This window comes from Coraliomargarita sinensis (assembly GCF_003185655.1).
GTDB lineage: Bacteria > Verrucomicrobiota > Verrucomicrobiia > Opitutales > Coraliomargaritaceae > Coraliomargarita_B > Coraliomargarita_B sinensis.
The window spans coordinates 114,363-162,500 of record NZ_QHJQ01000007.1 but is presented as its reverse complement, the minus strand read 5'-3'; the positions used below and the strand labels follow the sequence as shown (position 1 = coordinate 162,500).

Annotated in this window: 39 protein-coding genes and 1 tRNA gene (2 of these 40 running past the window's edge); 12 read left to right on the top strand and 28 right to left on the bottom strand. The window is 54.1% G+C overall.

What is annotated here, in order from left to right; translation table 11 throughout:
• Together DDZ13_RS10810 and glnD are read right to left on the bottom strand one after the other, a co-directional pair.
• Positions 1-1,462 carry the 5' portion of a GAF domain-containing protein gene (locus tag DDZ13_RS10810; RefSeq protein WP_110131471.1) on the bottom strand. 233 nt of this gene lie to the left of the window's left edge, so only the first 1,462 of its 1,695 coding nucleotides appear in the window; its start codon is at positions 1,460-1,462; its stop codon lies beyond the left edge, outside the window.
• A 55-nt stretch (positions 1,463-1,517) separates the two neighbouring features.
• Positions 1,518-4,310, bottom strand: coding sequence for a [protein-PII] uridylyltransferase (gene glnD / locus DDZ13_RS10805; protein ID WP_110131470.1), 2,793 nt, complete (start codon positions 4,308-4,310; stop codon positions 1,518-1,520).
• Positions 4,311-4,475: 165 nt separating this feature from the next.
• On the opposite strand from glnD, the gene DDZ13_RS10800 reads away from it, so the two are divergent.
• On the top strand, positions 4,476-5,003 hold the full coding sequence (locus DDZ13_RS10800) for an FKBP-type peptidyl-prolyl cis-trans isomerase (protein ID WP_110131469.1): 528 nt from the start codon (positions 4,476-4,478) through the stop codon (positions 5,001-5,003).
• A gap of 150 nt (positions 5,004-5,153) precedes the next feature.
• On the top strand, positions 5,154-7,709 hold the full coding sequence (locus DDZ13_RS10795; RefSeq protein WP_110131468.1) for a DNA translocase FtsK: 2,556 nt from the start codon (positions 5,154-5,156) through the stop codon (positions 7,707-7,709).
• 654 nt (positions 7,710-8,363) lie between these two features.
• Here the strand turns inward: DDZ13_RS10795 and DDZ13_RS15635 are convergent.
• The 6 genes from DDZ13_RS15635 to DDZ13_RS10765 all read right to left on the bottom strand — a co-directional run bounded on the left by DDZ13_RS15635 (position 8,364) and on the right by DDZ13_RS10765 (position 14,558).
• On the bottom strand, positions 8,364-8,843 hold the full coding sequence (locus DDZ13_RS15635; protein WP_199221104.1) for a CBM20 domain-containing protein: 480 nt from the start codon (positions 8,841-8,843) through the stop codon (positions 8,364-8,366).
• A 201-nt stretch (positions 8,844-9,044) separates the two neighbouring features.
• Positions 9,045-9,683, bottom strand: coding sequence for a phosphate signaling complex protein PhoU (phoU, locus tag DDZ13_RS10785; RefSeq protein ID WP_110131467.1), 639 nt, complete (start codon positions 9,681-9,683; stop codon positions 9,045-9,047).
• Positions 9,684-9,719: 36 nt separating this feature from the next.
• Positions 9,720-10,514: a phosphate ABC transporter ATP-binding protein PstB gene (gene pstB / locus DDZ13_RS10780; RefSeq protein ID WP_110131466.1), complete on the bottom strand. Its 795-nt coding sequence runs from the start codon at positions 10,512-10,514 to the stop codon at positions 9,720-9,722.
• A 38-nt stretch (positions 10,515-10,552) separates the two neighbouring features.
• A complete protein-coding gene (pstA, locus tag DDZ13_RS10775) occupies positions 10,553-11,758 on the bottom strand; it encodes a phosphate ABC transporter permease PstA (protein WP_110131465.1) in 1,206 nt (401 codons plus the stop codon).
• A 4-nt stretch (positions 11,759-11,762) separates the two neighbouring features.
• Positions 11,763-13,571: a phosphate ABC transporter permease subunit PstC gene (gene pstC, locus DDZ13_RS10770; RefSeq protein WP_110131464.1), complete on the bottom strand. Its 1,809-nt coding sequence runs from the start codon at positions 13,569-13,571 to the stop codon at positions 11,763-11,765.
• 162 nt (positions 13,572-13,733) lie between these two features.
• Positions 13,734-14,558: a phosphate ABC transporter substrate-binding protein gene (locus DDZ13_RS10765; RefSeq protein WP_110131463.1), complete on the bottom strand. Its 825-nt coding sequence runs from the start codon at positions 14,556-14,558 to the stop codon at positions 13,734-13,736.
• Between the two features lie 434 nt (positions 14,559-14,992).
• Between DDZ13_RS10765 and DDZ13_RS10760 the strand changes: the two genes are divergently transcribed.
• Positions 14,993-16,180, top strand: a complete 1,188-nt coding sequence (locus DDZ13_RS10760; protein WP_110131462.1) for a porin — start codon at positions 14,993-14,995, stop codon at positions 16,178-16,180.
• A gap of 224 nt (positions 16,181-16,404) precedes the next feature.
• Here DDZ13_RS10760 and DDZ13_RS10755 read toward each other — a convergent pair whose 3' ends face one another.
• Complete coding sequence (locus tag DDZ13_RS10755) at positions 16,405-17,223, bottom strand: phosphate ABC transporter substrate-binding protein (RefSeq protein ID WP_110131461.1); 819 nt, start codon at positions 17,221-17,223, stop codon at positions 16,405-16,407.
• Between the two features lie 305 nt (positions 17,224-17,528).
• On the opposite strand from DDZ13_RS10755, the gene DDZ13_RS10750 reads away from it, so the two are divergent.
• The 5 genes from DDZ13_RS10750 (at position 17,529) to DDZ13_RS10730 (ending at position 25,279) form a co-directional block, all read left to right on the top strand.
• Positions 17,529-21,053, top strand: coding sequence for a TonB-dependent receptor domain-containing protein (locus tag DDZ13_RS10750; protein WP_110131460.1), 3,525 nt, complete (start codon positions 17,529-17,531; stop codon positions 21,051-21,053).
• A 213-nt stretch (positions 21,054-21,266) separates the two neighbouring features.
• A complete protein-coding gene (locus DDZ13_RS10745; protein ID WP_146209339.1) occupies positions 21,267-22,901 on the top strand; it encodes a hypothetical protein in 1,635 nt (544 codons plus the stop codon).
• Between the two features lie 82 nt (positions 22,902-22,983).
• Entirely contained in the window at positions 22,984-23,730 is a 747-nt protein-coding gene (locus DDZ13_RS10740; RefSeq protein ID WP_146209338.1) for a hypothetical protein, read from the top strand.
• Positions 23,731-23,854: 124 nt separating this feature from the next.
• Positions 23,855-24,454 (top strand): hypothetical protein, encoded by a 600-nt coding sequence (locus DDZ13_RS10735; RefSeq protein WP_233246144.1) that lies wholly within the window; start codon positions 23,855-23,857, stop codon positions 24,452-24,454.
• Positions 24,455-24,484: 30 nt separating this feature from the next.
• Positions 24,485-25,279, top strand: a complete 795-nt coding sequence (locus DDZ13_RS10730; RefSeq protein WP_146209336.1) for a hypothetical protein — start codon at positions 24,485-24,487, stop codon at positions 25,277-25,279.
• Between the two features lies 1 nt (position 25,280).
• Here DDZ13_RS10730 and DDZ13_RS10725 read toward each other — a convergent pair whose 3' ends face one another.
• From DDZ13_RS10725 to DDZ13_RS10690, 7 genes are all read right to left on the bottom strand, one after another.
• Positions 25,281-26,078 (bottom strand): hypothetical protein, encoded by a 798-nt coding sequence (locus DDZ13_RS10725; RefSeq protein WP_110131455.1) that lies wholly within the window; start codon positions 26,076-26,078, stop codon positions 25,281-25,283.
• Between the two features lie 170 nt (positions 26,079-26,248).
• Entirely contained in the window at positions 26,249-27,616 is a 1,368-nt protein-coding gene (locus DDZ13_RS10720; protein ID WP_110131454.1) for a tetratricopeptide repeat protein, read from the bottom strand.
• 6 nt (positions 27,617-27,622) lie between these two features.
• On the bottom strand, positions 27,623-28,225 hold the full coding sequence (locus DDZ13_RS15510; protein WP_158279893.1) for an energy transducer TonB: 603 nt from the start codon (positions 28,223-28,225) through the stop codon (positions 27,623-27,625).
• A gap of 82 nt (positions 28,226-28,307) precedes the next feature.
• Positions 28,308-28,706, bottom strand: a complete 399-nt coding sequence (locus tag DDZ13_RS10705) for an ExbD/TolR family protein (protein WP_110131452.1) — start codon at positions 28,704-28,706, stop codon at positions 28,308-28,310.
• A 45-nt stretch (positions 28,707-28,751) separates the two neighbouring features.
• Complete coding sequence (locus DDZ13_RS10700) at positions 28,752-29,336, bottom strand: MotA/TolQ/ExbB proton channel family protein (RefSeq protein ID WP_110131451.1); 585 nt, start codon at positions 29,334-29,336, stop codon at positions 28,752-28,754.
• Between the two features lie 19 nt (positions 29,337-29,355).
• Positions 29,356-30,774, bottom strand: a complete 1,419-nt coding sequence (locus DDZ13_RS10695) for a MotA/TolQ/ExbB proton channel family protein (RefSeq protein WP_110131450.1) — start codon at positions 30,772-30,774, stop codon at positions 29,356-29,358.
• Positions 30,775-30,795: 21 nt separating this feature from the next.
• Positions 30,796-31,554, bottom strand: coding sequence for a DUF3450 family protein (locus DDZ13_RS10690; RefSeq protein ID WP_110131449.1), 759 nt, complete (start codon positions 31,552-31,554; stop codon positions 30,796-30,798).
• Between the two features lie 276 nt (positions 31,555-31,830).
• Here DDZ13_RS10690 and DDZ13_RS10685 point away from each other — a divergent pair, with 276 nt between their 5' ends.
• Entirely contained in the window at positions 31,831-32,982 is a 1,152-nt protein-coding gene (locus DDZ13_RS10685) for a hypothetical protein (RefSeq protein WP_199221103.1), read from the top strand.
• A 27-nt stretch (positions 32,983-33,009) separates the two neighbouring features.
• Here the strand turns inward: DDZ13_RS10685 and DDZ13_RS10680 are convergent, their stop codons facing one another.
• From DDZ13_RS10680 to DDZ13_RS10655, 6 genes are all read right to left on the bottom strand, one after another.
• Positions 33,010-33,648, bottom strand: a complete 639-nt coding sequence (locus DDZ13_RS10680) for a hypothetical protein (RefSeq protein ID WP_110131448.1) — start codon at positions 33,646-33,648, stop codon at positions 33,010-33,012.
• 391 nt (positions 33,649-34,039) lie between these two features.
• A complete protein-coding gene (sufT, locus tag DDZ13_RS10675) occupies positions 34,040-34,585 on the bottom strand; it encodes a putative Fe-S cluster assembly protein SufT (RefSeq protein ID WP_110131447.1) in 546 nt (181 codons plus the stop codon).
• A 109-nt stretch (positions 34,586-34,694) separates the two neighbouring features.
• Entirely contained in the window at positions 34,695-36,002 is a 1,308-nt protein-coding gene (gene sufD / locus DDZ13_RS10670; RefSeq protein WP_110131446.1) for a Fe-S cluster assembly protein SufD, read from the bottom strand.
• Positions 36,003-36,046: 44 nt separating this feature from the next.
• Positions 36,047-37,465: a Fe-S cluster assembly protein SufB gene (sufB, locus tag DDZ13_RS10665; protein ID WP_110131445.1), complete on the bottom strand. Its 1,419-nt coding sequence runs from the start codon at positions 37,463-37,465 to the stop codon at positions 36,047-36,049.
• A gap of 40 nt (positions 37,466-37,505) precedes the next feature.
• Positions 37,506-38,264, bottom strand: coding sequence for a Fe-S cluster assembly ATPase SufC (gene sufC, locus DDZ13_RS10660; RefSeq protein WP_110131444.1), 759 nt, complete (start codon positions 38,262-38,264; stop codon positions 37,506-37,508).
• Positions 38,265-38,323: 59 nt separating this feature from the next.
• On the bottom strand, positions 38,324-38,755 hold the full coding sequence (locus tag DDZ13_RS10655) for a Fur family transcriptional regulator (protein WP_110131443.1): 432 nt from the start codon (positions 38,753-38,755) through the stop codon (positions 38,324-38,326).
• 200 nt (positions 38,756-38,955) lie between these two features.
• Between DDZ13_RS10655 and DDZ13_RS10650 the strand changes: the two genes are divergently transcribed.
• Complete coding sequence (locus tag DDZ13_RS10650; protein ID WP_233246143.1) at positions 38,956-39,927, top strand: zinc-dependent alcohol dehydrogenase family protein; 972 nt, start codon at positions 38,956-38,958, stop codon at positions 39,925-39,927.
• Between the two features lie 194 nt (positions 39,928-40,121).
• On the opposite strand, the gene DDZ13_RS10645 is transcribed toward DDZ13_RS10650, so the two are convergent.
• The 4 genes from DDZ13_RS10645 to DDZ13_RS10630 form a co-directional block, all read right to left on the bottom strand.
• Positions 40,122-41,054, bottom strand: coding sequence for a sugar ABC transporter substrate-binding protein (locus DDZ13_RS10645; protein ID WP_233246142.1), 933 nt, complete (start codon positions 41,052-41,054; stop codon positions 40,122-40,124).
• Positions 41,055-41,138: 84 nt separating this feature from the next.
• Positions 41,139-41,215 (bottom strand) — tRNA-Pro (locus DDZ13_RS10640).
• A 92-nt stretch (positions 41,216-41,307) separates the two neighbouring features.
• Positions 41,308-43,107, bottom strand: coding sequence for a hypothetical protein (locus DDZ13_RS10635; RefSeq protein WP_110131440.1), 1,800 nt, complete (start codon positions 43,105-43,107; stop codon positions 41,308-41,310).
• A gap of 91 nt (positions 43,108-43,198) precedes the next feature.
• Complete coding sequence (locus DDZ13_RS10630) at positions 43,199-43,861, bottom strand: zinc metallopeptidase (protein WP_110131439.1); 663 nt, start codon at positions 43,859-43,861, stop codon at positions 43,199-43,201.
• Positions 43,862-44,004: 143 nt separating this feature from the next.
• On the opposite strand from DDZ13_RS10630, the gene DDZ13_RS10625 reads away from it, so the two are divergent.
• A complete protein-coding gene (locus DDZ13_RS10625; RefSeq protein WP_110131438.1) occupies positions 44,005-44,481 on the top strand; it encodes a thioredoxin family protein in 477 nt (158 codons plus the stop codon).
• A gap of 26 nt (positions 44,482-44,507) precedes the next feature.
• Here the strand turns inward: DDZ13_RS10625 and DDZ13_RS10620 are convergent, their stop codons facing one another.
• Positions 44,508-46,796 (bottom strand): response regulator, encoded by a 2,289-nt coding sequence (locus tag DDZ13_RS10620; RefSeq protein ID WP_110131437.1) that lies wholly within the window; start codon positions 46,794-46,796, stop codon positions 44,508-44,510.
• A gap of 64 nt (positions 46,797-46,860) precedes the next feature.
• Complete coding sequence (locus tag DDZ13_RS10615) at positions 46,861-47,988, bottom strand: sensor histidine kinase (protein WP_110131436.1); 1,128 nt, start codon at positions 47,986-47,988, stop codon at positions 46,861-46,863.
• Between the two features lie 50 nt (positions 47,989-48,038).
• On the opposite strand from DDZ13_RS10615, the gene DDZ13_RS10610 reads away from it, so the two are divergent.
• A protein-coding gene (locus DDZ13_RS10610) for an FIST signal transduction protein (RefSeq protein WP_146209335.1) crosses the window boundary here: on the top strand, positions 48,039-48,138 show its beginning. It continues 1,121 nt past the right edge of the window; only the first 100 of its 1,221 coding nucleotides appear in the window; the start codon lies at positions 48,039-48,041; the stop codon falls past the right edge of the window.

Below are 48,138 nucleotides of genomic sequence, written 5' to 3'. Positions count from 1 at the left end.
TTTCGATAAGCACCGTACCGCCTTCGGGCATGGCTTGTGTCGCATTTAAGATAAGGTTGAGGAGTACCTGTTGGATTTGGCCTTTATTGACCTCGATGAAGATCGGTTCGTGATAGGGCTGGAATTGAAGCTCAATCTTTTGTTGGTGCAGTTTAAGCCGTACGAGGCGAACCGTGTCGCGGACCAGCTGGCTCAGGTCTTGCCGGCTGTGCATCCCTTCGCGGCTACGACCAAAGCTCAAGACGCGTTCCACGATTTCTTCGAGGTGGTCGAGCTTCTCGCCGATTACATGCACGTCGGTCTGGCGGACATCTTCTTCGGGAAATTCCAGGTCGAGAGAGTCGAAAAGCAGCTTGATGACCGTCAAGGGGTTGCGGATTTCATGGGCAATCTCCGCAGCCAGCATTCCGAGAGTGGTCAACTTTTCGTTGCGGCGCAGCGATTCTTCTGACGCAAAAACCCTGGAGTAAAGGCGGGCATTTTGTATGGCAATGGCGCCGATACTGGCGAGGGTGGCAAATACCTTCTTTTCGTCGTTGTTGAAACGATGCTTGCGACGGGTGTAGGCGTTGAGGACGCCGATAACTTCGTCGCCGAAGACAACGGGCGAGGCGAGCATCGAGACCAGCCCTTCCCGCTGAATCACGTAAATGAAATCATTTTCCTCGGTGAAGGCCAGATCGGTGACTTCCACCTGTTTCTTGCGGTGAACGGCAGCACTGACGGCCGAGTCGTTGACTGAAATGGACTGTTCGGCCTGGATGGCGCCGTCCCGCCCGAACATCTTGTGCAGTTTCAGTTCCTTTTTGTCCGGAGTGATCAGGAAGAGCGCGCACACATGGCAGTCGAGCAACTGTCGCCCCTCGCGTGCCAGACCCTCGAGGATATCGTCCGAATCAAGTTTGCCGACGAGGCCCTGGCCCATGTTGATGAGTGATTCCAGTTGTTTGGCTTTGGTGCGAAGTTGCTTGATCAGCCAGAGTCTGGAAATCCCCCGGGACGCTTCGTTCGTGAGCAAGGTGAGAATTTTCAACGAGTGCTCACTGAAAGCATCAACTTTTTCGCTGTCGACATTGACCACACCGATGATCATGCCCCGGTCCTCCATGGGCACCGCCATCTCCGAGCGAATTGCCGGGCGAAGGCTGATATAGCGCGGCTCTTCCCTTACATCCGGCACCACAATCGAGCGTCCATGCAGTGCCGTCCAGCCGGTGATACCCTGGCCGAGCGCGAGATTCATGTCCGACCAGTCCTCAGGTAAGCCGTAGGAGACTTCGAGCTCGAGGCGTTTGTTGTCTGGGTTGATCAGTGAGATCGAAGCGCTGCTTGGCTCCAGTACGCGAACGATCTCGTCCAGGATGAATTTGAGCGCAACCTTGGGCTCGTCTGTATTCGATACGAGACTGCTGATGTGATAGAGGGAATCTATCGCAGTTTTTTCACTGTCACTCGCGTCCATTGAACCGCAGCATCGATAAAACTTTAGCCGAGGTCGAACCTGGATTTTTCAGGCTCTAGCTGGAGGCACGAACAATCTCGTCCAGTTCTTCGCGCAGTTGCAGCAGGTTGGAGGTTTCCTCGGCTTCCTCTTCGTGGTCGACATTCTCGATGTAGAAGGTGTCCATCGCGACACCACGCTCCGTAGCAATACGGGCGAAGCTGATGTCGAAGCCTCTTTTCGAGATCAGTCTGGCCAGCTGGAACAGCAGGCCGATGCGGTCGGTCGCCTGGACCTCGATAATCGTCCGTTTCAGGGAAAGCTCGTGGTAGACATCGACACTGGGTGGGAACGGTGCCGGCAGCATGTCCTTGTTACTGGATTTCGATGCAAGTTTGTTTTCGAATTCCTGGAGGGCGGGAAGCAGGTCCTTGTTTTCGATCAGCGCTTCTTTCAGGCGCTTCTCGAAGATCTCCTTCGCTTCCGCGTTGCGCACGGTGCCGCCACCCGGTTCGATGATGTAGAAGGTGTCGATGGAAATGTGGTCGTTTCTTGAGATCGCCTTTGTGCTGACGATGTTTACGCCTGCTAGTGAAAGCGCACCGGCCAGTTTGTAGAAGAGTCCGGCGCGGTCCCAGGTCACCACGTTAACGACACTCATACTCAGGTCGATATCGTCCTGCCAGTCGATGATGGGAGAGAGTGCCCCGACCGATTCCGCATTCTGGATTTGACTGAGCAATCGGTTGACCATGCGCAGGTGAAGATCGATGTCCGCCTCATCCGTATTGATGAAATACCTCTCGGGCAGCAGACTGAAGTGGGCCTCAATCTCCTCTGTCGAGATGCCCTCAATATTCCGATGGAGCATTTCTTCGTGTAACATGTCGATCTTGTCTTTTCGCTTGGTTTGCAGGGTGATATCATCCTCAAACTGCTCCAGCGTCCTCACATACAGAGTGCGGTGCATCATTTCTTTGTAGCCATTCCACAGGGTTGGGGCCGTGCCACGAGCGTCGCAATATGTATGGGTATAGAGGAACCGGAGCTTTTGCGGATCTTCGATAAAATTAGCGAAGGAGGCCGCGGTTTCAGGATCATCTAGATCAAACCTCTGCCAGAAGCGTGCCATTTCCAAATGGCTGCGAATAATAAATAAAATTTGTTCCTGCTGGTCTTTGGGGACTAGCAGTCGATCGAGGATAGGTTTGGCGATTCTTTCGCCGCTAAGTGCATGGCCCTGAATGCCTTCCGATTTTCCAATATCGTGCAGTAGCAGAGTGAGATACAGTAGCAGGGGATCATCATTTTTTCGTAGCTCCTGCTCATAGTGGGCATATTCCTCGTCGTGTTTGGAGAAAACCAGATCAAGATGTTTGATGGTATGCAGCACATGGATATCGGCGGTATAGCGATGATAATATTCGTGCTGCACCATACAGGTGAGATCGCCGAACTCCGGGATGTAGCGCCCGAGGACGCCCAGCTCATGCATTTCCATCAGGATATCGTACACTTCGCCCGGAGCTCGCAGTAGGGTGCAAAACGTTTTGGCGGCCGAGGGACTGTTGATGAGATTCCGGTCGATCAGCGGGAGGGAATGGCTGATGAGAAAGCGCAAGTCGGCATCCATTTTTGCCCCGAATTGCTGGGCGTAGCGGAAGACACGGATGAAGCGGACCGGATCCTTCTTGAATACGTTTTTAGAGTCAGCCGAAAGAACCTTGTTATGGAGCTGGAAGCCGTCGATCTGTTTAATCGGTAGATGCTGGTGGGCCCGCAACGCCTCGCGGAAACTGATCCGGTTGGTATTCTCGGCGGCCAAAGCCATGCGTTCTTTGAGCATGGTCGAAGTGTGATAGATCGTCCGTGCCGCGGAGTAGTAGTCCTTCATGAAGGCTTCGACACGCTCGAAGATGTCTTTTTGCCGGTAGCCCAGTTGCTCGGCCACTTTGGGCTGCTGTTCGAGTAGAAGTTTGTCGGTCGGCCGCCGGTTTTGCAGGTGTACCTCCGTCCGGGTACGCAGCAGGAGGTCGTAGGCCTGGCGCATGGCCTTTCTCTCGTCCGCTCTCAACAGTTTGGCCCGCACCAGTTCACGTAGCGAGCGGTGACCGAATTTGATGTAGGCCATCCAGAGGATGTTTTGGTAGTCCCGCAGGCCGCCGACCCCGTTTTTGATGTCCGGTTCCTGCAGGTAAATCGTGTTGCCCGCCTTGGCATGTCGCTCTTCCTCGTCGGCCAGCCTCTGCTCAATGTAACCCTTTGGATCGTCCTTCTGGCAGTAGGTCTTAAATTTCTTATGCAGTCTTTTATAGAGATGCTCGGAACCGCAAATCATCCGCGACTCGAGAATGGCATTTTTTGACTGAATTTCTTTTTTCGCCTCGGCGATCGCCTCTTTGGTATTGCGGGAGGCATGTCCCAGCTTCAGGCCCAGATCCCAGAGCGGATACAGTATTTCCTCCGCCAGCACCTGTTGAAAGTGCTCCAGTTTCTTGCCGGTCGCACTGTCCGGGTAGAGAAACATGATGTCGATGTCACTGTGAGGATTCAGCTCGCGCCGACCGTATCCGCCGGTGGCAAGGACCGCCATCTTGCAGGGGAGCTTGCCGTGCTCCGTCGTATACAGGTTGAGCGCGGCCAGAAAGAGGTTTTCGATGATGACGTCGATCATGGCCGCTCTGGCCTGACACACCTCCAGGCCCGAATCCCCTTTCCGGTGGTAGCGCTCCAGCATGGTATTCTCCAGTTCCAGATAGCGCTTGTAGGCCGGGAGCTGTTGCCCCCGGGGCACACCCGGTTCGAAAGCCAGGCGTTTCTGCGCGTGCTTATGGAGGCGTCTGAAGAGCGGATTGTCCTGTATCGGCATACTTGAAAGTAAGTCTCTTCTAGTAAGAACCTTTTTTTTACTAGATGCGTCAAGTGAGTATCCTTATTCCCGGAGGTCTCCGAGCCTAGGCTTGACAAAGGGGCTCGGTGTTTTGACCTGAGACCTCATCCAGCAATATTAATTATTCTAAGCACTTATATTCTTATGCAAATTACAGATGGAACAGTCGTATCGATGGACTATGCCCTACGCAGTGACGGGGGCTCGGTCATCGACCAATCACAACCGGGACAGCCGCTCACCTACCTGCACGGTCACAAAAACATCATTCCCGGCCTCGAAGCCGCCCTGCAAGGGAAGACAGTGGGCGACGAGGTGGAAGTTCGTGTCAGCCCTGAAGAGGGTTATGGCGAGCCCAACCCCGCTCTCGAGCAAGTCGTTCCCAAAGAACGCTTTCAGGGGATCGAAAACATCGAAGTGGGCATGCAGTTTCAGGCCAGCACCGAGCAAGGCCCCGTTTCCGTCCGCGTGGTCAAAGTTGAAGGCGAAGAGGTTACGGTTGATGGAAATCACCCGTTGGCCGGTAAGCACTTGAACTTCAATGTCACGGTTCAGGATGTCCGTTCGGCGACTGACGAAGAGCTTGAGCACGGCCACGTGCACCAATCCGGTGGCTGCTGTGGTGGCGGCGAAGGTGAAGACGAGTCCGGTGGCTGTGGCTGCTCGCACTAATCTCCAGGACAGTAATTATCTGTTTCTCCCGAGTCCCCGCGACAGTGCGTCTTTCGCACGGTCGCGGGTTTTCGGGCTTGGACTTCTCGTCAATTAGGTTCTTCTATTAGATAGATTCTGCCCACCGGCATTACCTACAGCACCCGATCCATGGCCAGAAAAGCGAAGAAGAAGACCGCTAAGCGTAAAGTCCTTTCCCAAAAGCCCCGCAAATCCCAATCCCGTCCGGTTTGGGCGATGCTGTTTTTGACGTTGGCGACAATGGTCGGGGTAGCGATTTTCGACTACAACTCGACCCAGTTCAACACAACGGACCCGACGGATACCAATCTGGTCGGCCCGTTCGGGAGTCATATCGGGTTTTACGGTTTCCATTATACGGGGATCGCGATTTTCCTGCTCCCGCTGTATTTGCTCTGGGTAGGCGTGCGTTTCCTGGTCCAGCAGCCGCGCCGTAAGCGTATTGTTGTCGGCCTGCTCTCGATTTTTTCCCTCTGCTGTGCTTCCGGGCTTGCAGCCATGCTTGGCGGTGTGGAAGCGGCCAGCGACAGCATCTTCCGTGACCAGCTTTCCAATGGTTACGGAGGCATTATCGGGGAATGGTTGGCAGAGCGGATGCTACAGGCCTATATCGGCCCCTTTGGTGCGTTTCTCGTTTTAATGATGGGGCTCGTCATTGGTTCGACTATCGTCTTTACGGACAATTTCGGGCATTTCCTTGATTGGATACAGAACAGCTACCACAACTTCCTGGCCAATCGCGCGGAATCGAAAGAAGCCAAGCAGAAGCGAAAGGCCGATGCCGCCGAAGCAAAGCGTCTGGCCAGGGAGGAGGCGGCGAAAGCCAAAGCAGAAGCCAAGGCTGAAAAAGCCGAAGCCAGGAAGGCGAAGAAGGGTAAATCCAAGGCCAAGCCCGAGCCCGAGCCGGAAGAAGACCTTGAAGACGAGCCGGACGATAGTGGGCGTAAGCCTTCCCTATTGAGCGGTGCGCCGATCGTGCCGAAGAAGACCGCGACGTCGCGCAAGACGCACAAGCTGAAAAAAGTTAAAGTGCCCGAGCCGGAACCGGAGGAATCCGCCAGCGCCGAAACGGCCAAGCCCAAGCTGGATCCGGGCATGATCAAAGTGATCTCCGGCGAAAAAACGGAGAAGGCCGTAGCAAGTATCCCCGAGCGGAAGGGGAACCATAAATTCCCGCCACTCGAGCTGCTTTCGGAAGCCCCGGACAGCAACAATATGGGGCAGGAGGATCATGCCGGCACCATGCAGGCACTGGTACGGACTCTCGAAGAATTCGGTGTCAAAGTGATTCCCGGAGAAATTCACACGGGCCCCGTCATTACCCGCTACGAAGTGACCCCGGCACCCGGTGTACGTGTCGAAAAGATTGTCAATCTCGATAAGAATATCGCGCTCGGCTTGAAAGCGATGTCCGTGCGTATTCTCGCCCCCGTTCCAGGCAAGGGCACGGTCGGCATTGAGGTGCCCAACAAATCCGCCCAAGCGGTCTGCATGCGCGATATCGTGGAGTCGAAGTCCTGGGCCGATGCCAAGGCCGAAATCCCCGTCGTCTTGGGCAAGGATGTTACCGGCAAACCCATGGTGGCCGACTTGACGAAGATGCCGCACGTGCTCATCGCCGGGTCGACCGGTTCCGGTAAGACCGTTTGTATCAATGCGATCATCGCCTCCCTGCTTTACCACTCGGCGCCCGAGGACCTTCGCTTCATCATGGTTGATCCGAAAGTGGTGGAAATGCAGATGTATAATTCGCTGCCCCACATGTTGATCCCCGTGGTGACGGAGCCGAAGAAGGTGCCGGGGGCCCTCAAGTGGTTGATTGGGGAAATGGACCGCCGCTATCAGATCTTTGCGTCCGAAAACGTGCGTAATATTGCCGGTTTCAATGCCAAGATCGCCAAGGATAAGGAAGAACAGGCCAAGGCCGAAGCCATGGACGCGGACATGAGCGCCGAGGAGCGCGCCGCGATTCAACAGGTCGAGGTGCCCCGCGATGACGATGCTTTCGAAATTCCGAAGAAGAAGCTGCCCTACATTGTTTGTGTGATCGACGAGTTGGCCGACCTTATGATGGTCGCTCCCGCCGACATCGAGACATGCATCGCGCGTCTTGCCCAACTCGCGCGCGCGGCGGGTATCCATCTGATTCTCGCCACCCAGCGTCCCTCGGTGAACGTGATTACCGGTGTGATTAAGGCCAACCTGCCCAGTCGAATTTCCTTTAAGGTCGCCTCAAAGGTCGACAGCCGCACCATCCTCGACGGCGGCGGAGCCGAGGCGCTGATTGGCAAGGGGGATATGTTGTTTATACCGCCCGGCACTTCCAACCTTGTTCGTGCCCAGGGGGCCTTCGTTTCTGATGACGAGATTAACGATATTGTAGAATTCCTGAAGGAGAACAACGAGCCACCTGTTTTTGCTGAAGAAGTGCAGAAGCAGGTTGATGCCGGCGGGGATGATTCCGGCGATGATGGTGGACCGACGGACGGGGATGAACTTCTGCCCGATGCGATCGATGTCCTGCGCAGCAGTAAGCGCGCTTCGACCTCGATGCTCCAGCGTCGCCTGCGGATCGGCTACAACCGCGCCGCCCGGCTCATGGAAGAACTTGAAGACCGCGGGATTGTCGGGCCGGAAAACGGTTCCAGCCCCCGCGAAATCCTGGTCGATCTGGATACGATGTAGTAGTCACGCCCGTGAGAGAATTTTCGGGGTGCTGCGGCCAAAGGCGAAGGCCTTCGGCTACGGATAGGTTTAACTTAGTTTAATTCTGACCCTATTATTGATAATATATCTGTGGAGGGTGAACGCTTTGTCCTTGCCATGCAGGCCTGTGTGAAAATGGCCCAGTCTGGATAAGCACCAGAAGGAGTTCTAGTAAGTGTTCTAGTAGCCGAAGCCCTTAGGCTTTGGAGAAATGCTGCGGGTTTTTCGGTTTGGTACGACCAAAGGCGAAGGCCTTTGGCTACGGATAGGCTGATCCCGGTTAAATTCTGATTCTATTTATGGCAACGTACCGGGTTAGGGACATCGCGGTGTCGTTGTCGTCTGATACCGGTTTCAAGAAGGTTTGTCCTCGTAGCGAGGTTGCGAGAGCAAGGTCGATCGATCTATGCGAGCGATAATCGACGGCACCCCACCTACGCTTAACGAGGCTGCCGTCTTCACCGGGTTACGCCGGACAAGACGGCGTGACATGTATCGTGCCATCGCTTACAAGCGAGTCTACCGAGACAGACCTTCCTGAATTTGGCATGAGCGATTACGCGGCCGTGTTGCGGAGCATAAAAAAGCCCGCCGGGAATGGCGGGCTTTTGAGAAATGCGATGCAAGTGTCGCTTACCAGTAAAAGACGGGCGAGCTGACGGAAGTGCTGCCGGCGGCAACGGTCAGGTTGTCGCCTTCGGACCAAGCTTCATCGTTGATGAGGAACTTGAAGGTAATGTCACCCTTCGCCTCGCTGGTGCTGAAGCTCCACTCGTAAGGGCTGACATTTTTCAGGGCGATACCCTTGTCCCAGGACAGGCCTGCGCCTTGACCGCGAACATAGAGCGTATTTCCGAAGCCGACATCGACGTTGGCCACGATGGATGTGGTGGCCGCCTTTTGGGTGGCTGCTTTCTTTTTCGCAACTTTCTTAGCCGGTGCTTTGGTGGCAGGTGCCTTCTTTGCGGCGACTTTTTTCTTCGCAGCTTTTTTGACGGGTGCCTTCTTGACCGCAGCTTTTTTAGCTGAAGTCTTCTTAACCGCTTTCTTGGCGGGAGTTTTTTTGGCGGCAACCTTCTTGGCTGCCTTCTTGGTGGTTTTCTTGATAGCCATGGGTGTGAGTTGTTTTCGAATTTAGTTTAGTTTGTTTTAGGATACGTGCGATCATAATCGCGCGTAAATCCAGCCTTTAGCAGATGCGGGGCCAAATTGATACTCAAAAAATACGCCGGGTTTGTGACGATTTTGCTAACCGCCCGCGCACAAAGCGATCCGGCGAGGTAACGGGCTTTACGGGTGAAGGTTCGTCGTGGATTACTCGCCCGTGAGCAGGTAGATGACCTCTTCGGCCAGATTCTTGGCATGGTCGGCGATCCGCTCGATCGATCTCGAAATCAGAATCGTCTCGATTGAAGTGGAAGCTTCGATATTCTCCCCTTCCATTCCCTTGGAGAGCTTTTTGAAGTTCTCCTTGTTCAGGCGGTCGACCTCCTTGTCGCGTTCAATGATGCCATGTGCCAGTTCGAGATCCTCTTCCAGAAATGAGGTGAGTGCATCCTTCAGCATGCCGAAAGCCAGACCGCTCATGGTTTCGATCGCGACCGTATTGGTTACTTTCCCGTCCCGGGTGAGAATACTGCGGGTGCGCTTGGCGATGCTGTGAGCCTCGTCACCGGCACGTTCCAGGTCGTGGCTGGCTTTGATCGCGACAAAGATCAGGCGGACATCGCTGGAGACCGGCGAACGCAAGGTGATATATCGGACGGAATCGCGGTCGATCTCGATTTCAAGGTCGTCGATCTCGTCGTCCATTTTTATGGCACTGAGCGTCTTTTCGAGATCGCTCTGGATAAATCCCTCGACAGCGAGGCTTCCGGCCTCGTTGGCCTTTTCACCGATCAGGATGAGTTTGCTGCGAATTTCTTCGAGTTCTTTGTGGAAATAGCGGTTCATGATGGGAGCCAGTCTGTGGGAGGGGTATGGGAATGATTAACCGAAGCGACCGGAGACATAGGCCTCGGTTTGTTCGTTGTTCGGATTCATAAAGATGGTGTCGGTTACATCGTACTCGATGAGTTTTCCGAGATAAAAGAATGCCGTCCGGTCGGAGACGCGTGCCGCCTGCTGCATATTGTGTGTCACAATAACGATGGTGTATTCCTTCTTCAAGGAGTGAATCAATTCCTCAACCTTGGCCGTGGCGATCGGGTCGAGTGCCGAGCAGGGTTCATCCATTAGGAGAATTTCCGGTTTTACCGCCAGCGCACGTGCAATACATAGTCGTTGCTGTTGCCCGCCGGACATGCCGAGGGCGCTTTCATGGAGGCGATCTTTGACCTCGTCCCAGAGCGCCGCCCCGCGCAGGCATTCTTCGACAACATCATCCAGTGTACTCTTGTTTTTGATGCCCTGGATGCGGAGACCGTAAGCAATATTATCGTAGATGGATTTCGGGAAGGGGTTGGACTTCTGGAAAACCATGCCCACGTGCTTGCGGAGCTCGATCACATCAATCTCTTTGCCGTAAATATCGATGCCGTTGATTTTGACGCTGCCTCCTGTGATTCGTGCGATGTCGATCAGGTCGTTCATGCGGTTGAAGCAGCGCAGGAAAGTGGACTTGCCGCAACCAGAGGGTCCGATGAATGCAGTCACCTCCTTCTCTTTGATATCCATGTTGACATCGAAGAGGGCCTGAGAATTGCCGTAGGCGAAATTGAAGTCACGGACCTCAATAATGTTGCGCGTGTCTTGGCTATTGGCGGTATCCTTGTTTTGAGCCATGTTCGGGTGGTTAAATGATTAATACGGTGGGTCCTGTCTTACCAGCGATACTTTTTGCGAATTCGGATGCGGAGGATGATACTGCTGAGTGCAAAAAATCCGACGATCACGAGGAAAACGAAGGCAGCACCATATTGCATCGTGCGGGTGTATTCGTTCTGTGGGATTTTCGCACTGACCACATAGATGTGGTAGGGCAGGGCCATGACGCCCTGAAAAAAGAAATCCGTCCATCTGGAGAGCCCTTCCCAGGGAAGTTGGTCCCTCAGGGCGAAGGCCGCCGTGAACATGATCGGAGCGGTTTCCCCGGCAACCCGGGCAATCCCCATGATAGACGAGGTGAGTATCCCGGGCAGCGCATAGGGTAGCACATTGGTCCGGATCGCCGTCCACTTCGAAGCGCCGAGCGCAAGCGAGCCCTCACGGAAGCCTTTGGGGATGGCCCGCATGGATTCCTCGCTCGCAGTTATGATCACCGGCAGCGCCATGATCGCCAGGGTAAACCATCCGGCCAGCATCGAGACACCCCAGCCGAAGAAGAGGACGAACATACCGAACCCGAAAAGTCCGAAAACAATGGAAGGTACCCCGGAAAGATTGAGGATGGAAAGCCGGACGGTTTGCAGGACCCTGCCCGGGCGGCTGTATTCACTCAGATAAACGGCACAGAGTACGCCCAGAGTGAGCGCGATCGCAATAGAGCCGAGAACAAGCAGCGTCGTGCCCACAATCGCCGGACCGATCCCACCTCCGCTGTAAGCGTAGTTGCTGTAGGCAAATCTCTCCGGGTCCGGCTTGGTCTCGAGCGCCCGGTATTCCGTGTCGCTGTAAAGTTGGCGTTCGTCCTTCCGGATGATGTCCAGGGTATCATACCGGCCCTGAAGGTTTTTGAGTTCCTCGTTAATCGCAAGGGCCGCCTCTTTGTCGGAACTGCCCAGGTTATTTCGTTCCCGGCGCAGCTTGATTTGCTCGGCGCTGATGGCCGCCTGCTCCTCGACGGTTCCTTTGGGCTCATAGACATGGAGTGTCTGCGGCTTCTGCGTGAGGAAGTCGGTGTTGATGAATGGTGCCTTCGTGGTGAAGACCGCCTTGGAGCCGTTCCAGGCGATATTGGCGAAAATATAACCGGCTGCCAGAATCACCAGATAAGTTGCCAGTCGGAAGAACCACTGGATGGCCGACTCGACCGTGCGTTTGCGTGACGGGCGGAGGGAGTAGAGGTGTCGTTCTTTTAGAGCGGCCATCTGATTAATCCCCGATTTTACGATAACGTTTAACCACCCACTGAGCACTGTAATTGATCAGCAGGGAGACAAAGAAGAGCACAATGCCCACCATAAAAAGAGCGCGGTAGTGCAGACTGCCATGCACGACTTCCCCCATTTCCTGGGCGATGATTCCGGTCATGGTATGCACCGGTTCGAAGAAAACGCCAAGTCCTTCGGTGAAATCCGGAATGCGGATCCGGTTGCCGGCGCAAAGCAGGACGACCATGGTTTCCCCGATCACACGACCAAAGCCGAGCATGATCGCGGAAATGATGCCGGAGAGTGCTGTCGGTACGATTACCCGCATCGTCGTCTGCAAGCGGGTGGCACCCATTGCCAACGAAGCTTCTTTCAAGTGCCGGGGGACGTTGTTGATCGCGTCCTCTGCCAGAGTGAAAATCGTCGGGATCGCCATGAGCGCGAGCAGGCAGCCGGCCGTGAAGGCATTCAGGCGTTCCTGCACGGGGAAGAAAGGCACCCACTGCATGAATTCCTGCTGCGAGAGCAGGCGAATGGCCTCGCCAAAAACCACCACGCCGAAGAAGCCGATCACCACCGAAGGTATCGCCGAGACGAATTCGATATAGGGCTTGATGAAATTGCGTTCGGTCGGACCCGCGATTTGGTTGACGTAGATGGCGGCACCCACGCCGAAAGGAATCGCAAAAAACATGGCGATGGCCGAGATAAGGAGCGAGCCGGAGAGCAGGGGCAACAGCCCATACCAGTCTTGCTGATCACTGGCGGTAATCCAGTCCCTCCCGGCCAGGAAGGCTCCCAGTGCCTGCCAGATGGAAACTTTCGCGTTTTGGTCCCAAGCCGCAAGTTTCGCCAGGTGTGGCTCGAAGCTGTCGAAGAAGATCTGGTTGAGCCCCTTGAATTTTTGAATGCGGGATTCGATGGCTTCGTTGTCAAAGTCGATGGCATCCGCCGTTGCGTTGGCCGCAATGAGCTTTTCCCGCAGACTATTGATGACTTCCCGGTAGGCCTCCTGTTCGTCGGTTACGCGGTTGATCGTCTTGCTGAAATCGATGGGCTGGATAGTCGATTCGATACGGTCGTATTCATCTTCCAGCAACATGATGAAGGTCTGACGGTCCTCAGGTTCGATGGCTGCGCCCTCTTTGAGTTCCTCGGCGCGCTGCTGCATGCTGCTGGCATTGGCATCGCTGGTGAGGTTGTCCTGAGCATACTCCCGCAGGCGGAGCTGGTATTTTGAACGGTCCTCTTCGGTAAACGCATTGTCGGGATCACGGATCCGTTCGATCCGGTCGGAGTAGTTCGCCAGGGTGGTTCTTAAGTTCTCGTTCGTGGTGTGCTGGTCGCGTGCCTCGATCGCCGAATCCATTTTCGTTTTCACGAAGCGGCGTAACTCGGACCCCGCGCGCATGTAACCGAAGAAAAACTCCTTCGCTTCGGGCGACATCACCCGCTTGTTGATCTCCGACTGGGGAAGGCCTTCCGCCTTGAGGGCGTTAATCCAATCGGCTTTGACGTCGTTGAGGTAGCGGGTCAGCGATGTGTAGCCTTCCCGTTTTTCCTTCAGAATGTCGACATACTCGAGACCGGAGAGACGGTATTCCTGCAGGCTTTTATGATAGAGTTGAATAAAGCCAGCACCTTCCTTGAAGAGGAAAATGGTAATCAGCGCGAGGACCACGATAGCCACCATTGCGCTGCTACCGAAGAAGGATTTGATGATGCTATCCGAATCCTGACCAAAGAGTATCGCCCGGCGTTCCTTGAAAGCCGGTTCTGCAGAATGTTTCTCCTGATCCTGATTGGACATGATTCGCGAATCGTGTGATCGGTGTTTGCGACTGCAATACTAGGTTCGCGCCCCAATGTTACAATTATGTTACAGAGAACCGATAGGGCTGCGCTTTGCTTCTGAAAAGGGCCGTTGCAAGTATGCAACGGCCCCCGGAATTAGAGAAATTCAAGATCGCTTCTAGTAAATCGAGAGGAAGTGGACCTTGTTGACGATGGCCTGGCCTTCCGGGCTCATGCTGAAGCCGATGAAATCGTTGGCGATCGGGCTGATTGTTTCCGCCTTGTTGATCAGATAGTAAAGCGGACGGGCCAGAGGATAGGCCTTGGCATCAGGCTGATGCCCGTCGACCGGCAGCACTTTGACGCCCGGGGTGTTGATGTAGGCGAGACCGACGTAGCCGATGCCATTCGGATTCTTGGCCACTTCGGCCGCAATTTGTTCGTTACCGGCCATCTTCTGGGTGTCAGCGCCATAGTCGCGGGACTTCATGCCCAGCTTCTGGAAAACGGCGTATGTGCCGGAGGAAGTATTGCGCGTATAGGCGGAGATCTCGCCAGTCTGAGCCGTGATGCCGGACCAGTCAGTTACGTCGCCGGAGAAGATCAGTTCAATTTCATCCAGGCTGATCGAGTCGAGCGGGTTGGCTTCGTTGACAATAATGGCGATGCCATCCTTGGCGACCGTGATCGTTTTCATGTCAACGCCCTTGGTCTTGGCCTTAGCCACCTCCTTGTCTTTCGGGTCGCGGGATGACATGCCGATCTCGGCCGTACCGTCGATGACGGAGGCGACGCCGGTGGAAGAACCCTCGGCGGCGATTTCAAAAGCAACTTCAACGCCACGGTCAGCCATCTTGGCCTTAAAAGCTTCGGCAAGTTGTGGGACCATCTTGGCGCCAAGCGTGTCGGAACCTTTGACCACGATGGTCTCGGCCGCATTCGCTTGTGCGGTTATCAGTGCGGTGGCAGCAATCAGGCTGCGCAGGATCGATACTTTTTTCATGTCTAATTTGGTAATTATCGTTTTGTGAGAAATGGTCTGCTTCTTTGTTGTTCTGAAGCAAACTCGACACATTTATACCTGCGATTTGTGCCAGTTATGTGGCTTTTGTGTTACAGAAACGTTAAGAATTCACAATTGTTACACACAATGTGACGGACGCGTGTGGGCCATTTGTCGCATAAGTTTTTGAAAATAAACAACTAAAAGGATATCAAGGCTGCCGGGTCCATGAATTCGGGCGGAATGCCAACTCTCATCAGCCGCTGTCTGTGACTCGGATGTAACCTCAGTGCCACAAAGTCAGACATGTGTCACGCCAGCGTCACCCGAGTGTAACATTTAACATTACTGTAACCTAATGGAGACGATTTCGTAACAAATAGGCGGTATTTTTGTAACGTTGTTTATCTGCAACAGACACAAACCTACATACTATGAAATTAACGAAATTCACACAGATGGTTGCATTGCCTGCGCTTCTCGGGGCGTCTTCGGCTTTTGCAACTTCCAACGATGCGCTTCTCGACCTCTTGGTAAAGAAGGGTGTTTTAACCGAGGCGGAGGCGACGTCAGTTGCCGAGGAGCTTAAAGAAGAGAACAAGGGCGTCACTTTCAGCGCCAAAGGGAAAGAGACGGTTAAGGTTCGCTTCAGCGGTCGCCTGCAAGGGCAATACGATTCGCTTGGTGGAGAAGTTGACGGAGAGAATACTCCGACAACCAACCATTTCTACTTCCGTCGTTTGTTCTTCGGCGTAAAAGCAAATCTGGACAATGGCGTCTACGCTGAGTCGGTTTTCGACGTTGCCGGCGAGGAATTCGCATTTGAGAAGGCATATTTCGGCTATGAATTCGATCCGAAGCTGGATGTGCAATTTGGTTTTCAGAAAGTCCCTTTCGGCTTTGAAGAAACTTCATCGTCTTCCAAGTTGCCGACAATCGAGCGTTCCGCGGCGAACCGGTTCTTCGCGGACCAAATAGACTTCTCGGCCCGTCACACTGGTATACACGCTCAGGGAGATCTTCCCGCTGGTTTCAGTTATGCGGTTGCTTTGGTCAACGGTGCCCAGGGTGAAGGTTCGAAACTGTGGGGTGATGCGGAATCGGACAATGCGCTTGCCTACTTTGGTCGTGTCCAATGGGAGTCGAATGGTCTCACGTTTGGTGTGGATGCTGGCAGCGGTTCCAATAGTGACGACAAAGTCGGAGGGAACGATGTCGTCGCCTTCACCGGTTATGTGAACTATAAGCTCAATGGCCTGGATTTACTCGGAGAATACTTCCACGGTGATCTCGATGAGTTCGGTGATGTCGACGGTTATGCACTGCGCGCCTCATACCGCTTCGGGAAGTTTGAGCCCGTTGTGCGTTTTTCCCATCTTGAGGCCGACGACTTCGATATTGATGTCGATGAGCTGATTCGTCGTGCGCCCAGTGATACCGATGCCTTGGCGTCGGCGATGGGTGCGGGGAACGAAATTGATTCGTTTTATGTAGGTGCGAATTACTATCTCAGTAAGGCACTTACCTTCATGGCTGGCTACGAAATTGCCGAAGCTGAAAACGATGCTGGCACCGAGATTGATGTCGATGGCTTCCGCGCACGTATTCAGGTCCTCTGGTAGTTTCAGTCCCTTTAGTGTAGCTTTTGTTTAAGCCCAGCCCGGAGTGCACAGCACTCCGGGCTTTTTCGTTATTACATCTACTTTAGAAAGGGATGGCCTGATAGATGGATTGTAGCGATGGCACACGAGTGCCGTCGATTGCCAGCCTGGGAGAAATTCCGACCTTGCTGCCGCAACGTCGCCTACGAGACGGGCAATAAGGGCAAACCTTATGCAAGGTGGTATTAATAGAGCGGCAGGAACTCGACTTCTTCGATGATGTGCTGGCCCTGGGGGCTCAGCGTAAAGCCGATAAAGTCATTGGCCGCCTGGCTTAGACGGATATTTTTATCCACCAGATAGTAGAGCGTGCGACGCAGTGGATATTCATCCGCTTTGGGTAGCATTCCCTCGACCGGTACGACCTTGATTCCGGGCGTTTCCGTATAAGCCAGGCCGACATAGCCGATTGCGTTGGGGTTACGTGCGATTTCGGAAGCGATCTGTTCGTTGCCAGCGACTTTCTGGCTGTTCTTGCCATAGTCCCGTCCGGACATGGCTTTTGCGCGAAAAAGGTCATACGTTCCGGAGGCGGTGTTTCGGGTATAAACCGAGATCCGGCCTGCGGTCGTGGAAATCGCGGCCCAGTCTCTGATTTCGCCGGTAAAAATTGCTTCAAGCTCGGCCAAGGAGATCGATTCGATCGGGTTCTGGTCATTGACCACCACAGCAATTCCGTCCCGGGCCACTGTAATGGTTTTTAAATCGACGCCCTTGGTTTTGGCCCGGGCATTCTCTGCGGTGGAGGGCCGACGCGAGATCATGCCGATATCGGCATGGCCCTCCGTAATAGAAACCACCCCTGTGGAGGAGCCTTCTGCGGAAATCTCGAAGCCGATCTCCGGATTGGTCCTGGCGACCCTTGATTTATAGGCCTCCGCCAGATGCAGGGCCGCCTTGGCACCGATTGTATCCGAACCCATGATGACGATGGTTTCGGCCTGCACGAAGGTTCCTGCCTGAAAGGCAAGGCAACCTAATAAGAGATTAATGTAACGAAACATGCGTCAGACTATTGCTGAGAAATCATAAAATCGACCGTTTTTTCAGGAAGCTTGTCATTCGGATCATATCCATTCTATGGGCATTAATTTTACAGATTTGTGAATTAGCGAAAATTTCGGCCCGAATGCCTGGGATTTTGGGATGTTTTGTTACGATTGTGACAGCCGTGTCACGGCACTGTGATAATCGCGGCAGGTGACGAATATGGAATTGTCCGTCGCCACCCTTTCGTCAAAAGGAGCCCGTTTTGAATGACCGCGCCAACGATTTTCGCGTGGATTAATTCGGATTCAGGACGAAAAAAATGAAGGCAAATTCCCTTATAAAGACCGCCGCAATGTTGCTCATGCTGATTAGCGGCAGCTCGCTGCAAGCGATCAAGATAACCATTCCCGAACAGTACGAGGAACAGGTCGAAGCGATTAAAAAGGCAGATAAGGCCAGGGTTCAACGTCAGCTCGAATCGCTGGAGGGCGGAGAGGCCGTCAATGAATCGCAGGGGGACGGGATGCAGTTTTCGAGCGAACAAGGCTCGAACGGCCAAGGCGCTGTGGGCAATGCGACAGATGAAACGATCAATGCCAGCGAGCCGCTCGTCCAGTCGATCGCCGAAGCGAGCGAAACCGCCGGTTCATTTGAAGAAAATTTACCTGAAGGGCAGGGACTTGTTTCCGGCCAAATCGTCGATAAAGACACGGGGCAGCCGATATCCGGCGTTGCTATTCTCATCGATGGCACGGAGATAGGTACCATCACTGACGAAGAGGGTCGCTACACCCTCGGGCCCGCGCCAGCCGGGGAATACAGCATCAACTTTTTCAAATCGGGCTACCTTGAAGCCAATGTCACTGAATTCGCTGTTGCTGCGGGAGAAGTCAGTGTCTTCCCCTTCGCATTGCCGCCGCGTCCCACTGAAACTTCAGATGACGTGCTCGTCCTCGATAGCTTTACGGTTACGGCTGAGGAAGCGAACGAACTCATGGCGCTCATCGATATGAAGCAGGTGTCTGTCGGACAAATTGATTTTTTATCATCTGAAGACTTTGCAAAATTTGCCGGGTCGAGTGTTGCCGACTTGGTGAGTAAGATTTCTGGAGTAAATTTGGTCGAAGGGCAGTTTGCCGTGGTTCGCGGCTTGGGAGATCGTTATAATAGTACTCTGGTGAACGGGTTACCTGTTCCCAGTTCAGATCCAGTCCGTCAAGGGGTCCAGTTGGATCTCTTCCCAAACTCGATAGTTCAAAACATAATCGTGAAGAAGAGTTTTGTCCCCTCGCTGCCATCGAATACTTCCGGGGCATCATTCGATATCTCAACAAAGGATTATCCGGATGAATTTTCCGGGCACGTTAAGGTCGGAGTTGCTTCTAATTCCATGGCGACCGATGAAATACTCTACAACCCGAACGTGATATTCCATGGAGTACCGAACGGGGAAAGTCTTACCGTAGATTCACTCCTGGGCCGGGAGGATCGCAGTTCTTCAGGTGGTGCGGTCGCAGCCGATTTGGATAGCTCCGTCGGCGACAATTTTGGTTTAACCGGACGTAATTATGAGGTGGCTTTTGGCGATACGTTCGAACTGCCGGGCAAATCAAAGTTGGGCTTTGTTTCCGCGATTAAATACAGCAGCAGCGTCAAAACGGAAAAAGGCGTGCTGCAGAACCGTTTTGGTATCCCCAGCAAGCAAGGGTTCCCCTTCCCGGGGTTTGAAAGTACACCTGGCAGCATACTCGTCGGAGAGCTTGAAGCGAGTGGTTTGAGATATGACTACATCAAGTCACAACAGGAAGAATCCAGTAATTTCCTCTTGGGCGCGGGATGGGATATAAAAGGGGACCAAACCCAGTTGATCGACTTTACCTATCTGAGAACGAGGAATACTCTGTCCACTGCCACACGTCGGGATAACGGACTTTTGCCTGCTGGCTTTACGCAGGCAGACCACCCCTCATTCCAGCGTGTGCCCATCGACCGGGGCTACCCTTTGGGCATAGATACGCGGGACCTTAAAATGGGTGCCGGGATTGTAGGTCGTGGCGAGGGGGATGAGGTTACGTTTGGGCAGGATTTGCTCAGTGTAGAAACCCGCACCTTGGAGATTAAGCAGGTGTCCGGCGAGCACCGCTTCGATGTCGGTAAGGAAGACGAATTTACCATCAATTGGGGGCTGTCCCGGGATAAGGCAATCTCTGAAGTCGGCCGTCCCGGAGGCGGATTTGTGGGCGGGGAAAGTTCGCTGCTCTACCTCCGGAATGCCACTGGGACTACTGTAAACCGTGTGGGGTCAAAGCTGACGGCAGAGCCACTTGTGCCGGATGGATATATCTACGGGGGGGATAATGTTTTGGCGGATGGCTTTGTTGAAGACGTCTTGAGGAGAACCGCGAGAACGATATCCGATGAAAATGAGTCACAGCGTTTGGACGTTAGCTACCCTGTGCTCGAAAACTTGAATGTCGGCCTGGGCTACTACGGCAAAATCCGTAACCGAAGCGTGGTTCAGGATGACAAGCTGATATCAATTAAGAATGACTCGCAGGTCACAGGAGCAACGCTTTCAGAGTACGTTGCGAACGTTTTCAACCTCGATGACAGCCAGATTATCGACGAGGACCTAAGTTCATTTGCCAATGTGGAGCAGGAGTTTAATGACCGCTATCTTTCGCTGGATTATACTTTCCTGGAAAGGGTGAACGTTACATTTGGCGCAAGGGTCAGCAAAGTGGAGATGCTGGCGGAAGGTCAGAGTGACCTGGTCCCCGGCTTTGGGCTTACGGGCGACCAGACATCCTTAACGGAGCAGATATTGCCCGGCTTTCCGACTTCCGGACCCAATGCAGTGAGGAATCGTGATCTGCTTGGTTTTGGTTCCGATTCAGATCCGGTTGTCAATGGCAGGATTAACGAGGACTATGTGCTTCCGGCAATATTGTTAAAATACGACCTGACGGACCGGATATCGCTGCGCGCAGACTACTCTGAGACGATTGCGCTACCATCTGCAAGAGAACTGTCCCCCGTGTTCACCGTTGATCCGCAAACCGGAGACAGGGTGGTTGGTAACCCCACCTTGAAGGTCTCCGAGGTCGAGAATTTCGCGCTGGGTGTCTCATACAATCACGAGAACGGATTTCGTACCTCAATGAGTTTCTTTAAGAAAGAAATCACACAGCCAATCGAGCAGATCGGTTTGACGCACCCCGGATTAGGCTTGTCCGTACAATCCTACTTCAACAACGACAAAGATGCGACCGTAGAGGGTGTTGAATTTGAATGGTTTTTACCTCTCACCGCACTGCCATTCATTGATCTTTCGAACACGCCGATACTTTCCAATCTGGAGATTGGTGGCAACATGGCTTTTATTGATGCGCGAGTCGGATTTGCCGAGGCGACCAAGACAAGTTATGCAAATCCGGTGACCGGCGAGAGTATCTTTGGGGATGGAGACGGAAATGTCTTTTTCCCCGATGAGCGACGTCTTTACGACCAGCCGGAATATACCGCAAATGTTTTTGTTACATACAACCTGGAAGACCTGGGAACTCGAGCAACGCTGTCCTTTTACACGCAAAGTGATGTGTTGACGACCGTCGGGTCAGGTTCGGATCTTTCCGTGGACCAGTACACCGATGCGTACTACCAGCTGGATTTTAAGATAGTTCAGCAGTTCAAGGATAACTGGGAGCTTAGTTTTACAGCAGAAAATATCACGAATACTGAGCGGGCCCTTATTTACAGCCCCGATTTGTTGAGCGAGAAGACGGACAGGCTGAGGTATAAGGTGGGGAGAAGCTATTCGTTGTCGCTGAAATATTCCTTCTAGTTGTGTGACAAGCGCTTGCGCCAGCCTCCCTGCTTGTGGGCTGGAGGAGGGTAGTCTTACAAAGTCATTGATCCGGTGCACGTAACAGACGCTCGCTCAATTGTCACAGGATTTAAATACTACCTTAACCTAAGCGTAACATTGATGGGCTAGTCTGTATCACGATGCGATCTGCATCAGTTAAATCAATCACACCTAAACAGACATCTACTAATGAAAAAAACGACTTGTTTAATAACTGCGGCCGCCTGCCTTGCGGGGGGCTCAGCTTTTGCACAAAATATTATTAACGGCCACACTGTGATCGACGCTGCGCTACCTGAGGTATCGAATCCAGGCACCGGCATCTATCAGATTGATAGTGACCTGACGCTTCCTGCGAACTCAATTCTCCTTGGCAGCACGTTTGTCATGCCAGGCGTTACCTTGACTGTACCTGCCGGCGCAATTGTACGTGGCCAACCCGGTGTCGACGACGGTAACTCCGAAACCACGACTGCAGCAGAAACACCCGGTTCGCTGGTGGTTACACGTGGCGGTACGATCATCGCAAACGGTACAAGTACCAATCCAATTATATTCACCACGGCTGCCGACGATACTCGTGATCGTATCGTCGATGGAGAAACTTTTCTCGATGCGAATCCGAAAACGATTCCTCTTCCGGCCTTTTCCGGTTCAGACGCAAACGAATCACTTTGGGGTGCTGTCACACTTCTCGGCTATGCTCCGACTAATCGCGATGGTTCGGATACCACGGTTTTCGGTGAGGCGTTCGTTGAAGGTTTCGCGAACCAGGATGCGCGTACAACCTACGGTGGTTTGATGCCTAACGACAGCTCCGGCGAGCTGACCTACGTATCGATTCGCCACTCGGGCCGTACGATTGTTGAAGGGGATGAACAACAAGGCCTGACACTTGGTGGTGTTGGCGCTGGTACACTTCTTGAAAATATCGACATTTACTGCACCGGTGACGACGGCATCGAAATTTTCGGTGGCACTGCAAACATTCGCAACATCATGATCAGCTACGTTAACGATGATGGCCTGGATCTCGACCAAGGTTGGACGGGTAACGCTCAGAATGTTTTTATTCTCTGCGGTAATATCCCCGGCCAACCCGCGACGACACGTTCCAACGGCTTCTTCGAGTTTGACGGTGAAGACGGCAGCAACTTGTCCCCGACCGGTACGCCTTTCACCGCTCCTACCATCATGAATGTCACTGCATTCGCCGGAACAGTTGGAGCTGGGGATGACCCGGTTGTGACGATCGACACAAACTTCGGTGGCAACATCTTCAACAGTATCTTCTACAACATTCCCGGTGGGCAGCAGGGCTTCTTCATCGTGGACTCCGGCGAGAATCGTGAAACAACTTACGGTGTCTCCGGCACGCTGGACCGTCTTGAGGATGGCACTTTCAATATTGCTTCCTGCTCCTTCGTCGGTGTTGCCGGTACTACTGGAGATGACAATGTAACAACAGGTGCATTCAACACCGTTGCTGCTGACGTGATTGCAGGCGCAGTCAATGCCAACTATCCCGGCTGCACGAACAACACGTTCGCAACTGGTAATCCCTTCTTCTTCGGTGCAACCAACGGTAGCGTTTTCAACGACCAGCTTTCCGCCAACGGTGTGAATCCAGTTCCGCTGAATGGTGCATCTGATTCGAACGTGACAAACGTTGCCGAAGTAGGGCCTTACTTTGAGGCCGTAAGCCAACGCGGTGCATTCGAGCAATCCGGCTCTGCTGTTCTCTGGACGACAGGTTGGACTGCGATGAACATTCGTGGCATTCTGGTCGACGCTGGTAATGCTGCCAACGTCGTAGCTCCTTAATATTGATTCAAATCCGCCGGGATAGGGGAGTGTACCCTATCCCGGCCTCACCACTCTTCAGTAATCATTTAATTACGACATAATGAAAAATAAAATTATATTATTAAGCACGTGTTTGGCAGCAGGCTCTGCTCTACAAGCGCAAAACCTTATTGCCGGTTTTGACTTCGATACGGCACTAACATCCTCAGCGGCCAACTATTCCGACTTGGGCAATGGTGGTGCGGTTAACGACGGAACGAATGCGGCTCCTTTCGGCAGCTTTAGCTTCGTCGATGGCAATAGCGGCAGCAATCCATTCCCTGTGACTCAGCTTAGCGGTAACAACGATGTTACTGCCGGGACGACGCTGAATTCCAGCATTCGTGTGACTGGGTTTAATGACACATTCGCCACCACAGGCACTGGTTCCTTGCTTGCCGAGGATATTGGTATTGCGACCGCTGACGGCGGTTATTTTGACTTCGCAGTGTCGGCGGGTGCACTTTACCAGAACTTCAGCTTTGGTTTTGCCGCCGGTCAAACACAGGGGGGCACCACAAGCTTGAATATAGGCTACAGCACGGATGGTGGCAGTAGCTTCACTTCGCTCGGCAACGAGGATGTGACAGCACTTACCAGTAACGGGGGCGAAGCCTTTAGCTTTGATGCTACTGGGTTTCAGGCATCTGACGTGATCTTCCGGGTGAATTTCACGGATATCGATACCGGTACGCGTTTTGATAACATCCAGGTATCCGGGACAGCTGTTCCCGAGCCGAGTGCATTTGCTGCTATTGCCGGGCTTCTTGCCGTCGCGTCGGTTTCTTTCCGCCGCTGCCGTAAGTAAATTACGAATGGCGAGCTTCCCTTTCAAATAAGCTCTTCAGAGCGAGCTGGCCATTCCAGCTCGCTCTTTTTGCTGTATGGAGGTGGATACTATGGAAATATTCCGACAGATAAAGAGATGTCTCGTGTTGGCTGTTTTGAGTTTTGCCCATGCCGGCGTGGCCCATGGTTCGGAGATACGCCTTAAGGGGATCTGTGACTCGGGCAACTGGCAGATCTTTTCACTGCAGTGTAATGTCAGCGGCGGTGCCCGATGGGTGAAAGTCGGACAGCCTGTGTTTGGCGGTAGCATAAAGGAATATATACCTGAAAAACGCTCCATAATATTCAAGAGCCAGTCCGGGCTGCATGAAGTAACTCTGGAGGAACAATCCTTACTGCCATCCGACTTTGAGTTCAAAAAAGACCTGATCGAACGGGCTTATGGGACATACGAGGTAGGGACCAAGCCATTCAGTGAAGTCCCCGAAGTCATTCGGGATAATCTCACAGGGGTAGAGCTTGTGCATTACCTCGTGCAGGAGGGGCACGAAATTCCCGGGCATGTGGTCGCATCGGCAAGATCCGAGGTCGCCACGAATACTTCGAAAGACGAAGGCCGTCAGGCACGACAAGAAAATCGAACAGATGAAGTCTCTTGGAGGCCTCGCACGCCAAAGTACATCACCTCGATGACCAGAGAAGAAAAGATCGCAAGACGTATTGTGGGCTACGCAGGCAAATAGCAGGGCGATGGCCCCTTTAGAGAGTTAGGCATGAATACTTACGCAATGATATACTACTTCTTTGCATTTTGGTTAATCTGTAGCCAGCTGTTGGCTGCGCCCGCAGGCCAGAGTGAATCGGATGAACTCTTAACGGTTTCCAAATACTGGCCGAAGCAGGTTGCTGTGCAACGGGAGGTGCTGGGGCAAACGCACGGCAATCAGGTGCCTCCCGGTCGTCACTGGGAGTTTATCCGCTACGAGCATGGGAAATGCCTGGTGGACATGGGGCATAACGGTATTTTTGCCTTTAATCCGGAGGATACTGACTTGCTTGAGAGGGTTAGGAAGAATCAACGCGATCGGACTTTCCCTTACCGGGGGTTGTTTACTTTCCGTTATACAAAGAGTTTTTTTAATCCAGAAACCAATCGTGGCTACCAACTGGGCGGCGATTTAGAGCAGTATGAGTACTTTATCTTATTCTATTTCAATTATGATGCCGTGGACATTCCAGCATCTGCGATAGGTGATTTAGTTAAAAACGAAAAAGGAAAATTAAATAGAAACTATAATGCCGAGATTTTGTTGGTGCCCGATCTTTCCGTCTCAGATCAGGGGAATTTGGAAAATTATTTGGCTGAGGGTTTTGTGGCACCTACAGTCATTCCTTTCATGCGTGACGGTCTGATGCATTCCTTGCACCATAAGCCTCAGGAAAAAGGTGGAGTCGTCGTGCTTGATAAGTTTGGACAAATCAAGGGGCAGTTTTTTCTCAAAGACCTTGGTCAGGATCTCAGCGGTCAGAATATTTTTAATGCCCTGAAAGGAATCTTGGGCAAGTAGGTTAATCTTCCGTGGGCCTACTTAAAGTGTAGGTTTGTGCCTCAGGGCCACCCGTACTGCTAAAGTATTCGTCGTAGATGCCGACGCCTATCTGAATCGATTTCGTTTCCAGCTTGGAATGTCCCGTTTCCGAGGATTCGACCTTGCTTGTCTTCGCGAGACGCACCCCTGCTTCCCAGGTGTAGTCAGCAAACGTTGTCTTTGTTACGCTGTGGGTGGTTCTGTTCTCAATTGCATGAAGTAAATGTGTCTCATGGTTCAAATAGAAAACGTGGCTTGTTTCGCCATTTCCGGGCTGACTGCTTATCGGGATCAGCGTAAGTGCTCCTTTCGTTTCGGGTGTTGATCGCTTCAATTTGCCACCTTCGCGCCATAACTTGATCAGCGGTGGCAGCACCCCGGCATCAGCGAGAAGTTCGGCTGCTGCATCAGGTGGGAGCGGGTCTTTTTTCATTACGGGGGCCCCGGCGAGACGCGTAGCTGTCCAGGCCGCCTCGCCGTCGTGCGCTCTGATGACCTGCAATTTTTCATCTTCGCCGCCGGGAAGGGGCAGAGTCACCGTGGCTCGGATCTGATTCGGGCGTTTTTTGACGATGCAAATATCGGCGGCCCGTCCGTTGCGTTCAATCGTGCCGCTCAGCCGGATGCTTTCTACTTTCAGCCAGTTGTTGCCGCCCATGGCTTCCCAGTGCTTGTTGAGTGTTTCCCGCAGTTGAGGGTCTTCTACCGCCAGGCTAAGCGAGGAGAAGGCGAGGCTCAGGCATGTGAAAACGAGGCCGTGGATGCAGATGAATCGCATGCCTCAGTATACGCCCTAACCCGGTCAAATGTCACTGAACAGCTCTGTGACGATGGTTAAGCTTTGGTCACAGGTTACAGGATAAAGTCGGATTTGTGGCGCCTTGGTGACAGCAAAGAAAAAGACCGGCGTCTGCCGGTCTTTGCCTCGAAAGATTTAGGGAAGAATCGCTAACCCTGGGCTCTTGCTGCTCGTTCGACACGGTCGGTGTAATCGGCAAGGTTGCGGTCTTGCTTGAGTTGCAGCGCCCGTCGGAGAAGAGGAAGAGCTTCCTTATAATCCCCCTTGCGAACGCGGGCCTGGGCGTGGGCGACAAGCGCCTGCCGCTCGTATTTCTCGATCTTCTCGGCTTGTTGGAAGCGGTTGATCGCTTTCGACATGTCGTCCTGGTCGGCGTAGTAATTGGCCAGTTCGATGATGGCTTCGCCGTTGAGCGCATCGCGCTCGATGATTTGTACGAGCAGTTCGGCCGCCTGGTCGTCCTGGTCGGTGGCGCGGGCAATCTTGGCCTCCAAAGTGAGGAGGGTGAGGTCCTCCGCATCCTTGAGTCCTTCGGCCAAAGCGGATCGGCACTTCTGGATCATCGCAGTGGCCTGCTCGTAATGGGCGGTGCGGGTGAGAAGCTCCGCAGCACGAATGAGGGCCCTGCTGTCCTTGGCCGTGGCCTTATCGGCGGCAGCCAGATAGGCGTCGAGGGCCAGTTCGGCCGCTTCCTTGTTCATGTAGATGTCGCCGAGCAGGGTAAGGGTGGATAGATCAGCCGCGCCCATGCGGCGGACGATTTCGATATTTTTGGCGGCGGCGAGTGAGTCCCCTTTTCCGATGTAGGCGTTGCTTTGCAGGAGCCAGTAATCCGCGTTGTCCGGTTGGTCTTTAATCAGGGTGTCGAACAGTGCGATGGCGTCGGCGTATTGTTCGGTTTGGAGCAGGCACTGGGCGAGGCCGACCTTCCAGTCTTTGTTCTCGGGTTGTAGGAGGATGGCCTGACGATAGGCCGCTTCGGCCGGGTAGTAGCGCTCATTGGTGAGGTAGCCGTAACCGAGCAAGCCGTAGGCGCGGCCGTCGACTTCGCCGAGCTCCATTGCCTTGGTAATGGTTTCTATTGATTTGCTGTGATCCCCTTTCTGAACCTGTACGAGTCCAAGGTTCTTATAGGCGCGACGGAAGTCAGGGTGCTTTGTCACCGCACTTTTATAGTATTGCTCGGCTTTGGGCAGGTTGCCCTCCTGAAAGTAAAGATTGGCCAGGATGAAGTCGAAAGCGGCACTGCTCTCAGCGGTAATCTGGGGCTCCAGCTGCTTGATGGCGGCCGAGGGGCTGACTTTAATCAAGTCGATCAGGCTGCGCAGGGCCTCCTTTTCCTCGTCGGAGATTTGCGGTTCGTAGCCGGCAAGGAAGCCATAACTGCCGAGGAACTCCTTGACGAAGGACTCATCGTTCCAGAGTTGGCCGGCGATGCTCTGCGTCTTATTGCTCTGGGCGCTAAGTGACGAGGCCAGGCAAGCGATCAGGATGAGGAAGGTGCGTGATGTTCTCATGGTAAGTTAATTGAAATTGATGGGGAGCTGAACGTTGTTGGTAATGATCGTGCGACCGTCTTTTTCGCCGGGGGTGAATTCCCAGCGGCGCACGGCATCGATACAGGCCTGGTTGAGCTTCGGGTTGCTGGATTGGTGGACGCGGATGTTTTGAACCTTGCCGTATTGGTCGACGGTGAAGCGCAGCACGACACTGCCCTTTTGACCGCGGGTTCTCGGCTCGACCTGTTTGGTCGGGACGGGCTTCTTATCCGCGTCCATGATATCAAAGATTTCGACACCACCGAGATCCTGGCCGCTGACGTCAAAACTCGGGAGGGCGAAGTCGCCTGCAAGCGCACCGCCGGTTCCGGGGTTGAGCGCCATGTCGAGTTGTTCCAGCGAAATGGGTGGCGGGGGTGTTTCGAGCTCGGGCGGCGGCTCCTCCTTCTCCGGTTCAGGCGGGGGAGGAGGCTCGTCCGGAGGTGGCGGTGGCGGGGGTGTTGCGATTTCCAGCGCTTCGATTTCCTCGGGCGCTTTCTGGTACTCGGTGAAAATCTGGGTGAGTGGAATCGCCAGAAAGAGCAGGGCGCTCACACCGATACCGATCAGGGTGCCTGTCGCACGCATTCCTGCTCGGTGTTTCGGTGGGTTGTAAATCTTGGCCATCCGTTAGGTGAGAAAGTGGGAAAGTGAAAGGTGCAAAAGTGGCTTAACGCTTCGTTGAGAAATTGATCGATTTGGCTCCGGCCAGTTTGGCTTCGCCGTAGACGCGGGCGAAGACGCCGTGACTGGCACCCTCATCGGCTTGGATGATGACGGGAATATCTTCCTGAAGAGTAAGGCGCTTGACGATCGGGGAGACCCCGCTGATGCCGATGTCACGCCCGCCGTAGATCACTTTATTGTCGCTGGTGACGGCGATCAGGATGCTGTTCTTTTCCAGTTGGATGGCGGCAGCAGCCTCGGGTTTGTTCACCTCGACACCGGTCTCCTCCACGAAGACGGTGGTCACAATGAAGAAAATCAGGAGGATAAAGACCATGTCGATCATGGGCGAGAGGTTGATCTCGACATCATCGCGTTCGTCTGAAGCTAAGTTGCGGCGCATGTGGAAGGTGAAAGGTTGAAAGGTGGGAAGGTTGAAAAGTATGGCTTATTCGAAATCCAGCTTGGTGAGGATGAGTGACTCGATCCGGGCGAGGGCGGCTTCAATCGCGTGCTTGCGGCGCTTGACCACGAGTACGAGGAAGATGCCCGGTAGGGCGACGAACAGGCCGGTTTGTGTGGTAATGAGGGCTTCGGAGATGCCGGCTGCGACCATGGCAGCGGTTTCAGCGCCGCCGCCGGAAGAGATCGCCGCAAAGGTGCTGAGCATGCCGATCACCGTACCAAGCAGGCCCATTAAGGGTGCTGCGGCGACGAGCGTATTCAGGAACGTGGCCCGACGCTCGACGTCATGAAGGATGGACTGGCGGACCTCTTCAAATCGGTTGCGGACATGCTTGGCCGCCGTGACGTTCTCCTGGGTGTAGCGGATGATCTCTCCCGCCCGACCTTCTGCTTGTGAGGGGTTGTAGACCCATTGCAGCCATTGGCTGTCGTTGCCCAACTGTACATTGCCTTTGCGGAGGAAAAGCAGCAGCTGAATGCCGTTTGAATAAATCAGGACAGCCAAGAGCGCCAGCGGGATCATGACCCAGCCGCCGCTTAACCAGATGCCTATGATTTTTTCCAACATAAGAAGTCAGCCGAAGCGCTTATTGAGTTTTTGTATTCTTGGCCCGGGCACCGATCACGCCGTTAATAAACCCGACGGCGGTTTGCTCCATATCGCCAATCTTTTGACGAGCCATGCGTGAGAGCAGGCCGTGGATGATCAGTGCGGGGATCGCCACGATCAGGCCGAGTTCGGTGGTGACGAGCGCTTCGGAGATACCGGAGGATAGGCTTTTGGCATCACCGGTGCCGAAGATGGTAATCAGGTTGAAGGTTTTGATCATCCCGGTGACGGTGCCGAGCAGTCCAAGCAGGGGCGCGGCGGCTGCGGTCAGGGCGATGAAGGGCAGGAAGCGTTCGAGTTTTGGCCGGGCTACCAGAATTTTTTCGTAGAGAATCTCCTCGAGGGTGCCGCGCTTTTCGTCGGCGTGTTCTACACCCTTGACCAGCAGCGCACCACCGGCCCCGGGGATGGAAGATGCGGCTGTGCGGGCGTTGGCCACATCGCCGGACTCGATCTTGGTGATCACATTCTGCACATCTTCCGGAGCCGGGGTGCGGAATGACGTGACTTCAAATGCCTTGAAGGCGCCAAGTAGCAGGCAGATGAAGCCCAGTCCGATGATGACCGTGCCGACGCTGCCGCCCTTCGCGAGGTGCTCCAGTACCGTGTCGCTCCCTTCCTCGATTTTCAGAGCCTTGCCCAGTGTCGGATCGGCAGGGATCTGTCCTTCGCTTGTTTCGACGAAACTGCGAATACCCGCGCTATATTGTTCGCCCGGGACTGCGATCGCAGCCTCGGCCGCGTTCAGCTTGTTGAAAGTAATGCCTGCCAGCTCTGATTGAGAGGAGGAAAAGAATACCGTTGGACCAAAGGCAGCAAAGGTGCCTTCTTCAATCTCACCGTTCGGAGCGAGGGCCTTGCCTGCGAAAGTGTAGCCGCCGGCAAGTTGCTCGAGGCGGTCCAGAGCCACACCGATCACATCGATCTGTTTATTGAAGCGGTCGGCCTCAGACATGTCGGCATCGTCAAGTGCGAGGCGGGCTTCTTCCGCGGCATCGGAATACAGCTGGACTTCACTGTAGTCGATTCGTGTTTCAAAAGAGCGAACGAACTCATCAAGCAACCCGGCGGCGTATTCATTTTGCGCCTTGATTGCTTCGACTTGTTCGCGGAGTCGATTCAGGCCCAGGTCACGGTTGTCCCGCAGCCGGCGAAGACGGTCGAGCTCGGCGGTCTTTTGGCGAACCTGATCTTCCAGTGAGGAGACTTCCTGAATCAGCGGGATTTTCTCTTTGGCGATGTCGCTTCGGACTTCGTTCAGTTCTTTCAGTGCGATTTGCAGATCTTTACTGGCTTCAGCGGTAGCCGATTGGAAGCTCTGTGCCTGAACGCCGGAGAAGGGGAGCGCGAGAGCAGCTAAGGTAGCTGCGAGAATGGTTTTCAATGAAGCGTGCATGTTGGTTCTTGAAATGTGCGGTTACTTGATGCGGGCCGGGACCGGAATAAACTGGATTTCTTCTGAGCCTTCATAGACATCAATCAGGCGTTTGATGGACTCGCCGGCCTCATCGATGCGGGGCCATTCCCAGCCGTTGGCTGTCGGGTAGCCCATGCCAGCATATTCGCCAGAGGAGTCGACGTAGTAAGCTGTGGCCAATCCCCAGTATAGCGTGCGCACCTCGACGGTCTTTCCTTCGCTAATCTCACGCGATTCGCTGGTTTGAGTGATGGTGGTATTGAATTTGTCCGCCTGACTGAGGATACCCACGATGTTTTGAACGCGTTCGCCCAGAGAAAGAGATGTGTCGTTCGGGTCTTCCGGTAAGCGGCGGATCAGTGGCTTGATCTTTTCGACCAGCGGCTGGGGCAGTGTTTTGATGACGGTTTTCATTTGCTTCTCCAGTCCGCCGATATTGGCTTCGACGACAGAGGAGGCCGCAGTCAGCGCTTCTTTCTCAGTGCTGAGTTTTGCACGGTCTTCGTCCGCCGCGGTGGCAGAGGCTTCCAATTCCTCCAATTCGGCCTTGAGACGCTCGTGTTCATTCTCGAGAAGTGCGACCGTGTCGGAGAGGATGGATTGCTCCACTTTCCAGTCGGCTTTCTCTTTCGAGATGATCTGTCGGGTTTCGACCCACTCTTGAAGAGTCTCCTTGGTCGTCTCGACTTCGGCTTGGGCGGTGAGCACCGTAGCTGCGAAGACGGTGACTGTGAGTGCTTGAAGGATCTTATGTTTCATAGGAAATTAAGGAAGCGGCTTAGTTAGCAGAAAGGGTTTTTAAATGAAAGTACGCTTTCGTTAAGGTTTGGTTACCAAAATGTTACAGTCGTGTGACAGCCCTTTTAGCCAGATGCGAGCCGGTGGAATATGATTGTGACAAGGCCTTGGCACCCGGCCCACTGGGCGTGGGTGTGGTTGCAGGCCAGAGCACGGAAAGCTGACCCCGGCAGGATCGCAGCAAAATCTACTCGTTTTTCTGTGACTTTTGTGCCCTCATCCTCGACTGCTTATCTTATGTCAGAACTATTTATGATTTTGGGCTTCGCGCTGGCCGCTTATGCGATCGTCGCGAACGATTCGATTCAAACACTGGGGACTTTTCTGGCCTCCAATGCCAAGCGCCCGTGGTGGTCGCTTTGGATTTGGATTTCAGGAATCATGGTCGTGACCGTCACCTGGGGCTGGCTGGCCAACGGTGGTGATCCTGCTTTCGGCCGACTGGCCGCGTCGGGCAAGAATATCCCCCACCCGGATGCGTTTGGTGGCGTCATTACCTGGCTCTTTGTCATCCCGCCGCTCTGTTTGGTTATTCTCACACGTATGGGAATTCCGGTCAGTACGTCCCTATTGGTGCTGACCGCTTTCAAAGGCCTGGTGGCTGCGCAACAGGGCAAGACCCCGGACGCAGCCGTCGACCTTTTCAATTCCATGATGCGCAAGTCCCTCGTCGGGTATGCGATCGCCTTTATTGTCGGCTTCGCGATTTACGCCCTGGTGGTTTATCTGATGGAACGGAAGGTAGCCGAAGAAAAAGATGGGAAGAAGCCGCACAATGAACTGCACCCGATCTGGATGGTCTTCCAGTGGGGGTCGACCGGGTTTCTCTGGTCGATGTGGCTGGTGCAGGACCTCGCAAACATTTTCGTTTATTTGCCCCGTTCGCTGAGCTGGTGGGGCCTTGCCCTCTCTCTGGCGGGCATGGTGCTGCTGCAGGGGTACCTCTTTAAAGAAAAGGGCGGTAAGATCCAGAAGGTTGTGACCACAAAGACGAACACGCTCGATGTGCGTTCGGCGACCTTTATCGATATGTTTTACGGCCTCGTTCTGCTCTTTTTTAAGGTCGATTACATTCCGAAGTTGTTCTCCGCTTTCGGTATGGAGGTACCCTGGCCGGAAAAGATGCCGATGAGTACGACCTGGGTCTTCCTGGGCCTTCTGGCGGGTCGTGAAGTCGGTATCCTGGTACGTCTTAAGCTTCGCACCAAAAAGAAGGTCTCCAACCTCATCTTCCGGGATGCCGGCAAGGCCTTCTTTGGTTCCGCTATCGCCGTGACCCTGGCGCTCTTCCTGCCCATGTTTATCAAACCGGTGGTGGAGAGCCTCCCCGATGAGGCGGAGGTGCCGGCCGAAGTGATCGCACCTGAGACACCTCCCCCAGCTCAATAGGGCAGGCTGGTCTACTGCCGCGGGCGCCTAGCGGCGTTTGAGCAGGACGAGTGAGATCATCAGGGTCCCTGTTGCCAGCGCGAATGTTGCGGGCTCAGGGACCACGGTTACGCTTTCCAGGCTGAAGTTCTCTCCCGCCGCAGCCGAACCGGACAGTTGCAGGGTGATCAATTGGCCGGCGCTGAAGCTTTCGTTGATGGCAAAGTCATCCTCGCCGCTCAGTGCGGTGGTAGAGTTAAGCTCGTAGCTGCTGCCTCCGTCGAAGATCAACTGGGCCTCGTTGGCAGTTTCCTCGACGAAACGCAGGTCGATCGACTGGAAGGTGCCCGCACTGTTGAAGCTGAACACCATACTTTCCAGGCCGCCGAGATTGTCGATCCGGTCGTTGTCGTCGTTGCCGCTTGAGTTGGTATCGGGGTTGTCGACGCCAAAGCTTCCACTGTTTGTCCCGTAGAGGTCTGTCCCGGTGCTGACACCGTCGATGAAAGCCTCTGAGGTCAGTGTCATTCCATCGACCGTCGTTTGAGTTTGTCCCTCTGATCCGGTGAATGCTGCACCGGTATTCCCCAGGCTGTCGTTGCCGTCATGAAAGATAAAAACGGCCTGTGACTGGGAGAGATGTGTCAAAGCGAGGAGGGGTAGCGTAACTGTAATCGGAATCTTCATGATATTTGTAGTCTATGGTTTCAATTCAGTGAGGATACCGTCCTAGAAAAAGCTAACGCTTTATTCAAGTTACCAAATTAAATATACGTTATTTTTACAATTGTGTTGGCGTATGATTCTTGTCGTCGGGATGATTCATCCCCGACTGAGCGTCGTTGTGGCTGGAGTTAATTTGTCGCGTGGAGCGTCCCCAGTGCTTGTGGTTCACTTGGGTCAGGCGGAACCATCACAGCCTTGAACGACCTCTCGGTTCGCCACTCAAGGGTAGGGCCTGTTTGCCAAGCCGGCCGTTCGGCTTTTGGGGCGCTTGCCCATGACGTTACATGCGGGCCAGCGCTGGCCCTTGCAGGACGGCGCACCGCGGCGGATCGCGCCCTACCGGTCCGACAGCTTAAACCAGCCCCAGGACCATTTTACCTTCCTCGGTAATCATGTCTTGGTTCCAGGGCGGGTCCCAAACGATATCGACCTGTGCTTCAGCGACGCCGGGCACGCCCTCGAGGTGGGTCTTGGCGTCCTCTGCGATCACCGGGCCCATGCCGCAGCCGGGTGCGGTCAGCGTCATCTGCATGTCCACTTTGTGCCCGCCCTCAAGCCGCTCGCTGGTCTCCAGCGAGTACACCAAGCCGAGGTCGACGATGTTGACCGGAATTTCCGGGTCGAAAACCTTTTTGAGCGCTTCCCAGAGCTGATCGATTTCCACAGGTCCGTTGGCTCCCGCCGCATCAGCCGCTTTGGCGGTTTCGGTCACTTCCTCGCCCAGGGCGTCAGCATTGGCCCCGCTGACGCGGAACATGCCGTTGCTGGTCATGATGGTAAAGTTACCGCCCAGTCGATGGGTGATGGTGACCTGTTCGCCTTCCGGCAGAGTCATCGGAGTGCCCTGCGGGATAAGGGTGACTTCAACTTCCCTGGTGAGTGTGCGTTGTTCGTCCATTGTGGAGTGAAAGTGAAGGTGAGAGTAAAAGTCCTCAACTCTTAATCTTTTTCTTCATCATACCTTGGTAGAAGTAATCTGGAGAGTGGGATTAAGAATAGGAGTAAAATTAAGTTGGTTGAGAAAGTTTCGCGTCGAATTTCTTGTGTATTAAGGCACGGAGGTTCTCCGCGAGCTCGTCGCTGGCGACCTTCTCGATGACTTCTTCAAAAAAGCCGAAGACCATCAGCTGCATGGCGGCTCGCTTGGGAATCCCGCGGCTCATCATGTAAAAGAGTTCTTCCTCATCGACGTTACCGCTGGTAGCGCCGTGCGAGCATTTCACATCGTTGGCCAGAATCTCCAGGCCGGGCATGCTGTTGGCATCCGCAGACGGGTCGAGGAGCAGATTTCGATTGGTCTGATAGGCGTCCGTTTGCTGGGCCCCTTCAGCGACTTTGATTAGTCCGGAGAAGATGGTGCGGCTGGAGTCGAGCAGTGCGTTCTTGTATAGCAGGTCGGAAACGGCGTTGGGCGCGTTGTGGATCTGGTAGGTGCGCTGGTCGAATTCCTGATTCTCCTCGGCCACAGTGAGTGAGTACATCTTCACGTCGGCACCGGGCCCCTCGATGCGGGTCTGCGCTTCGTAGCGTGCGCGTTCGGCACCGATGTTAACGGCCACGTTCTTCACTTGGGCGTCGCGCTCGGCCACGGTGGTGTCGAGCTGGAAGGAAACTGTCTTATCGTTCCAATCTTGCACGACCTTGCGGAAGACATTGGCGCCCGCACCGGCGTGGATGTTGGCCACGGCGACGTTCAGGGCCTCGTTTTGGTCGCCCTCGGAAAAGAAAACATCGACCACGGAGACGTAGGCATTGTCCTCGGCGACGATCAATGTGTGGGGGAAAACCGCACTGCGATCGCCGCTGGTCCAGTAGTAATTGACAAAAGGTGCTTCGATCGTGACGCCCTTGGGCACATAAAGGATCGCGCCGGCTCGGGTGCTTGCGGCGTGCAAGCCGAAGAACTTTTTGGAGCCGAGTTCGGTCGATTCCTTGAGAAAATACTTTTCCATCAACCCGGGGTGCTTCTCCACCGCTTCGTCAATGGGGAGATAAATCACCCCCTTGGCGGCAAGCTCTTCACTGATGCCTTCAAATGCAGCCTGAGTGTCGTCGACATAGACGCTGCGTCCGGCTCGCTCGCTAACCAGGCTGGAGCGCTTGTCCAGCACGCTAAGCTTGTCAATGCCCGGGGCCTCGGCGGGATTGTAGTTGTCGATGCTGAGACGACCAACGCTGGCGAAGCGCCATTTTTCGTCTTTAGCCGTCGGCATCGGCAGGTTTTTAAATTGCTCAAGGCCGCTGGCTCGGCGCTCGGCCAGCCATGCCGGTTCTTGAGAAGTCGTCTGTGCGGGTTGTTCCAAGGTCGTGGTCATTCGATGTTCAAAGTTGAGAGTTCAATCTTACCAGCTCGGGGCGATTAGCCCACAGAGCCCTCCATTTCCATGTCGATCAGTCGTTTCAGTTCGACGGAGTATTCCATGGGGAAGGCCTTCATCAGGTCATTGACGAATCCGTTCACCGCGAGACTCATGGCTTCGGCTTCGGAGAGCCCGCGCTGCATCATGTAGAAGATCTGTTCGGCACTGACCTTGGACACACTGGCTTCGTGCTGCACGGTGTTGTGCTGACCGCGCGTAGTGATGGCCGGATAAGTGTCGGTACGGCTGTTGGTGTTGATCAGTAGGGCGTCACACTCGGTGTTGTTCTTACAATTCTTCAGGTGCTTCGGCATGTGCACCTGGCCGCGGTAGGTGGACTGACCCTTGCCGATGGAGATCGACTTTGAGATGATGTTACTCGTGGTGTTGTCCGCGAGGTGCATCATCTTGGCGCCGGTATCCTGATGCTGACCGTCGTTGGCCAGGGCAATCGAGAGCACTTCGCCCCGGGCGCGCTGCCCCTTGAGGACCACACCGGGATACTTCATGGTCAGGCGGGAACCGATGTTGCAATCGATCCACTTCACTTCGGCATCCTCGTCGGCCATGCCGCGCTTGGTGACCAGGTTGAAAACGTTGTCGGACCAGTTCTGTACCGTGATGTATTGAATCTTGGCACCCTTGAGGGCGACCAGTTCGACCACCGCGCTGTGCAGGGTGGACGTTTCAAACTTCGGAGCGGTGCAGCCTTCCATGTAAGTGAGCTCGGCACCTTCGTCGGCGATGATCAATGTCCGCTCGAACTGTCCGAAGTTTTCGGCGTTGATGCGGAAGTAAGCCTGCAGCGGTTGCTTGAGCTTTACGCCCTTGGGGACGTAGATGAAGCTGCCGCCGGAGAAAGTGGCACTGTTGAGTGCGGCAAACTTGTTGTCGGACGCAGGGATGACCTTGCCGAAATAAGGACGGAAAATTTCCGGGTATTTTTGCAGGCCCTCGCTGGATCCGACGAAGATGACGCCTTCTTTTTCCAGATCCTCCTTCATGCGGGAATAAGCTGCCTCCGAGTCAAACTGGGCCTCCACGCCGGCGAGGAACTTTCGCTCCTGTTCGGGGATGCCGAGGCGCTCGAAGGTCTCTTTCACGTCGTCCGGCACTTCATCCCAGGTGCGTGAAGGTTGCTGGCCCTTGGATAGGTAGTAGCGGATCTTGTCGAAGTCGATGGTTTCGAGATCCTTCGTCGCCCAGTTTGTCGGCATGGGCTTCTTCTTGAAGATCTCGAGCGCCTTGAGGCGGAACTCGCGCACCCAGTCATCTTCCTTTTTAACATCGGAGATGTATTTAACGGTGTCTTCGGTCAGACCAACACCGGCGTCGAACTCGTAGTTTTCCGGATAGGAGAAATTACCCTTCTCGGTATCGACTTTGATGGCTTCGTTCTGGAGGTCTGTATCGCTCATAATAAAAAATGGTTAATTGAGAATGACTAATGGCGCAGCACTAGGCCATGGCAGAGGCCTCGTCTTTGATCCAATCGTAACCCTTGGACTCGAGCTCCTTCGCCAGTTCGGCGTCGCCGGTTTTAACAATGCGGCCGTCGTACATGACGTGAACCACATCCGGCACGATGTAATCGAGCAGGCGTTGGTAGTGGGTGATGACGAGGAAAGCGCGGTCTTCGCTGCGCATGTGGTTGACCCCGTCCGAGACGATCTTCAGCGCGTCAATATCCAGACCGGAATCAGTTTCGTCCATGACGCAGAACTTCGGCTCCAGCATCGCCATCTGGAGGATCTCGCAACGTTTTTTCTCACCACCCGAAAATCCTTCGTTCAAAGCGCGCGAGGTGAACTTACGGTCGATCTTGAGCTCGTCCATTTTGGCGTAAAGCTCTTTGTAAAATTCGACGGCGTTGACTTCCTCACCTTCGGGCAGGCGGGCCGCACGGGCGGCGCGGATGAAATTGGCAATGGAAACACCCGGGATTTCCAGAGGATACTGGAATGCAAGGAAGAGTCCGGCGTGGGAAATCTCGTCAGCCTCCTTACCTAGGATGCTTTCACCTTCCAGAAGGATCTCGCCACTTTCGACTTCATAGTCCTCGTGGCCGGCCATGACTTTTGCCAGCGTGCTTTTGCCGGTGCCGTTCGGGCCCATGAGTGCATGGACTTCACCTTTGGGAATGGTGAGACTGAAATCCTTCAGAATCGCTTGGCCTTCGATGGAGACATTCAGGTTTTTAACTTCGAGTGTGTTCATGGTGGTTGGTTGAGTCGTTGAGTTGTAAGTTGTGATGTGGTGAAATCTTGAGAAAGTGATTACTGCTGGCATTCGCCGCATTTCCCGTCGAACGCGATGTCGATACGATGAGCTGTGTGGCCCTCGGGCAGGCAAGCCTTGAGCTGATTGATAATGTCTTCCGAAAGCTCGATATCTTTGATTTCCCCGCTTTCCTTGCAGTAGAAGTGGGCGTGTGTCGTGAGATTCGGGCAATAACGTGTCGGCTCACGCTCAAAATTCACCTGCTTGATCAAACCACTGGCGGATAAAGTTTCTAAACAATTATAAACCGTTGCCAGTGAGATAGTTGGCATGTCGTTGCGGGCACGGGCATAAACCTCGTCGGCCGTCGGATGGTCCAGCTTCTCTAGAAGGACGGAGAAGATGTGTTCGCGCTGCTTGGTCGCGCGTAAACCGCTGCGCTCCAAGGCATTGTCGAGACGTTCTTTATATTCCGGTGTGAGTTGCATATTGATAATTAGAATTATTCTAATTGCTGGCTATGGATCTCAATAAAAGGGGTTGCCTTACAGAATCAAGCGATAATTGTAATAATTCTAATTATTTTTAAGCGCGGATAGAAATGGACCGGCCGACTCATTTGTTTCCGGACTGGGGTATTTCTTTTGCTCTGCAGCGGCTTTCTTCTTTCGCTGGGGGGATGAGCGATATGTTATCAGTTCGTCACCATGAATTCGGCGCCCCCTCGGAAGTACTTCGGGTGGAATCGCTGCCAGTGCCTGAGCCCGGCCCCGGTGAAGTGCGGGTCAAATTACTCGCCGCCACCATCAATCCCTCCGATTACGGGATGATCGGGGGCAGCTACGGCAGTTTGCGTGAGCTGCCTGCGGTGGCGGGCCGAGAGGGCGTCGGCGCGGTCGATGCTCTGGGTGAGGGGGTTGATTCAGTTCAGACGGGTGCGCACGTGCGCTTTCCCGACGGTGGCACCTGGCAGGAGTATGCCTGTATGCCTGCTGAAGATTTGCTTTTAGTGGATGCGTCGGTGCCGGTCGAGCAGGCGGCGGTTTCTTTTATCAATCCGCCTACGGCTTTTTGCCTGCTGGATAAAATCGTCGATCTGAAGGAGGGCGACTGGATCGTGCAAAATGCGGGCAATTCCGCAGTGGGTCTTTCCGTGATACAGATGGCAAAAGCCATGGGGCTGAAAACCATCAGTCAGGTGCGACGCGAGGAGCTGGTTGAGCCGCTCCTGGCCTATGGTGCCGATCAGGTGGTGTTGGAAGGCTCGGCATGGCCCAAAAAGCTGAAAGAATTGACCGGCGGTGCCCCCGTCAAACTGGCGCTCAACTCAATCGGCGGCGAGAGCGCGATCGACCAGATTAAGGCGCTTGGAGATGGCGGGACGCAGGTTACTTTCGGCGGCATGGTCGCGGATAAAGTGCGCTTTCCCACCCGCTTTTTGATTTTCAATGACGTCCGCCTCGTCGGTTTCTGGTGGGATAAATTCTGTAAAACGGAGGGTGCGGATGCCGTCCTCGAAGTCATGGACCGGGTCTACACCATGATGCGGGAAGGGCAGCTGAAGCTGCCGATCGAGGCCACCTATGCGCTCCCGCAAATTCAGGAGGCCATTCAGCACGACAAGAGCCCGAAGCTGGGTAAAGTTTTGTTGCGCCCCTAGTTGAAGCATTTCGACTTTAGCTTCTAACGTAGACCAGTGCGTGACTTTTTCCGACAAAAAGGCTAATGCGATATTTCGATCACCCCGCTTTCACAAGTGAGGCGACGTGGCCTGAGGCGTTATTGGATATCGCCCGCACAAGTCAAAACTCTGTTTTGTGGATTCGTATGACCGATAAAAGTTAGTCGCGGGTATTACTTGAACCAAGTCTGCCACTGCTCGCGGTAGTCTTTCAGGTTCCGCCAATCGATGACCTTCGGCTGGGTCAGGATGGTGGAGGTCTCCGGAGCTTTGTCATTGTGCAGTTTTTCGACCATGGTCACCACTCCGGTATAGCCCCATTCGTAGTAGGGGTGGACGACCAGGGCCTCGAGGTAGCCCTTGTCGGTATAGATGAAGGCCGACGGTGAAGATTGTATGGCGACAACCGGTAAGCGTCCCGGTTTCCAGGGTAGCGCCGGCATCCCGAGCAGGGGCCAGTCTTCCAGAAAAATCCATCCTTTGATATGATCGTTGCGGTCGGCTTCCTCGGCCTCACGGATCGTTTTGATCGCGGCGTGGTAGTTCGGCTCGGTGGGAATGACTTTTTCGATACGCCGGTAGCCGAGCGCGGCGCGCACACCGTCGAGCCTTTCTTTCAGCTGCGGGGTGGGGGATGTGCTCGTCAGGATTGCGACACGCCCCTGTGTCGGCAGCCTCTTCAATATGGCCTTTCCCGCCAGGCGTCCGGCCTGTTTCTCGTCGGCCAGGATCGCCGCCATCGGTTCAACCTCTTCCAGCTTGCTCTCAAAGAAAATCACCTCCTGCCCCTGCTGCATGGCAAAATTGATCGATGAGGCCACGACGTCACTTGCTCCGGGGCTGATGATGAATCCGTCGGCCTCATCAACGAAAAGTTCTGCCAGAGAAGTAGGTTGTGAGCCGCCCTGGGAAGCTTCCGGCGTGGCAATAAGCAGCTCCACATCAATCGCATACTTCTTGCTCATTTCCAGAGCGGCGTCTTTGGCGCCCAGATGCGCGGCCTGATAAATGGTGTCTTCCTGGTCGCGCCCGATAATCGCTATCTTGTATTCGCCCAAAACTTCGCGGTTTTGCGCAGAGGCGAACTGAAGCAGTGCTGCGCCCACAAGGATAGATCTGATCAGAAACTTTAGCACGGCGAAGTAGACAAAAAAATCGGCAGCTGGTTGCCGATTCAATAAAAAGAAAAATGGTCGGGCCGACAGGATTTGAACCTGCGACCCCTTCACCCCCAGCGAAGTGCGCTACCAGACTGCGCTACGGCCCGACTCAGAAGATGAGGACGTTGTCCGCGACTTGTTGCGGGTCAAGCTCAATCATGCGTCGATGCTTTTCCGGTCTCCGCGGCACGATGGTCTACTAAATTTGCGTCACCGATATCCTGTAGAAACGGCGATCATCCAGGCCGGTGGTATGGTCGATCAGCTCGACCTCGTTGCCACTGGCAGTGTTACTTTCTACGACAGTAGCAGTCCCGGACCAAGTGCCGCCGCTTCCTCGGGTTGCAATGATGGTCCAGCTGCCAGGTTCAAGTGAAGGACTCATCTCTACGGTTATGTCGAGATTTGTAGGAACCGGATCGGCAAGTGTGAATGTGACGACTTTATTCTCACTGCTGAGAGTGAATTCCGGCAACTTGTTCGAGTTCACATCTGAAGCATCAGGATTGAGGGCTAAGGTATATTCCAAGCCATTTTCGAGACCGTCCAGGTCGTAGTCATCATCAAATCCTGCTGTTACCTCGACATCAGGCGTGGTGCCGGTACCGGCATACACCCAACTCTCATATTCTGACGAGGCTCTGAAAGATGCTGTGGCCAGGGGATCGCCGATGACGACGCTCTGCCAGGAAATCTGTAGTATCGCAGCCCAAGCTGCCTCGACGTAGGTGAAGCCCTGATTGTAAAAACGGTCCAGGAAAATTTCACTTTTCAGGATGCCGAACGTGAACGGTTCCCATACCGGTCCCGAGGCGAAAGTGCCGCCCGAGGAAAACCATTCTTCGACTTGTCCCTGGTTTGAATTTCCCAGGCCGCCCAGTCCCTTTGCTCCAAAGCTTTCGTAGGCGGAAAAGCTGGCTCCCGGTACGAGCTGGCCGGCAAAAGTGTTCAGATAGGGCCGTATCTGTGAATTAGTGCCACTGTGGTTTACCCCGTAGGAGTGGAGGTGGGCGATCGGGCCATTGATAAGCAGGGTGTTGGAGTAATCAATTCCGGCTGCTTTCCCAATCACAAAGCTGGAGCTGTTTTCGCGAAGAACTTGATCCCATGTGGCGCTGACTGTGCTTTCTGCTTCCGGATAATCGTTTATGGCGGTTCCGGTTGATGGATCTGAATACTCGTCCAGTGGGTTACTTCGTCCGTCGCCGTCAAAAATAACAGCGTCGATGTCGCGTCGGAAAGCGATGTCCTGTGCCCGATCGATGATGGCTTTCACGTCTTCCACGGTGGATGCATCGAGCCGTGCGGTTAAGTAGATGTCGCCCGCATCGGAAGGTGTGAAGCTGACATTTATACCTCTGATAACTTGAGTACCCAAGGCCCACCAACCGTAGACATTGTTGCTCCTGGAAAATACCTGGTCGCCATTTGCGATCGAACTTCTGGAAAAACTGGAGAATGCGGATGTCTCGTTAAAATAGGGATTCAACACCGCATTGTCGGCACTTGAATCATAGTTGCCGCCGTTCTCGCCGTCATCCAGATCATATTGTAAAAGTGTTAGTTCAGAATCAACGGAGGCAAAACTGGCGTTCCCATTATCGTATGCCGTGGTAGCGCTCGCTCCGGCATCTCCCGCGTTGGGATTATTTGTGTCCAAACTCTGTATCCGGTGAGGGATGCCTTTGGTTAAAACCAGGACTTCAACGGTTTGTTCGAGATTATTCGAGTTTAGGTGCTGCCGGATCGGATCTCGTATTTTTGTGGCAAAATCAGCGTAATTGATTGTCGGGGACGTCAGGCTGCCATCTGCCAAATCAAACTGCAATACGTCCGGTCGTATGCTTACATAGTAATCTTTAACCTCCTGGCTATCGCCATTGGCTGAATTAAATACGACGAGTACGTTGCCCTCGCTTATGGCCGACAGCGGCACCGTACAGAGAGCACTACACAGTAGAGCACCCGCAAGTAACTGGCCTGAAAACTTATAACTCATACCTTGATAACTTAATAAGTTATCGGGTACGAGATTTAGCAAGCAGCTGTTAATGAATTAATTGTGAATTTCGACAACTGCGGCGGCAGAATCAACGCCGTGCCGCCAGTAAATAGAGCAACCAGCCGAGGCTGCTGACAAAGGCGGCCACATAGGTGTAGGCGGCGGCGTCGAGGGTCTTGGTCACGCCGTCGAGTTCGTCGCGGTCGATGATGCCGAGGCCGACAAGCTGCTTCTTGGCGCGTGTACTGGCGTCGAATTCGACCGGTAGAGTCACCAGTTGGAAGACCGTCAAGACGAGGTAGACCGCAATGCCGATGTTGATGGTAATCGGACCGAAGCCCATAAAGAAGCCGCCAAACATGACAATCGGGAGCAACTGCGAAGCGAAGCCGGTGATGGGCACGAGCGCCATTCGTGTCTTGAGCGGAGCATACTCCTGCTTGTGTTGGATAGCGTGGCCCGCCTCGTGAGCAGCCACACCCAGCGCGGCAAGACTGGTGCCCTGGTAGTTATCCTGGCTGAGGGCTAGCCGCTTGTGCGTCGGGTCGTAATGATCGGTCAGTGTGCCATGACACTGTACGATTTCGACGTCGTAAATTCCGGCACTCTCCATCACGGCAGCGGCAGCTTCTCGCCCGGTGATACGTCCGCGCGAAGGCACCTGCACGTACTGGTTGTAGGCGCTTTTCACCTTCATCTGGGCCCAGAGGCCGACGAGAATCGGGACAATAATGAGAAATATAAAGGTCATAGTGTGTTAATTTGTCTCTTTTTGAGTGTTATTTGCTAGCTTAGTTCCTCCCTTTTGCAACTTTCATGCCGCAGTTTTCGTCTCTTGGCAGGAATGCATAAAATCTGATGGAATAAACCAAACATCAATGTATCCTATGCTTTATGAAACAAAAAACTTATCTCGTATCCATTCTGGCTTTGATCGCCGCCGCCCTTTTTTCGACGACACTGATCCACGCGGAAAGCACAAGTGACACGGAAGCCAACTGGATAACTGACTTTGATGCCGCGAAGGCCAAGGCGAAAGCGGATGGCAAGCCCATGCTACTCAACTTTACCGGATCCGACTGGTGTGGTTGGTGCATCAAACTGGATAAGGAAGTATTTTCCAAAGCAGCTTTCCAGACCTACGCCTCGGAAAACCTAGTTCTGGTCGAGCTCGATTTCCCGCGCAATAAAGAGCAAAGCGAGGAAACCAAAGCACAGAACGAAGCCTTGGCTAAAAAATACGGCATACGCGGCTTCCCGACCATTCTAGTTCTCGATTCCGAAGGGAAACTAATCGAAAAAACCGGTTATCGCCGTGGCGGTGCGGAAAAGTATGTCGAACACCTCTCTGGGATCATCGCGGGCAAATAACAACAACCGCGCCATCTTTGCGGCCGCTACTTTTGCAACACGCGGTTCAGCGCGTCGCTCATTTCCTTGATGCGGTAGGGCTTCGGTACCACCGCCTTGAAGGCTGAGTTCTTATAGTCCGACATCACGTTGGAAGTGGTGTAGCCACTGGAAGCGATGGCAATGAGATCGGGATCGTATTCGATCAGGATGTTACTGGCTTCTTCGCCGCCCATCCCGCCGGGCACCGTGAGGTCGAAAACGACGGCATCGAAGGGATTACCTGATTCTTTCGCTTTTTTGTAGGCTTCAATCGCTTCCTCGCCGTTGGTGGTAAATTCCACCTCGTAGCCCAGCGCCTTCAAAATCTCTCCCGCCACCATCATCATGGCTTCCATATCGTCCATCACGAGGATGCGCCCGCCGCCCTGGTGGATCTTTTCCGGTTCTTTTTTGCCCGCTTCCTCTGCCGGCGACGGTGTCGGTTCTTCGGTTTTTTCCGTCCTGGGGATGTAAACGGAAAAACGGGTGCCTTTGCCGACTTCCGATTCGACCGTCATGGCGCCGTTATGGCTACTGATGATGGAATAGGATGAAGCGAGCCCCAATCCATTGCCCTCATCCTTAGTGGTGAAGTAAGGGTCGAAGATGCGCTTCATGTTTTCCGGGCTGATTCCGGTGCCTTCGTCGACAACCTCGATGCAAACGTATTCGCCCGCTTTGAGGGTGGGGACTTCCCCGTGCCGCAGGCGCCGGTTGGCCATTCGAAGTGTAATCGTTCCGCCCTCCGGCATGGCCTGGTCGGCGTTGATGATAAGGTTATTCACCACCTGGCTGATCTGCCCCTTATCCGCGTCCACAGCCCAGATTGGCTCTTTCTTCTCCACTTCGCACTTTACGTTGGAGCCGCGCAAAATGAACTGGGCACTTTCTTCAACCAGTTGGTCGATCGTGGTCACTTCCAGTGTGGGTGCCCCGCCCTTGGCGAAGGTGAGTAACTGCTGCGTCAATGATTTTGCCTGAAGGGCGGCATTCTCCGCCGCGAGAAGTTTCTTGGCGTTCTTGTCCTCTTCATCGATCCCCATCCGGACGACCGATATGTTGCCCAGAATCGCGGTCAGCATGTTGTTAAAGTCGTGGGCGATACCACTGGCCAGCAGGCTGATGGAGTTGAGTTTCTCGTTCTTAAAGAGTTCCTCTTCGGTCTTCTTCTGTTTGGTGATATCCCTCAGGACGGTGACACAGCCGTGGTGCTTGCCGCCATCGTCGAGGATGCAGCGCATCTCGGCCGTCACGAGCAGTGGCTCATTCCCATCCACACGTTCGAGGGGCAGGCCTTCTTTGGCCAGGACTTCGGCAAAGTCGGAACGCAGCAGATCCTTGAGCGGATCCTCAATCCGCTCGCCGCTGTGCGGATTCCTCAGGCGCAGTACCTCGCTCAGTGGTTTGCCCGTGGCGTCATCAGCCGCGATGCCGGTGAGCCGCGAGGCTTCCTGGTTGATGCGCTCGACCGCACCGCTTTGATCCGTGGCGATCACGGCATCAACAATCGAGTCCAACGTGACGGATAAACGTTCTTTTTCCCTTTTAAGTTCAAGCTCTGCCGCGCGCCGCTGAGTGATGTCACGCAACATCACGAGCAATGCGCCTTCTCCCTCCCAGACCAGATCAGCTGCACTCAGTTCGACCAGGCGGGAAGCGCCGTTCGCTTCCGGGATCTCCAGTTCGGAGATTTGTGTTGTGCTGACCTCGAAAGGAAAGGTCTCTCCCACCAGGCTGGCTTCGTCGGCTTCCAAAAGAGTCGCCGCCGCCGGATTAAAGAACTTGATCTCGTATTCCGGGGTTAGGATGAGCATAGCATCCGTATTCGCATCGAAAATATGACGCAGCAGAGCCTCTCGGTGCTCTGTCTCGGTGGCGTGGTTTTCCAACTTGCGGGTGAGGTTGGTGCGTTCGATGGCGTAACGGATGGACCGGCGGAGCACTTCCCCGTTGAGCTTGTCTTTAAACAGGTAGTCCTGCGCGCCGGCCTGCAAGGCAGCGGAAGACAGGGCCTCGTCTTCAGAGCCCGTCAGTATAATGATGACGGCGTCCCTTGCGCTGTCCTGCACCGTCTTCAGCGTGGCGATGCCTTTGCTGTCAGGCAGAGAGAGGTCGAGCAGAATGACCTCGAACTTTTCCGACCGCACTTTTTCCAATCCTTCATTCAGGCGCTTTGCCACCACCATTTCGTAGTCGAGCTTGGCCAGTTCCAGATATTCGCTCACGAGGTTCGCATCTGCGAGATTATCTTCGAAGAGTAATATGCGTATCTTACTGGAGGTCGGGATCGCCATGAGATCGGTAGATGTTTTTCAGATAGTTCGAATACAGGCTTGAGATCAATCTCATAAACCGGCCTCAGCAGTTCCGGGCTTTCGCTTTTTTCAAGTAGACGCGGAAGGTGCTGCCTTTGCCTTTCTTGGAATCGAAGTCGATCCGCCCGCCCAGGCGGTCGACGATCTTGCGGCATGAGGCCAGGCCGATGCCTGATCCTTCATACTCGTCACGTGTATGCAGCCGTTGGAAGATGCTGAAGAGTAAGTCGTGATGCTCCGGGTCGATGCCGATACCGTGGTCTTTGACGGAAATGATCCAGAAGCCTGGAGCGGCTGCTTCATCGCCGTCTTTCAACCCGATTTGCACCTTGGGGCTTTTGCCTTTGGCGTGAAACTTGATGGCATTGCCGATCAAATTCTGGAACAGGCGGACTAGGCTGGTCCTGTCGCCAAGCACTAGAGGGGATTGTTCAAAGGTGACAGTGACATCGGCTTTACTCTCACGAATGCTGTTCGAGAGGATATTCATGGTCTCGCTCAGTACTTCCGTCAGCGCGACGGGTCCGGCTGGTTCGCTTTCGCTGTCCAGTCGGGCATAGCTCAGCAAATCTTCGATCAAGCGTCGCATACGATCCGCGCCGTCGCAGGCGTAATTGATGTAGCGCTGTGCGCGCTCATCGAGAGAGTCGGGCGAACGTTCCTCGAGTAAGCGTAGATAACTGCTGATCATGCGCAGTGGTTCGCGCAGGTCATGCGAGGCCACCGAGGCAAAGTTCGCCAGCTCCATGGTCGAGTCATGTGAAGGGGCATCCTCCGATGCGCCCGCGCCGGAGCGCGCCATGCATAGGCCACTCAGTGCTTGGCCCTCGGTTCCGGGTAACCAATAGGGCCTTCCTTGCATCTGTAATTCCAGCCCTGTCTTCTCCGCGACGACAGGCAGGTTCAGCGTGTCATTTTCACGGAGAGCGGCATCGAACGCTTCGACCGCGGCTTCCTGTGAGTCATGGTCCAGCAGAAGCAGAAAGTCATCCATGTTCGCTGGGACTTCATCACGTTGGATCCCGAAGAGGCGCAACATGTGGCCATCCCACTGCATCGATTCGCTCGTGACCCAGGACCAGTAACCGATGGAGGCTGCATCCAGTGCATTTCGAAGCCCAAGTTCAGCATCCTGACTTCTGCGCAATTGTTGGAGTAAAGCGTCGTCCATCCGTTTTTCCTAAAAAATGATTCGCCTCTGGTCATAGATTGGGTTTATGTGTGACACAACTTCTATTCGGCCGCATTTGCTACATGCCCGTTGCCCCCTGTCACACTGTTGTCCAGCATTTCAGCCTCCCTCTCAATGAGTCGCAGGTGG

Bases quoted from the DNA above. Each gene is read 5' to 3' on its own strand.
- glnD (WP_110131470.1), bottom strand. From the start codon at position 4,310: ATGCCGATACAGGACAATCCGCTCTTCAGACGCCTCCATAAGCACGCG.
- DDZ13_RS15635 (WP_199221104.1), bottom strand. From the start codon at position 8,843: ATGGCTATCAAGAAAACCACCAAGAAGGCAGCCAAGAAGGTTGCCGCC.
- DDZ13_RS10795 (WP_110131468.1), top strand. From the start codon at position 5,154: ATGGCCAGAAAAGCGAAGAAGAAGACCGCTAAGCGTAAAGTCCTTTCC.
- DDZ13_RS10695 (WP_110131450.1), bottom strand. From the start codon at position 30,774: ATGCACGCTTCATTGAAAACCATTCTCGCAGCTACCTTAGCTGCTCTC.
- pstC (WP_110131464.1), bottom strand. From the start codon at position 13,571: ATGTCCAATCAGGATCAGGAGAAACATTCTGCAGAACCGGCTTTCAAG.
- DDZ13_RS10750 (WP_110131460.1), top strand. From the start codon at position 17,529: ATGAAGGCAAATTCCCTTATAAAGACCGCCGCAATGTTGCTCATGCTG.
- DDZ13_RS10720 (WP_110131454.1), bottom strand. From the start codon at position 27,616: ATGAGAACATCACGCACCTTCCTCATCCTGATCGCTTGCCTGGCCTCG.
- DDZ13_RS15510 (WP_158279893.1), bottom strand. From the start codon at position 28,225: ATGCGTGCGACAGGCACCCTGATCGGTATCGGTGTGAGCGCCCTGCTC.
- DDZ13_RS10740 (WP_146209338.1), top strand. From the start codon at position 22,984: ATGAAAAATAAAATTATATTATTAAGCACGTGTTTGGCAGCAGGCTCT.
- DDZ13_RS10630 (WP_110131439.1), bottom strand. From the start codon at position 43,861: ATGACCTTTATATTTCTCATTATTGTCCCGATTCTCGTCGGCCTCTGG.
- DDZ13_RS10625 (WP_110131438.1), top strand. From the start codon at position 44,005: ATGAAACAAAAAACTTATCTCGTATCCATTCTGGCTTTGATCGCCGCC.
- DDZ13_RS10800 (WP_110131469.1), top strand. From the start codon at position 4,476: ATGCAAATTACAGATGGAACAGTCGTATCGATGGACTATGCCCTACGC.
- DDZ13_RS10685 (WP_199221103.1), top strand. From the start codon at position 31,831: ATGTCAGAACTATTTATGATTTTGGGCTTCGCGCTGGCCGCTTATGCG.
- DDZ13_RS10755 (WP_110131461.1), bottom strand. From the start codon at position 17,223: ATGTTTCGTTACATTAATCTCTTATTAGGTTGCCTTGCCTTTCAGGCA.
- phoU (WP_110131467.1), bottom strand. From the start codon at position 9,683: ATGAACCGCTATTTCCACAAAGAACTCGAAGAAATTCGCAGCAAACTC.
- sufT (WP_110131447.1), bottom strand. From the start codon at position 34,585: ATGGACGAACAACGCACACTCACCAGGGAAGTTGAAGTCACCCTTATC.
- DDZ13_RS10635 (WP_110131440.1), bottom strand. From the start codon at position 43,107: ATGAGTTATAAGTTTTCAGGCCAGTTACTTGCGGGTGCTCTACTGTGT.
- DDZ13_RS10680 (WP_110131448.1), bottom strand. From the start codon at position 33,648: ATGAAGATTCCGATTACAGTTACGCTACCCCTCCTCGCTTTGACACAT.
- DDZ13_RS10655 (WP_110131443.1), bottom strand. From the start codon at position 38,755: ATGCAACTCACACCGGAATATAAAGAACGTCTCGACAATGCCTTGGAG.
- DDZ13_RS10620 (WP_110131437.1), bottom strand. From the start codon at position 46,796: ATGGCGATCCCGACCTCCAGTAAGATACGCATATTACTCTTCGAAGAT.
- sufB (WP_110131445.1), bottom strand. From the start codon at position 37,465: ATGAGCGATACAGACCTCCAGAACGAAGCCATCAAAGTCGATACCGAG.
- DDZ13_RS10705 (WP_110131452.1), bottom strand. From the start codon at position 28,706: ATGCGCCGCAACTTAGCTTCAGACGAACGCGATGATGTCGAGATCAAC.
- DDZ13_RS10690 (WP_110131449.1), bottom strand. From the start codon at position 31,554: ATGAAACATAAGATCCTTCAAGCACTCACAGTCACCGTCTTCGCAGCT.
- sufC (WP_110131444.1), bottom strand. From the start codon at position 38,264: ATGAACACACTCGAAGTTAAAAACCTGAATGTCTCCATCGAAGGCCAA.
- pstA (WP_110131465.1), bottom strand. From the start codon at position 11,758: ATGGCCGCTCTAAAAGAACGACACCTCTACTCCCTCCGCCCGTCACGC.
- pstB (WP_110131466.1), bottom strand. From the start codon at position 10,514: ATGGCTCAAAACAAGGATACCGCCAATAGCCAAGACACGCGCAACATT.
- DDZ13_RS10615 (WP_110131436.1), bottom strand. From the start codon at position 47,988: ATGGACGACGCTTTACTCCAACAATTGCGCAGAAGTCAGGATGCTGAA.
- DDZ13_RS10650 (WP_233246143.1), top strand. From the start codon at position 38,956: ATGTTATCAGTTCGTCACCATGAATTCGGCGCCCCCTCGGAAGTACTT.
- DDZ13_RS10765 (WP_110131463.1), bottom strand. From the start codon at position 14,558: ATGAAAAAAGTATCGATCCTGCGCAGCCTGATTGCTGCCACCGCACTG.
- DDZ13_RS10730 (WP_146209336.1), top strand. From the start codon at position 24,485: ATGAATACTTACGCAATGATATACTACTTCTTTGCATTTTGGTTAATC.
- DDZ13_RS10745 (WP_146209339.1), top strand. From the start codon at position 21,267: ATGAAAAAAACGACTTGTTTAATAACTGCGGCCGCCTGCCTTGCGGGG.
- sufD (WP_110131446.1), bottom strand. From the start codon at position 36,002: ATGACCACGACCTTGGAACAACCCGCACAGACGACTTCTCAAGAACCG.
- DDZ13_RS10700 (WP_110131451.1), bottom strand. From the start codon at position 29,336: ATGTTGGAAAAAATCATAGGCATCTGGTTAAGCGGCGGCTGGGTCATG.
- DDZ13_RS10725 (WP_110131455.1), bottom strand. From the start codon at position 26,078: ATGCGATTCATCTGCATCCACGGCCTCGTTTTCACATGCCTGAGCCTC.
- DDZ13_RS10760 (WP_110131462.1), top strand. From the start codon at position 14,993: ATGAAATTAACGAAATTCACACAGATGGTTGCATTGCCTGCGCTTCTC.